This is a genomic window from Pseudacidovorax intermedius, from assembly GCF_001476815.1.
Taxonomy (GTDB): Bacteria; Pseudomonadota; Gammaproteobacteria; order Burkholderiales; family Burkholderiaceae_C; genus Xenophilus; species Xenophilus intermedius_A.
The window spans coordinates 1-56,540 of record NZ_LDSL01000052.1 but is presented as its reverse complement, the minus strand read 5'-3'; the positions used below and the strand labels follow the sequence as shown (position 1 = coordinate 56,540).

49 protein-coding genes, 1 tRNA gene and 1 pseudogene (1 of these 51 running past the window's edge) are annotated in these 56,540 nt (G+C 69.5%); 39 read left to right on the top strand and 12 right to left on the bottom strand.

The window, feature by feature from the left end; genetic code table 11:
• The 9 genes and pseudogenes from NS331_RS08780 to NS331_RS08740 all read right to left on the bottom strand — a co-directional run.
• Window positions 1-410, bottom strand: partial view of a BaiN/RdsA family NAD(P)/FAD-dependent oxidoreductase gene (locus NS331_RS08780; protein ID WP_058641625.1) — the 5' end (the start) only. It extends 817 nt beyond the left edge of the window; 410 of the gene's 1,227 nt are visible here — the first part of the coding sequence; the start codon lies at window positions 408-410; the stop codon falls past the left edge of the window.
• A gap of 136 nt (window positions 411-546) precedes the next feature.
• Complete coding sequence (cobA, locus tag NS331_RS08775; protein ID WP_058641624.1) at window positions 547-1,359, bottom strand: uroporphyrinogen-III C-methyltransferase; 813 nt, start codon at window positions 1,357-1,359, stop codon at window positions 547-549.
• Window positions 1,356-2,264: a DNA-binding protein YbiB gene (gene ybiB / locus NS331_RS08770; protein WP_058641623.1), complete on the bottom strand. Its 909-nt coding sequence runs from the start codon at window positions 2,262-2,264 to the stop codon at window positions 1,356-1,358. The genes cobA and ybiB overlap by 4 nt, the downstream gene beginning before the upstream one ends.
• A gap of 47 nt (window positions 2,265-2,311) precedes the next feature.
• A complete protein-coding gene (locus tag NS331_RS08765) occupies window positions 2,312-5,149 on the bottom strand; it encodes a nitrate reductase (protein ID WP_058641622.1) in 2,838 nt (945 codons plus the stop codon).
• A gap of 7 nt (window positions 5,150-5,156) precedes the next feature.
• Window positions 5,157-6,356, bottom strand: a pseudogene (locus NS331_RS08760) (NAD(P)/FAD-dependent oxidoreductase); the annotation flags it as partial.
• 38 nt (window positions 6,357-6,394) lie between these two features.
• Window positions 6,395-7,225: an ABC transporter ATP-binding protein gene (locus NS331_RS08755; RefSeq protein WP_058641621.1), complete on the bottom strand. Its 831-nt coding sequence runs from the start codon at window positions 7,223-7,225 to the stop codon at window positions 6,395-6,397.
• Complete coding sequence (ntrB, locus tag NS331_RS08750; RefSeq protein WP_058641620.1) at window positions 7,222-8,145, bottom strand: nitrate ABC transporter permease; 924 nt, start codon at window positions 8,143-8,145, stop codon at window positions 7,222-7,224. Before ntrB ends, NS331_RS08755 begins: the two co-directional genes overlap by 4 nt.
• Window positions 8,146-8,177: 32 nt before the next feature.
• A complete protein-coding gene (locus NS331_RS08745; protein WP_058641619.1) occupies window positions 8,178-9,425 on the bottom strand; it encodes a CmpA/NrtA family ABC transporter substrate-binding protein in 1,248 nt (415 codons plus the stop codon).
• A 403-nt stretch (window positions 9,426-9,828) separates the two neighbouring features.
• On the bottom strand, window positions 9,829-11,088 hold the full coding sequence (locus NS331_RS08740; RefSeq protein ID WP_058641618.1) for a nitrate regulatory protein: 1,260 nt from the start codon (window positions 11,086-11,088) through the stop codon (window positions 9,829-9,831).
• A gap of 182 nt (window positions 11,089-11,270) precedes the next feature.
• Here NS331_RS08740 and tsaD point away from each other — a divergent pair, with 182 nt between their 5' ends.
• Window positions 11,271-12,329 carry a tRNA (adenosine(37)-N6)-threonylcarbamoyltransferase complex transferase subunit TsaD gene (tsaD, locus tag NS331_RS08735; protein ID WP_058641617.1) on the top strand — a complete coding sequence of 353 codons (1,059 nt, stop codon included), beginning with the start codon at window positions 11,271-11,273 and terminating at the stop codon, window positions 12,327-12,329.
• On the opposite strand, the gene NS331_RS08730 is transcribed toward tsaD, so the two are convergent.
• Entirely contained in the window at window positions 12,271-13,335 is a 1,065-nt protein-coding gene (locus NS331_RS08730; RefSeq protein WP_058641616.1) for a LacI family DNA-binding transcriptional regulator, read from the bottom strand. The two genes, tsaD and NS331_RS08730, sit on opposite strands and share 59 nt — an antisense overlap.
• Before the next feature lie 186 nt (window positions 13,336-13,521).
• On the opposite strand from NS331_RS08730, the gene ptsP reads away from it, so the two are divergent.
• The 4 genes from ptsP (at window position 13,522) to NS331_RS08710 (ending at window position 19,855) form a co-directional block, all read left to right on the top strand.
• Entirely contained in the window at window positions 13,522-16,077 is a 2,556-nt protein-coding gene (gene ptsP, locus NS331_RS08725) for a phosphoenolpyruvate--protein phosphotransferase (protein ID WP_058641615.1), read from the top strand.
• Window positions 16,074-17,042, top strand: a complete 969-nt coding sequence (locus NS331_RS08720; protein WP_058641614.1) for a 1-phosphofructokinase family hexose kinase — start codon at window positions 16,074-16,076, stop codon at window positions 17,040-17,042. Before ptsP ends, NS331_RS08720 begins: the two co-directional genes overlap by 4 nt.
• A 94-nt stretch (window positions 17,043-17,136) precedes the next feature.
• Window positions 17,137-18,906, top strand: a complete 1,770-nt coding sequence (locus tag NS331_RS08715) for a PTS fructose-like transporter subunit IIB (protein WP_058641613.1) — start codon at window positions 17,137-17,139, stop codon at window positions 18,904-18,906.
• A gap of 106 nt (window positions 18,907-19,012) precedes the next feature.
• Window positions 19,013-19,855, top strand: a complete 843-nt coding sequence (locus NS331_RS08710) for a shikimate 5-dehydrogenase (protein ID WP_242873696.1) — start codon at window positions 19,013-19,015, stop codon at window positions 19,853-19,855.
• A gap of 90 nt (window positions 19,856-19,945) precedes the next feature.
• Here the strand turns inward: NS331_RS08710 and NS331_RS08705 are convergent, their stop codons facing one another.
• On the bottom strand, window positions 19,946-20,320 hold the full coding sequence (locus NS331_RS08705; protein WP_058641612.1) for an Hsp20/alpha crystallin family protein: 375 nt from the start codon (window positions 20,318-20,320) through the stop codon (window positions 19,946-19,948).
• A 127-nt stretch (window positions 20,321-20,447) separates the two neighbouring features.
• On the opposite strand from NS331_RS08705, the gene NS331_RS08700 reads away from it, so the two are divergent.
• The 25 genes from NS331_RS08700 (at window position 20,448) to NS331_RS08580 (ending at window position 44,240) form a co-directional block, all read left to right on the top strand.
• Window positions 20,448-21,731, top strand: a complete 1,284-nt coding sequence (locus tag NS331_RS08700; RefSeq protein ID WP_058641611.1) for a branched-chain amino acid ABC transporter substrate-binding protein — start codon at window positions 20,448-20,450, stop codon at window positions 21,729-21,731.
• Window positions 21,728-22,912, top strand: a complete 1,185-nt coding sequence (locus NS331_RS08695; RefSeq protein ID WP_275936456.1) for a pyridoxal phosphate-dependent aminotransferase — start codon at window positions 21,728-21,730, stop codon at window positions 22,910-22,912. Before NS331_RS08700 ends, NS331_RS08695 begins: the two co-directional genes overlap by 4 nt.
• Before the next feature lie 140 nt (window positions 22,913-23,052).
• The gene (gene rpsO, locus NS331_RS08690) at window positions 23,053-23,319 is read left to right on the top strand and encodes a 30S ribosomal protein S15 (protein ID WP_058641609.1); all 267 of its coding nucleotides are present in this window, start codon (window positions 23,053-23,055) and stop codon (window positions 23,317-23,319) included.
• A 206-nt stretch (window positions 23,320-23,525) separates the two neighbouring features.
• The gene (pnp, locus tag NS331_RS08685; protein ID WP_058641608.1) at window positions 23,526-25,880 is read left to right on the top strand and encodes a polyribonucleotide nucleotidyltransferase; all 2,355 of its coding nucleotides are present in this window, start codon (window positions 23,526-23,528) and stop codon (window positions 25,878-25,880) included.
• An 80-nt stretch (window positions 25,881-25,960) separates the two neighbouring features.
• Window positions 25,961-26,950: an NAD(P)H-quinone oxidoreductase gene (locus NS331_RS08680; RefSeq protein WP_058641607.1), complete on the top strand. Its 990-nt coding sequence runs from the start codon at window positions 25,961-25,963 to the stop codon at window positions 26,948-26,950.
• A 28-nt stretch (window positions 26,951-26,978) separates the two neighbouring features.
• Window positions 26,979-27,731: a triose-phosphate isomerase gene (gene tpiA, locus NS331_RS08675; RefSeq protein WP_058641606.1), complete on the top strand. Its 753-nt coding sequence runs from the start codon at window positions 26,979-26,981 to the stop codon at window positions 27,729-27,731.
• Between the two features lie 33 nt (window positions 27,732-27,764).
• Entirely contained in the window at window positions 27,765-28,133 is a 369-nt protein-coding gene (gene secG / locus NS331_RS08670; RefSeq protein WP_058641605.1) for a preprotein translocase subunit SecG, read from the top strand.
• Between the two features lie 135 nt (window positions 28,134-28,268).
• A tRNA-Leu gene (locus NS331_RS08665) sits at window positions 28,269-28,353 on the top strand.
• Between the two features lie 75 nt (window positions 28,354-28,428).
• Window positions 28,429-28,788: an NADH-quinone oxidoreductase subunit A gene (locus NS331_RS08660; RefSeq protein WP_058641604.1), complete on the top strand. Its 360-nt coding sequence runs from the start codon at window positions 28,429-28,431 to the stop codon at window positions 28,786-28,788.
• 30 nt (window positions 28,789-28,818) lie between these two features.
• Window positions 28,819-29,301 carry a NuoB/complex I 20 kDa subunit family protein gene (locus NS331_RS08655; protein ID WP_017756931.1) on the top strand — a complete coding sequence of 161 codons (483 nt, stop codon included), beginning with the start codon at window positions 28,819-28,821 and terminating at the stop codon, window positions 29,299-29,301.
• A 13-nt stretch (window positions 29,302-29,314) separates the two neighbouring features.
• A complete protein-coding gene (locus NS331_RS08650; RefSeq protein ID WP_058641603.1) occupies window positions 29,315-29,923 on the top strand; it encodes an NADH-quinone oxidoreductase subunit C in 609 nt (202 codons plus the stop codon).
• Window positions 29,924-29,938: 15 nt separating this feature from the next.
• Window positions 29,939-31,192 carry an NADH-quinone oxidoreductase subunit D gene (locus tag NS331_RS08645; RefSeq protein WP_058641602.1) on the top strand — a complete coding sequence of 418 codons (1,254 nt, stop codon included), beginning with the start codon at window positions 29,939-29,941 and terminating at the stop codon, window positions 31,190-31,192.
• A gap of 50 nt (window positions 31,193-31,242) precedes the next feature.
• The gene (locus NS331_RS08640) at window positions 31,243-31,734 is read left to right on the top strand and encodes an NADH-quinone oxidoreductase subunit NuoE family protein (RefSeq protein WP_058641663.1); all 492 of its coding nucleotides are present in this window, start codon (window positions 31,243-31,245) and stop codon (window positions 31,732-31,734) included.
• Window positions 31,734-33,074: an NADH-quinone oxidoreductase subunit NuoF gene (gene nuoF, locus NS331_RS08635; protein ID WP_058641601.1), complete on the top strand. Its 1,341-nt coding sequence runs from the start codon at window positions 31,734-31,736 to the stop codon at window positions 33,072-33,074. Before NS331_RS08640 ends, nuoF begins: the two co-directional genes overlap by 1 nt.
• Window positions 33,075-33,093: 19 nt before the next feature.
• Complete coding sequence (gene nuoG / locus NS331_RS08630; protein ID WP_058641600.1) at window positions 33,094-35,250, top strand: NADH-quinone oxidoreductase subunit NuoG; 2,157 nt, start codon at window positions 33,094-33,096, stop codon at window positions 35,248-35,250.
• Window positions 35,247-36,323, top strand: a complete 1,077-nt coding sequence (nuoH, locus tag NS331_RS08625) for an NADH-quinone oxidoreductase subunit NuoH (protein WP_017756925.1) — start codon at window positions 35,247-35,249, stop codon at window positions 36,321-36,323. Before nuoG ends, nuoH begins: the two co-directional genes overlap by 4 nt.
• 12 nt (window positions 36,324-36,335) lie before the next feature.
• Window positions 36,336-36,845 (top strand): NADH-quinone oxidoreductase subunit NuoI, encoded by a 510-nt coding sequence (gene nuoI / locus NS331_RS08620; RefSeq protein ID WP_058641599.1) that lies wholly within the window; start codon window positions 36,336-36,338, stop codon window positions 36,843-36,845.
• A 25-nt stretch (window positions 36,846-36,870) separates the two neighbouring features.
• Entirely contained in the window at window positions 36,871-37,512 is a 642-nt protein-coding gene (locus tag NS331_RS08615) for an NADH-quinone oxidoreductase subunit J (RefSeq protein ID WP_058641598.1), read from the top strand.
• The gene (gene nuoK / locus NS331_RS08610; protein WP_058641597.1) at window positions 37,512-37,820 is read left to right on the top strand and encodes an NADH-quinone oxidoreductase subunit NuoK; all 309 of its coding nucleotides are present in this window, start codon (window positions 37,512-37,514) and stop codon (window positions 37,818-37,820) included. Before NS331_RS08615 ends, nuoK begins: the two co-directional genes overlap by 1 nt.
• Window positions 37,821-37,822: 2 nt before the next feature.
• Entirely contained in the window at window positions 37,823-39,856 is a 2,034-nt protein-coding gene (gene nuoL / locus NS331_RS08605; protein ID WP_058641596.1) for an NADH-quinone oxidoreductase subunit L, read from the top strand.
• Window positions 39,857-39,878: 22 nt separating this feature from the next.
• A complete protein-coding gene (locus NS331_RS08600) occupies window positions 39,879-41,354 on the top strand; it encodes an NADH-quinone oxidoreductase subunit M (protein ID WP_058641595.1) in 1,476 nt (491 codons plus the stop codon).
• A 28-nt stretch (window positions 41,355-41,382) separates the two neighbouring features.
• Window positions 41,383-42,870 (top strand): NADH-quinone oxidoreductase subunit NuoN, encoded by a 1,488-nt coding sequence (nuoN, locus tag NS331_RS08595; RefSeq protein ID WP_058641594.1) that lies wholly within the window; start codon window positions 41,383-41,385, stop codon window positions 42,868-42,870.
• A 7-nt stretch (window positions 42,871-42,877) separates the two neighbouring features.
• Entirely contained in the window at window positions 42,878-43,198 is a 321-nt protein-coding gene (locus NS331_RS08590) for a DUF2818 family protein (RefSeq protein WP_058641593.1), read from the top strand.
• Window positions 43,195-43,788 carry an NUDIX domain-containing protein gene (locus NS331_RS08585; protein WP_058641592.1) on the top strand — a complete coding sequence of 198 codons (594 nt, stop codon included), beginning with the start codon at window positions 43,195-43,197 and terminating at the stop codon, window positions 43,786-43,788. Before NS331_RS08590 ends, NS331_RS08585 begins: the two co-directional genes overlap by 4 nt.
• Window positions 43,785-44,240 carry a DUF1178 family protein gene (locus tag NS331_RS08580; RefSeq protein ID WP_058641591.1) on the top strand — a complete coding sequence of 152 codons (456 nt, stop codon included), beginning with the start codon at window positions 43,785-43,787 and terminating at the stop codon, window positions 44,238-44,240. Before NS331_RS08585 ends, NS331_RS08580 begins: the two co-directional genes overlap by 4 nt.
• A 120-nt stretch (window positions 44,241-44,360) precedes the next feature.
• On the opposite strand, the gene NS331_RS08575 is transcribed toward NS331_RS08580, so the two are convergent.
• Window positions 44,361-46,244 carry an ABC transporter transmembrane domain-containing protein gene (locus NS331_RS08575; protein WP_082702343.1) on the bottom strand — a complete coding sequence of 628 codons (1,884 nt, stop codon included), beginning with the start codon at window positions 46,242-46,244 and terminating at the stop codon, window positions 44,361-44,363.
• Between NS331_RS08575 and NS331_RS08570 the strand changes: the two genes are divergently transcribed.
• The 9 genes from NS331_RS08570 to NS331_RS08530 all read left to right on the top strand — a co-directional run bounded on the left by NS331_RS08570 (window position 46,243) and on the right by NS331_RS08530 (window position 56,258).
• Window positions 46,243-46,788 carry a MarR family winged helix-turn-helix transcriptional regulator gene (locus tag NS331_RS08570; RefSeq protein ID WP_058641590.1) on the top strand — a complete coding sequence of 182 codons (546 nt, stop codon included), beginning with the start codon at window positions 46,243-46,245 and terminating at the stop codon, window positions 46,786-46,788. The two genes, NS331_RS08575 and NS331_RS08570, sit on opposite strands and share 2 nt — an antisense overlap.
• Window positions 46,785-48,281, top strand: coding sequence for an efflux transporter outer membrane subunit (locus tag NS331_RS08565; protein ID WP_058641589.1), 1,497 nt, complete (start codon window positions 46,785-46,787; stop codon window positions 48,279-48,281). The genes NS331_RS08570 and NS331_RS08565 overlap by 4 nt, the downstream gene beginning before the upstream one ends.
• Before the next feature lie 35 nt (window positions 48,282-48,316).
• A complete protein-coding gene (locus tag NS331_RS08560; protein WP_058641588.1) occupies window positions 48,317-49,684 on the top strand; it encodes an HlyD family secretion protein in 1,368 nt (455 codons plus the stop codon).
• A gap of 18 nt (window positions 49,685-49,702) precedes the next feature.
• On the top strand, window positions 49,703-51,271 hold the full coding sequence (locus NS331_RS08555) for a DHA2 family efflux MFS transporter permease subunit (protein WP_058641587.1): 1,569 nt from the start codon (window positions 49,703-49,705) through the stop codon (window positions 51,269-51,271).
• 298 nt (window positions 51,272-51,569) lie between these two features.
• Complete coding sequence (locus NS331_RS08550; RefSeq protein WP_058641586.1) at window positions 51,570-52,340, top strand: ABC transporter ATP-binding protein; 771 nt, start codon at window positions 51,570-51,572, stop codon at window positions 52,338-52,340.
• Window positions 52,340-53,050, top strand: coding sequence for an ABC transporter ATP-binding protein (locus NS331_RS08545; RefSeq protein ID WP_058641585.1), 711 nt, complete (start codon window positions 52,340-52,342; stop codon window positions 53,048-53,050). The genes NS331_RS08550 and NS331_RS08545 overlap by 1 nt, the downstream gene beginning before the upstream one ends.
• Window positions 53,051-53,092: 42 nt before the next feature.
• Complete coding sequence (locus NS331_RS08540; protein WP_058641584.1) at window positions 53,093-54,286, top strand: ABC transporter substrate-binding protein; 1,194 nt, start codon at window positions 53,093-53,095, stop codon at window positions 54,284-54,286.
• Between the two features lie 101 nt (window positions 54,287-54,387).
• Window positions 54,388-55,263, top strand: a complete 876-nt coding sequence (locus NS331_RS08535; RefSeq protein WP_058641583.1) for a branched-chain amino acid ABC transporter permease — start codon at window positions 54,388-54,390, stop codon at window positions 55,261-55,263.
• Window positions 55,260-56,258 carry a branched-chain amino acid ABC transporter permease gene (locus NS331_RS08530; RefSeq protein ID WP_440589375.1) on the top strand — a complete coding sequence of 333 codons (999 nt, stop codon included), beginning with the start codon at window positions 55,260-55,262 and terminating at the stop codon, window positions 56,256-56,258. The genes NS331_RS08535 and NS331_RS08530 overlap by 4 nt, the downstream gene beginning before the upstream one ends.
• Window positions 56,259-56,540: the final 282 nt, after the last annotated feature.

The following is a 56,540-nucleotide window of genomic DNA, read 5'->3' as shown; positions in this document are numbered from 1 at the left end:
TGCACGGCGCAGGGCTGCCAGCGCTCGACGTGGCCGTCGGCGCATTCGGCCAGCAGCAGGTCGATGATCTGCTGCGAGGGGCCGTCGCAGAAGAGCTGGCCCTTGTGCTTCTCGTGCCAGGCGATGCCGTGGCGGTCGACCAGCGCGATGAAGTCGGCGGGCGTGTAGCGGGCCAGGGCCGAGCGGCAGAAATGCGGGTTCTCGCCCAGGTAGTGGCGCTGGGGTGCGCGCGGGTCCAGCTCGCGGTTGGTGAAGTTGCAGCGGCCGCCGCCGGAGATGCGGATCTTCTCGGCCACGCGCTCGGCGTGGTCGATCAGCAGCACCCGCAGGCCGCGCTGGCCGGCCTGGGCCGCGCAGAAAAGTCCGGCGGCGCCGGCACCGATGACGATGGCGTCGAAGTGGGAGGACATGGGGCGCGCAGTATCCGTTGCCCGGGCGGGGCGGCAGTCCGTCCGGCTTTCGCGCCCGAGCTGAGCGGGGCCTGCCTGATGCCCTCGCCGATGCCGCCTGGTGCGCAGTGCCCCGGGCCAGGACGACCGGCCTGGCTCAGGTCCCGAAGCGCGAGGACGCCGGTGCGCCCGCCGCTGCCATGCCGCGCAGCACATCCCCCACCACGATGATGGACGGGCTGCCCAGCCCGCTCGCCGCCAAGTCGGCGACCAGGGTGCCCAGCGTGGCGACGAGCTGCCGCTGGTGCGGCAGGCTGGCATGCTGCACCACCGCCACCGGCGTGCCCGCCGGCAGGCCGCCAGCCAGCAACTGCTGCTGGATGTGGCTCGCGCCGGCCACGCCCATGTAGATGACCAGCGTCAGCCGCGCGTCGCGGGCCGTGGCGGCCAGGGCGGCCCAGTCGGTGCTGTCATGGCGGGCGCCGTCGGCCGTGCCGGTCTTGGCATGGCCGGTGACGAACACCACGCCCGCCGCATGGTCGCGGTGGGTCAGGGGCACGCCCAGGGCCGTCACGGCGGCCAGGCCGGCGGTGATGCCGTTGACCACCTCGCAGGGGATGCCGGCCTCGCGCAGGTGCTCGACCTCCTCGCCGCCGCGGCCGAAGACGAAGGGGTCGCCGCCCTTGAGGCGCACAACCGTCTCGCCCTCCTGCACGGCCGCGATCATCAGCTTCTCGATGAAGGCCTGCGGCGTGCTCTTGCAGCCGCCGCGCTTGCCCACGTGCACGATGCGCGCGTCGGGCCTGGCCCATTGCAGGATCTCGTCGTTGACCAGGTCGTCCACCAGCAGCACGGTGGCGGCCTGGACGGCCTTCACGGCCTTGAGCGTGAGCAGTTCCGGATCGCCTGGCCCGGCGCCGACCAGGGTGCAGCGGCCGAGCGGGCGGGAAGAGGTCGTGGGCGTGTTCATGCGTGTGCAGCCAGTTGGCGGATGTGCGCGACCTGGGCGGCGATCGCGTCGGGAAGGGGGAGGTCGCCCGCCAGCACGCGGCGGGTGTAGTCGGCGGTGACGGCGGCGCCGAGGTCTTCGGGCAGGCCCGGGATCTCGGCCAGCGTGCCCGGCTGCTGCGTCTGCAGCGCCTGCCGCTGGCCGCGCACGAAGCCTTCGATCTGCAGGGTGCGGCGCGGGTCCACCACCACCTCGCCCTCCAGGCCGCGCGACAGCATGGCCGTCATGCCCAGCAGCTCGAAGAGCTCGGTCATCACCGTGCCGAAGGCCGGATGGGTGTAGCTGCCGACGACCACGGCCGGTCCGGCCACCGGCTGCATCAGCTTGACCACGCTGTGGCCCGCGTTGCGCAGGCCCACCACGCGGCGCACCTCCAGCAGGCGCTTGAGGCCGGGGTGCAGCAGGCCCGTGTCGACCACGGCGATCTCGCCGGCGCCGAGTGGCGCCAGCGCGGTGGCCTCGGCGTGGCCGAGCTCGGCCAGGACTTCGGTGGCGGTGACGCGGCTGCTTTCGGTGCGGCTGCCGTGCACCAGCACCGGCAGGCCTTCGCGCGCCAGCAGCAGGGCCAGCAGTGGGGTGAGCACCGGCAGCCGGCGCGCGCCGTTGTAGCTGGGCAGCACGATCACCGGGCCGGCGCTGCTGCCGACGCAGGCCAGCCGCGCATGGGTGGCGTCGAGAAAACCGGCCATCTCCTGCGTGGTCTCGCCCTTGACGCGCATGGCCAGGCAGAAGGCGCCGATCTCCAGGTCGGTGACGCTGCCGTCCAGCACCTGGCCGAAGAGGTCCGCCGCCTGTTCGCGGGCGAGGGGCTTCGCGCCGCGGGCGCCGCGGCCGATGTCCTTGATGTAATGCGCAATGCTTCCCATGGGTGCTCGAATTGTCCTGCAGGGCTTATGCCGGATTCGCGCCCGGCTTATGCCGCCCGGCGGTGCAGGCGCACGGGTGTCTCCCGCACCATGCGCCGCAGTTCGGGCACGCAGGAGCCGCAGTTGGTGCCGCAGCGCAGCGCCTGCTGCAGGCCGGCGAGGCGCTCGGCCTCGCTGCCCTCGCAGGCGGCCAGGTGCCCGGCGATGTCCTGCTCGGGCACGCCGAAGCAGTTGCACACGGTCTTGCCGCGCGACACCACCGCCACCGGCGGCGTAGATTGGTAGGAGAGCAGGCGGCGGCCGAAGTCCTGCGCCGGCAGGCGGTCCTGCAGCAGGGTCTTGAGCCAGCCTTCGGCGCGGGTGTCGCCGGCCAGCAGCACGGCGCGCACGTGGGCCAGCTCGCCGTCGCGCCGCAGCCGCACCGCACGGCGGTGGCCGCGGGCCGGGTCGGCATAGCGCAGGGCCTGGCCGTCGTCCAGGCCGAGCAGGGCCTCGATGCGGTCGACCAGCGCAGCCGGCGGCGGCGTCTCGGCGGCGGCACGCAGCAGCACGCCGACCTCGCCGCCCGCCGCGCCTTCGTCGCCGAAGGGCACGCAGCTGACGAAGCGCAGCCCGCCGGCCGCGGCACGCAGGGCCTGGCGCGCGGCCAGGGCGCGCTCGGCCGGCAGCCAGGCGATGCCCAGCAGCGTCCAGGGCAGCGCGAGCCGGCGGATGCGCACGGCGGCGTGCTTGAGTTCCGGCTGCTTGGAGGTGGGGCAGAAGGCCGGCGTGGTCAGCGCATTGACGCCGGCCAGGGCCTGGCCGCGCGCATCGCGGCCACCCAGGAATTCCTCGCCCCAGTGCATGGCAACGAAGGTCTGCGCCGGCGCCAGCGTGGCATCGGGCTGCACCGGCAGCACCGCGCTGCCGCGGCGCGAGGCGACGTCGACCAGGTCGCCGGCGGCCAGGCCTTCGCGGGCCATGTCATGCGGCGCCATCTGCAGGGCCGGCTCGGCGACGTGGCCGAACAGCCGGCCCAGCGTGCCGGTGCGGCTCATGCCGTGCCACTGGTCGCGCAGGCGGCCGGTGTTCAGGGCATAGGGCCAGTCGGCATCGCGCGTTTCGGCCAGCGGCCGCCAGGGCTCGGCGCTGAAGCGGGCGCGGCCGTCGGGCGTGGCGAACACGCCGTCCTGGTACAGGCGCGGCGTGCCGGCCGGCTGGCCGGCGGGCATCGGCCACTGCTGCGGGCCGAGCTGGTCCAGCAGGGCGTAGGAGAGGCCCGTGATGTCCAGGTCGCGGCCGGCGGTGGTGGCGCGGTGCTCGTTCCAGACCTGCTCGGGCGAGTGGTAGAGCAGCAGTTCCGGCCGCGGCGGGGCCACGCCGCGCAGCGCCAGGCGTGCCTGCAGCCGCTGGCCGAAGTCGGCCGCGATGGCCCAGTCGTGCCGCGCCTCGCCCGGCGCCGGCACGGCGGGCCGCACGCGCGAGATGCGCCGTTCGCTGTTGGTGACGGTGCCGTCCTTCTCGCCCCAGGTGGTGGCGGGCAGCAGCAGGTCGGCGAAGGCGGCGGTGGCGGTGGTGGCGTAGGCCTCCTGCAGCACGACGAATTCGCAGCGTTCCAGCGCGCGGCGCACCAGCGCCTGGTCGGGCATGGACTGGGCGGGATTGGTGCAGGCGATCCACAGCGCCCGCACCCGGCCCTCGGCCGCGGCGCGGAACATCTCGATGGCACTCAGGCCCGGTGTCGCCGGGATCGCGGGCACGCCCCAGAAGGCGGCGACCTCGGCCCGGTGCGCGGCATTGGCCATGTCCCGGTGGGCCGGCAGCAGGTTCGACAGGCCACCCACCTCGCGCCCGCCCATGGCATTGGGCTGGCCGGTCAGCGAGAAGGGCCCCGCGCCCGGCCGGCCGATCTGGCCGGTGGCCAGGTGCAGGCCGATCAGCGCGGCGTTCTTGTCGGTACCGTGCGAGGACTGGTTCAGCCCCATGCAGTAGAGGCTGAGCGTCGGCGCGCGCCGCGCCGCATCGCCGCTGCCGCCGGTGGCGAAGAGCCGCGCGGCCTGCACGATGTCGGCCACGGGCAGGCCGCAGACCTCGCCGGCGCGCTCGGGCGTGCAGTCCCGCACCGTGTCGCGCAGGGCCTCGAAGCCCTGGGTGTGGGCGGCGATGAAGGCCTCGTCGGCCCAGCCCTCGCGCAGCATCACGTGCAGCATGGCGTGGAAGAGCATCACGTCGCTGCCCGGCTGCAGCGGCAGGTGCAGGTCGGCGAACTCGGCGGTGTCGGTGCGGCGCGGGTCGGCCACCACGATCTTCATGGCCGGGTTGGCGCGCTTCGCGTCCTCGATGCGGCGGAAGAAGATGGGATGGGCCCAGGCCGCATTGCTGCCGGCGATGAACAGGCAGCCGGCGTCCTTCACATCGTCGTAGCAGGCGGGCGGGGCGTCGGCGCCGAGCGTCTTCTTGTAGCCGGCCACGGCGCTGCTCATGCACAGGCGCGAATTGGTGTCCAGGTTGTTGGTGCCGACGAGGCCCTTGGCCAGCTTGTTGAAGACGTAGTAGTCCTCGGTGAGCAGCTGGCCCGACAGGTAGAAGCCCACGGCGTCGGGGCCGTCCTCGGCGATCACGCGGGCGAAGCGTTCGGCGGCCTCGTCCAGGGCCTCGTCCCAGCCGATGGCCTGCGTCTCGGCGCCGCGGGCGGGCCGCCGCGCCGGTGCCAGCAGCCGCGCCTGGCCGGCGATGGCGGGCGCAGCCGTCAGGTGCAGCGTGCTGCCCTTCGTGCACAGGCGGCCGAAGTTGGCGGGATGCGCCGGGTCGCCCCGCACGCCGGTGATGCGCGCGCCCTCGGTCTGGATGAGCACCCCGCAGCCGACGCCGCAGTAGGGGCAGGTGGATCGCGTTTCTTCAGCCATGGGCGGGCTCCCCGAAGATCAGCTGCTCGCGCAGCCCGGCCACGCTGCGGCCTTCGCGCAGCAGGTCCAGGTACCAGCTGCCGCCCTCGGCGTCGCCGTACAGGCAGGCGCCGACCAGCCGCTCGTCCTTGAGCACCAGCTTGCGGTAGACGCCGCTTTGCGGATCGCGCAGCACCAGTTGCTCGGTCCCGTCGCCGCCCATGAAGTCGCCGGCCGACAGCAGCTCGATGCCGGTCACCTTGAGCTTGGCCGACACGGTGCTGCCCACGTAGCGGCCGATGCCCAGCTGCGCCAGGTGGTTGGCGGCCACGCGGCCCTGCTCGAACAGCGGCGCCACCAGGCCGTAGGCCACGCCGCGGTGCTGGGCGCATTCGCCCACGGCGTAGATGCGGCCATCGGTCACCGTCTGCAGCGTGTCGCTGACCACGATGCCGCGCTCGCAGTGCAGGCGCATCTGCTGCGCCAGGGCTATGTTCGGGCGGATGCCGAGGGCCATCACCACCAAATCCGCCGGCAGTTCGCTGCCGTCGGCCAGGCGCACGGCGCACACCCGGCCCTGGCCGTCGTCCCGCAGCGCTTCGGTCTGCGCGCCCAGGCGGAACTGCAGCCCCTGGACTTCCAGCGACTGCTGCAGCAGCGCGGCGGCCTCGGCGTCCAGTTGGCGCTCCATCAGCCAGTCGTTGCGGTGCACCACCGTCACCGCCATGCCGCGCCGCGCCAGGCCGCTGGCGGCCTCCAGGCCCAGCACGCCGCCGCCGATCACCACCGCGTGGCGATGGCTGCGGGCGGCCTCGATCATGGTCTCGGTGTCGGCGATGTCACGGTGGGCGACCACGCCCTGCAGGTCTGCGCCGGGCACTGGCAGCATGACCGGCCGCGAGCCGGTGGCCAGCAGCAGGCGGTCGTAGGGCGCCTCGGTGCCGTCGTCGGCCCGCACCACGCGCCGGGCGCGGTCCACCTGCACGACGGTGCGGCCGGCATGCAGGGTGATGCCCTGCTCGCGGTACCAGTCCCAGTCGTTCAGCACGATGTCCTGCAGGTCCTGCTCGCCGGCCAGTACCGGCGACAGCAGGATGCGGTTGTAGTGCGGATGCGGCTCGGCGCCGAAGACGGTGATGTCGTAGAGCCCGGGCGCGATGGCCAGCAGTTCCTGCACGGTGCGCATGCCGGCCATGCCATTGCCGATCACCACCAATTTCTGCCGCATCCTCGCCTCCTGCGTGCCGTGTTCCAGTGCGGCGGCCCTCAGGCTGCCTGCTTTTCCACGTGCCCCTGGCGGGTGTAGAGGAAGTCGATCACCGCCTTGCGGTAGTGCACGTAGTCGCGGTCCTCGGCCAGCTCGACGCGGTTGCGCGGGCGGGGCAGGTCGACCGACAGCACCTCGCCGATGGTGGCGGCCGGGCCGTTGGTCATCATCACGATCTTGTCGGACAGCAGCACCGCCTCGTCCACGTCATGCGTGACCATGACGACCGTGCTCTGCGTCTTCTGCACGATGGCCAGCAACTCGTCCTGCAGCTTGGCGCGGGTCAGGGCGTCGAGGGCGCCGAAGGGCTCGTCCATCAGCAGCACCTTGGGTTCCATGGCCAGGGCGCGGGCGATGCCCACGCGCTGCTTCATGCCGCCGGAGATCTCGCCGGGGCGCTTGCTTGTCGCAGGCGTGAGGCCGACCAGTGCCAGCGCGTCGGTGGTGCGCTGGCGCAACTGCGACTTGGATTCGGCGCCGCCGAAGACGCGCTCCACGCCCAGGTGGATGTTCTCGAAGCAGGTCAGCCAGGGCAGCAGCGAATGGTTCTGGAACACCACCGCACGCTCGGGGCCGGGGCCGGCGATTTCCTTGTTGGCGCACAGCAGCACGCCCTGCGTGGGCCGGGTCAGGCCGGCGATCAGGTTCAGCAGCGTGCTCTTGCCGCAGCCGGAGTGGCCGATCAGCGCCACGAACTCGCCCTTGGCCACGGTCAGGTCGATGCCCTGCAGCGCGACGAAGCGGCCCTTGGGCGTCTTGAAGGCCTGTTCGACGCCCTGGATCTGGATGAACTTGGCGTCGGCGGCGGAGGTGGAAACGGCGGTGTTCACGACTTGACCTCTTCGAAGGTGAATGCGGTGGCGAGCTTGACCAGGGCCATTTCCAGCAGCAGGCCCACGATGCCGATCACGAAGATGGCGATGATGATGTTCTTGACGTTCAGGTTGTTCCACTCGTCCCACACCCAGAAGCCGATGCCGACACCGCCGGTCAGCATCTCGGCGGCCACGATCACCAGCCAGGCGGTGCCGACGGCCAGGCGCACGCCGGTGAGCATGTAGGGCAGCACGGCGGGGAAGAGGATGCGGGTGAGGATCTTCCATTCCGACAGGTCCAGCACGCGGGCCACGTTCATGTAGTCCTGCGGCACGCGCTGCACGCCCACGGCGGTGTTGATGACCATCGGCCAGATCGAGCAGATGAAGATGGTCCAGATGGCGGCCGGGTTGGCGCCCTTGAATACCAGCAGGCCGATGGGCAGCCAGGCCAGCGGCGACACCGGGCGCAGCAGGCTGATCAGCGGGTTGAACATGCGCGCCAGGAACACCGAGCGGCCGACGGCGAAGCCGGCCGGAATGCCCACCAGTGCCGCCAGGCCGAAGCCGACCGCCACGCGCTGCAGCGAGGCCAGCACGTTCCAGCCCACGCCCTGGTCGTTGGGGCCGTTGCTGTAGAACGGATCGGCGAAGACGGTGACGGCCTGCGTCCAGGTCTCGGCCGGGCCCGGGAAGCTGCCGCCGCTGCGCGCGGCCACCAGCTCCCACACCAGCAGCAGCAGGCCGAAACCCAGCAGCGGCGGGACGATGCGCAGCCACAGGCCGCTGAAGTCGCGCGGGGCGCGCGCGGCCTTGACCGGCCTGGTGGGCGCGGCGGATGCGGCGGCGGCCGGCGCTTTGGCGTGCGCATGCACGGGCGCAGTCGGGGCCGCGCTGTCGGCCTCGCGCGGAAGATGGAAGACGGCGGCAACCATGGTGAAGGGCTCCTGGTGGGGGGTGTCCGGCCTCAGGCGCGGACCTTGAACGAATCGGCGTACTTGGCCGGCTCCTTGCCGTCCCACACCACGCCGTCGATGAGCTTGCTGCTGCGCATCGGGCTGGCCGGCACGGGCGTCTTGGTGGCGGCGGCGGCCTGCTTGTAGATGTCGATGCGGTTGATCTCGGTGGCCACCTTCAGGTAGTCCGGATGCTCCTTCAGCAGGCCCCAGCGCTTGTGCTGGGTGAGGAACCACATGCCGTCCGACAGGTAGGGGAAGTTCACCGCGCCGTCGTTGTAGAACTTCATGTAGTTCGGGTCGTCCCAGGTCTTGCCCAGGCCGTTCTGGTAGCGGCCCAGGATGCGCTGGTTGATGGCGTCCACGCTGGTGTTGACGTAGCTCTTCTCGGCGATGGTCTCGGCCATCTTGTTCTTGTTCGAGAGGCCGCCGTCGATCCACTTGCCGGCCTCCAGGATGGCGGCCGTCACGGCGCGGGCGGTGTTGGGGTACTTCTTGACGAAGTCGGCCGAAGTGCCCAGCACCTTTTCCGGATGGTCCTTCCAGATGTCCTGCGTGGTCACGGCCGTGATGCCGATGCCGTCCATGATGGCGCGGTGGCCCCAGGGCTCGCCGACGCAGAAGCCGTCCATGTTGCCCACGCGCATGTTGGCCACCATCTGCGGCGGCGGCACCACGATGGACTTGGCGTCCTTCATCGGGTTGATGCCGTTGGCCGCCAGCCAGTAGTAGAGCCACATGGCGTGCGTGCCGGTGGGGAAGGTCTGGGCGAAGGTGTATTCGCGCTTCTCGGCGGCCATCAGCTTGGCCAGCGAGGCGCCGTCCACCGCACCCTTGTCGGCCAGCTTCTTCGACAGCGTGATGGCCTGGCCGTTGTTGTTGAGGGTCATGAGCACGGCCATGTCCTTCTTGGGGCCGCCGATGCCCAGGTGCACGCCGTACACCAGGCCGTAGAGCACGTGGGCGAAGTCCAGCTCGCCGTTGACCAGCTTGTCGCGCACGCCGGCCCAGCTGGCTTCCTTGCTGGGGACGATCTTCACGCCGTACTTCTTGTCGATGCCCAGCACCGAGGCCATGACCACGCTGGCGCAGTCGGTCAGCGGGATGAAGCCGATCTTGACCTCCTCCTTCTCGGGCTTGTCCGAGCCCTGGGCCCAGACGCAGGCGCGCAGGGCGGGGTCGATGGCGAGGGCGCTGGCAGCGGCGGCCTGCAGCACGCGGCGGCGGCTCAGCGGGGCGGGGCGGTGGGCGTCGGTCATGGGCGGACTCCAGGGCAGGAATGGCAGGGAAATGAAAAACAAAAAAGGCGTCCTCGCCGCGCCGGCCCCATCGCATGCGGTGCATGCCATGGGGCCAGCGGGTGAGGACGCCTTTGTCCTGAGTCCGGCCTGCCGTGCCCGCCTTTGGGCGCCGCCTGCCGGACGACCGTTTCCGGTCTGTGCGCAGGAGTACGCAAGCGGTGTGCCAGGGAGAGCGCGAGGGGCGGCCGGATGTGATCTGTCAGAGGGGAAACAGCCGGAAGCCGCGCGCTGGGCCCACTGCCGCAGCGGTGTCCGCGCGTCCCGTATGCGCCATGGACGTGCACTGCGCATTGCTGCTGTGCACCAAAAGCAGCATCGGCGCGTGCGTCGGCGTGGGGGCCGCGTCGCCGGCGGCGACGGTTCAGCGCGGGGCGTTGCCGCCCAGCGGCAGGAAGTCGGCCATGGCCAGCACCGACTCGGCCACGTCCACCAGGCGGCGGTTCTGGTTCATGGCGGTCTGGCGCAGCATCTTGTGCGCCTCTTCCTCGCTGAGCTTGCGATGGGCCATCAGCAGGCCCTTGGCGCGCTCGACCACCTTGCGCTCGTTGAGCGAGGCGCGCACCGTCTGCAACTCGTCGCTCATGGCCTGCAGGCGGCGCGACTGCTCCTGCACCATCTGCAGCACCGAGCGCTCCAGGTTGCGGCCGTAGCCGGTGCCCGGTGCCTCGGCCGCGTCGGCGGCGGGCTCGGCGAAGAAGTCGCCCGGCGTCACGGCCTGGGCCTGCAGCGCCTCGTAGCGCTGCAGCTCGGCGCGGGCCTGCTCGATCTTGCGGCCGCACAGGGCGCGCAGCTCGCGCGCCAGGCCGTCTTCGATGGCCTGCATGGCGTCGATGCGCCGGGTGCAGCCCTCGAACCACTGCGGGCCCAGGTTCGCGTCCAGCACCGTGCCGGCCGGCGAGGTGCAGCCGATGCGGCGCAGCCGCTCCAGTTCGGCCAGCTGGGCCGGCGCCTGGCTGGCCTGCCACTGGCTGCGCAGGGACTCGTCGCTGAACTCGCAGAACAGGCCGAAGCAACGCTCCTGCGATTCGATCAGGTGCAGCCACTGCTGGCGCTGGGCGTCGTCGTTGCCGCCGCGCAGGAAGGCGGCGGCGCCGAAGGCGCGCTCCTGGCCGGCGAATTCCTTGCCCTGCATGAAATTGAACATGGCCACCAGCCAGCGCGAGATGTCGGGATCGGTGGCGCCGTCGGCGGCCTCGAAGACCACGGCCAGCAGGCCGGCGATCAGCTTCACGAAGGCAGCGGTCGCCAGGTCGGGGCCGACGGCCAGGGCCTCGATGCGCGTGCGCAGGGCGGGCAGGGCGTCCAGGCCCTGCAGCACGTAGGCGACGCGCGGAAAGAGCCGCGCGCCGCCGGCCAGCCGGCGCGAATCGCCCAGCAGCGGGTCGAGGGCGGCGCGCACCCGGGCCTCTTCGCGGCCGCTCTCGGCGGCCTGTGCGGTGCGTTCGGCGGCGAAGCGCTGGCCGCCCGAGCCCAGGAAGACGTTGGTCAGGCCCCGCTCGCGCTGCAGCGCATGCACCAGCCGGCCGATGGTGCCGACCAGTTCGCTGGTGCGGGCGAGCTGGTCGAGCTCGTCGATCTCGCAACGGCGGGCGGCGATCAGGAAGCCGAGGCTGGTCGTCATGGGGCGGGGACTGTGGGAATGTGCGGCAGGCGGGGGGCGAGAGCATGCCGCAAATTCCATGCCCCTCGGCCGGGACGTTCACGTTTTTTTGCGATGGCCGCCTGCGCCGCCCGGCGGCCGCGCCGCAGGGACAAGACGGGTGCCGGCCGGCCCGGCCGCGGCCCGGCGCCTACACTGCCGCGATGCGCATCCTGGGCATCGAATCCTCCTGCGACGAAACGGGCGTGGCCCTGGTCGAGACCCTGGCCGACGGCCGCGTGCCGCGCCTGGCGGCCCATGCCCTGCACAGCCAGATCGCCATGCACCAGGCCTACGGCGGCGTGGTGCCCGAGCTGGCCAGCCGCGACCACATCCGCCGCGTGCTGCCGCTGACCGAAGCCGTGCTCACCGAGGCCGGCTGCACGCGCGCCGACATCGACGTGGTCGCCTTCACCCGCGGCCCCGGCCTGGCCGGCGCGCTGCTGGTGGGCGCGGGCGTGGCCTGCGCCCTGGGCGCGGCGCTCGGCAAGCCGGTGCTGGGCGTGCACCACCTCGAAGGGCACCTGCTGTCGCCCTTCCTCAGCGCCGACCCACCGGAATTTCCCTTCGTGGCGCTGCTGGTGTCCGGCGGCCACACGCAGCTGATGCGGGTGGAGGGCGTGGGCCGCTACGAACTACTGGGCGAGACCATCGACGATGCCGCCGGCGAGGCCTTCGACAAGAGCGCCAAGCTGATGGGCCTGCCCTATCCCGGCGGGCCGTGGCTGTCGAAGCTGGCCGAGGGCGGCGACGCCCAGGCTTTCAAGCTGCCGCGGCCGCTGATGCACAGCGGCGACCTGGATTTCTCCTTCGCCGGCCTCAAGACGGCCGTGCTCACGCAGACGAAGAAGGTGGGCACCGAGCTGGAGGCGCGCAAGGCCGACCTGGCGGCCTCGACCCAGGCGGCCATCGTCGAGGTGCTGGTGCGCAAGTCGCTCGCGGCGCTGGAGCGCACCGGGCTCAAGCGCCTGGTGGTGGCCGGCGGCGTGGGCGCCAACAGGCTGCTGCGCGAGCAGCTGAATGCCGCCTGCGCCCGGCGCAAGGTGCGCGTGCACTACCCGGAACTGGCCCTGTGCACCGACAACGGCGCCATGATCGCCCTGGCCGCGGCCATGCGCATCCAGGCCGGCCTGTCGCAGCCGGCGGCGCACTACGCCTTCGACGTCAGGCCGCGCTGGCCGCTGGATGCAGCGGCCGCGCCGGCGCCGCTGCCGGCGGCCTGAACGCGCTGGAGCCACGCACCAGCAGCTCGCCTTCCAGCACGATGCGCCGCGGCGGCCGGCCGGGTTCGGCCATGCGCTGCAGCAGCAGCTCGGCGGCGGTGCGCCCGATGTCGGCGGTGGGCTGGGCCATCACAGTGACGGCGGGTTCGGGCAGGGTGGTCCAGTCGTTGTTGTCGAAGCCGGCGACGGCCACGTCTGCCGGCATGGCCAGGCCCGCCTCGCGCACGGCCTTCCAGGCTCCCAGGAGAAGAAGACCGTTGGTGGCGAGCAGCGCGTCCGGGCGCTCGGCCTGGGCCAGCAGTGCGGCGGCGGCCGCCTGGCCCTCGGCCGCCAGCGGGCGCAGGGCCACCACCTGGGGCACAAGGCCGGCCTCGCGCATGGCGGCCTCGTAGCCGGCCTGCCGCTCGCGGCCGGTGCTGCTGCGCGAGCCGGCCAGCAGGGCGATGCGGCGGCAGCCCTGCGCGATCAGGTGCTCGGTCAGGCGGCGGGCGGCGGGCGCGTTGTCCAGCAGCACCAGGTCGCTGGGCGTGCTGCTCTCGGGCGCCCGGTCGACCATCACCACCGGAAAGGGGTGCTGCCCCGCGCGGAAACGGCGCGTCAACTCCAGCGTGGGCGACAGGATCACGCCGCTGGCCTGCTCGTCCGCCATCAGCTCCAGGTAGGACTGCTCCTTGGCCGGGTCTTCGTCGCTGTTGCACAGGATCAGGCGCAGGCCATGGCGGTAGGCGATGTCTTCCACCGCGCGGCTGATCTCGGTGAAGAAGGGGTTGCGGATGTCCGAGACGATCAGCCCGATCAGCGAGGCCCGCTGCTGCCGCAGCCGCCGCGCGGCCAGGTTGGGCCGGTAGCCCAGTTCGTCGATGGCCTGCTGCACGCGCTGGCGCAGGTCGGGCCGCACCGCCTCGGGATGGCTCAGCACCCGCGAGACGGTGGTCGTGGAGGCGCCGGCGCGTTCGGCGACGTCCTTGATGCTGGGACTGTGGCGGTGGGGCAGGGGCTGCGTCATGGCGCTGACTGGAATCGATACCAGAATTTTGCATTCGGACGTGGCTTCGGCGTGACGGGTTCCCCGGTTTCGGCATCGGTGTTTACCCTTGATTCAGGCGGAAAAGCGGTCTGGATGGTGGACAGCGGGCGGCCCGCTTCGATAATTCCGCTATTGGTATCGATTCCAAAATTTTCAGGAGACGGTATGGATCTACCCGTGCAAGTCCAACTCGCCGCCACGGTCGCCGACCGTGAGGGCGCCATTCGCGCTGCCGGCGCGCTGCTGGTCCAGGCCGGCTTCTGCGACCCCGCCTATGCCGACAGCCTGCTGCGGCGCGAGCAGGTCGCCACCACCTACATGGGCCGCGGCCTGGCCGTGCCGCATGGCATGGTGGAAGACAAGGGCCTGGTGCGCCGCACCGGCCTGGCGGTGGTGCAGGTGCCGGGCGGCGTCGCCTGGGACGCACCCGACCACCGCGTGACGCTGGTGGTGGCCGTGGCCGCCGCCTCCGACCAGCACATCGCCGTGCTGCGCCGCCTGACGCGCCTGATGGCCGACGGCCAGCGGCTGGAAGCGCTGGCCGCCACCACCGATGCCGACCAGATCGTCGCCGCGCTCACTCGCGACGGTGCGGCGCCCGTCGCCACCGCCGTGCCCGAGGACCTGCCGATGGCGCAGGACGTGGTGCTCGACTATCCCAACGGCCTGCACGCCCGACCCGCCACGCAGTGGGCCCAGGTGGCCTCGCGCTTCCTGGCCGAGCTGCGGGTGCGCCACGGCGACACCGTGGCCGACGCGCGCAGCATGCCCGCGCTGCTGGGCCTGGGCGCGGGCCGCGGCGCGCGCCTGCGCATCTCGGCCGCCGGCCCGGACGCCCAGCAGGCGCTGGCCGCCCTCAAGGACGTGATCGTGCGGCTGGCGCAGGACGAGCAGCGCCAGGCCGAGCAGGCCGCCGCGCGCGCGAAGCAGGCCCATGGCCTGGGCCGCGAACTGGCCGGCTGGGCGCCCGAGGCGCGCCAGCACATCGGCGGCATCGCCGCCAGCCCGGGCCTGGTGATCGGCACCCTGGTGATGGCCGAGGCGCCCGCGCTCGAGGTGGCCGACCAGCCCGCCCAGGGCGTGGCCGCCGCCGCCGCGGCCCTCGACGCGGCGCTGGCCGCCGCCGAGGCCGAGCTGATCGACCTGGCCGACGGCGCCCGCCGCAAGAACGCCGCCGAGCAGGCCGGCATCTTCGAGGCGCACCGCCAGATCCTGGCCCATCCCGAACTGCTGCGCGACGCCACGCGGCTGGTGGTGCAGGGCCACGGCGCCGCCTGGTCCTGGCGCCATGCGCTGGCCGGCCACGTGGCGGCCCAGCGCGCCGTGGCCGATCCGGTGCTGGCCGCCCGCGCCGCCGACCTGCAGGACGTGGGCGACCGCGTGCTGCGCCTGCTGGTGGGTGATGCCGGTGCCGCGCAGGACCCGTCCCGCTGGCCCGCCGACAGCCTGCTGCTGGCCGACGACCTGTCGCCCTCGGTCACGGCGCAGATCGACGTGCAGCGCGTCAAGGGCTTCTGCACCGCCCGCGGTGGCCCGACGGCGCACACCGCCATCCTGGCGCGCGCCCTGGGCCTGCCGGCCGTCGTGGCCGCCGGCCCGGCCGTGCTGGCGGCCCGCAGCGGCGAGCGCGCCATCCTCGACGGCTACCGCGGCCAGCTGCACATCGGCCCCAGCGACGAGGCGCTGGCCCAGGCCCAGGCCATGATCGACCGCCTGGCCCGCCGCCAGGCCGAGGAGGCCCGCAGTCGCCTGCAGCCCGTGACGACGCTGGACGGCCACGGCCTGGAGATCGCCGCCAACGTCAACAAGCCCGAACAGGTGGCCAAGGCGCTGGATCAGGGCGCCGAAAGCGTGGGCCTGATGCGCACCGAATTCCTCTTCCTGGAGCGCGACCACGTGCCCGACGAGGAGGAGCAGTTCGTCGTCTACCGCGACATGGTGCGCGCCCTGGGCGGCCGGCCGCTGATCGTGCGCACGCTGGACATCGGCGGCGACAAGCAGGTGCCGCACCTCGACCTGCCGGTGGAGGAGAACCCCTTCCTCGGCCTGCGCGGCGCCCGCCTGTGCCTGGCCCGCGACGACCTGATGCTGCCCCAGCTGCGCGCCCTGGTGCGCGCCGCGCAGGAAGGGCCGCTGTCGCTGATGTTCCCCATGATCAGCACCCTCGACGAGGTGCGCCGCCTGCGCGAACGCCTGGCCGAGGTGCAGCAGTCGCTGGGCCTGGCGCCCGAGCAGGGCGGCCGGCGCATTCCGGTGGGCATCATGATCGAGGTGCCCTCGGCGGCCATGATGGCCGACCGCCTGGCGGCGCACGTGGACTTCTTCTCCATCGGCACCAACGACCTGACGCAGTACGCGCTGGCGGTGGACCGCCAGCATCCGCAGCTGGCCACCATGGCCGACAGCCTGCATCCGGCCGTGCTGCGTCTCGTCGCGCAGACCGTCGACGGTGCGCGCCGCCACGGCCGCTGGGTCGGCGTGTGCGGCGGCCTGGCCGGCGAACCGCTGGGCGCCGCCCTGCTGGCCGGCCTGGGCGTGCAGGAACTGAGCATGAGCGTGGGCGACATCGCCGGCGTCAAGGCCCTGCTGCGCCGCCACAGCCTGGCCGAGCTGCAGGCGCTGGCCAAGGCCGCGCTGGACATGGACGACGGCGACGCCGTGCGCGCCCTGGCCGCCCAGCTGCGCGACACCGCGCCGGCCGGCGACGAGGTGGCGGCATGACGGCCGCCGCCATGCAGCTGATCACGGTCACGCCCAACCCGGCCATTGACCACACCGTCTCGCTCGATGCGCTGGTGCCCGGCGCCGTGCACCGCGCGCGCGCCGAGCAGTTCGAGGCCGGCGGCAAGGGCATCGGCGTGGCGGCCGTCGCCGCGGCGCTGGGCCTGCGCACGGCGGCCTCGGGCTGGCTGGGCGACCAGAACCCGCAGCTGTTCGAGCGCGCCTTCGCCGAGCGCGGCATCGCCGACGCCATGGTGCGCGTGCCGGGCCGCACCCGCACCAACATCAAGCTGGCCGACGCCGAGCGGGGCGACAGCACCGACATCAACCTGGCCGGCATCGCCTTCGACGCCGAATCGACCGCGCAGGCCGAGGCCGCGCTGCTGGCGCGCCTCGAACCGCTGGTGGCCGAAGGCACCTGGTGCACCCTGGCCGGCAGCCTGCCGCCCGGTGTGGGCGTGGACAGCCTGCTGCGCCTGGCCGCGGCGCTGCGCGCCCGCGGCGCCCGGCTGATGGTGGACACCGGCGGCAAGGTGCTGGCCCAGCTGCTCGACCGGCTGCCGGCGGCGCCCGACTTCCTCAAGCCCAACCGCGCCGAGCTGGAAGAGCTGGTCGGCCAGCCGCTATCCGGCACGGCCGAAGTGGCCCAAGCCGCGCTGGCGCTGCGTGCGCGCGGCATTGGCCACGTGGTCGTCTCGCTGGGCGGCGACGGCGCCGTCATCGCGGGCGAGGGCGGCTGCTGGCTGGCCCTGCCGCCGCGTGTACCGGTGGCCACCACCGTCGGCGCCGGCGATGCACTGGTGGCCGGCACGCTGGCGGCGCTGGTCGAAGGTCGCGTGTTCCCCGAGGCCGCCGTCTTCGGCATGGCCTGCGCCGCCGCCCGCATCCAGCGCATCGCACCTGGGCTGCCGCCGCGGGCCGAGATCGAGGCGCTGGCCGCGCGCATCGTGCTGCAGCCGCTCTGACCGAAGTGCCGGGCCGCGTGCGCGCGCAAGTCCAGCCCTGCTTCCAAGTTTCTCTTTTCTGTCACCCATCCTCAGGACCCCGCCAGGAGACACCATGGCCTCACTCATTGCCATCGCCGCCAGCCAGGCCGGCCCCGCCCACAGCTTCATGCTGGGCGAGGTGCTGGCCGACGCCGCCCGCCAGCTCGGGCACGACCTGAAGCTGCAGGTCCAGAGTTCGCTCGGCATCCAGGGCAAGCTCTCGCCCGCCGAACTCGCCCAGGCCTCGGCCGTCATCGTGGCCGCCGACGCCGGTGCCGCCGTGGACCGCAGCGCGCTGCCAGCCGGCCGCGTGCTGGACGTGGCGCCCGACGCCGTGTTCCGCGATGCCGGTGCCGTGCTGCGCCAGGCGCTGGCCCTGGCCGGCGCGCCGGTGCCTGCCCCCGCCGCCGCGGCGCCGGTGGCCGCCGCCGCCAGCCGGCCGCTGAAGATCGTCGCCATCACCTCCTGCCCCACCGGCGTGGCCCACACCTTCATGGCCGCCGAGGCGCTGGAGCAGGGCGCCAAGGCCCTGGGCCACCAGATCCAGGTGGAGACGCAGGGCTCCGTGGGCGCGCAGAACACGCTGGGGGCCGACACCATCGCCGAGGCCGACCTGGTGCTGATCGCCGCCGACACCCAGGTGGACCGCAGCCGCTTCGCCGGCAAGCGCCTGCATTCCTCGGGCACCAAGGCGGCGATCCACGATGCGCCGGGCCTGATCGCCAAGGCGCAGGCCGAGGCGGCCGTGTGGGGCGGGGAGGGCGCTTCCGCCGCCGCCCCGGGCGCGGCCGGTGCCAAGCCCGCGGCCAAGGTCGCGGCCACCGGCCCCTACAAGCACCTGATGACCGGCGTCTCCTTCATGCTGCCCTTCGTGGTGGCGGGCGGCCTGCTGATCGCGCTGGCCTTCGCGCTGGGCGGCATCTACGTCTACGACGACGCGCACAAGGGCACGCTGGGCTGGACGCTGTTCCAGATCGGCGCCAAGGGCGGCTTCGCGCTGATGGTGCCGGCGCTGGCTGGCTACATCGCCTTCTCCATCGCCGACCGGCCCGGCATCGCGCCCGGCATGATCGGCGGCCTGCTGGCCGGCACCGTCGGCGCCGGCTTCCTCGGCGGCATCGCGGCCGGCTTCATCGCCGGCTATTCGGTCAACGCGCTCAACCGCTGGATCCGCCTGCCGCGCGGGCTGGAGGGGCTGAAGCCGGTGCTGATCCTGCCGCTGCTGGGCGCGGCCATCACCGGCGTGGCGATGATGCTGGTCATCGGGCAGCCGGTGGCGGCCATCATGGCGGCGCTGACCGAGTGGCTCAAGGGCATGCAGACCAGCAGCGCCGTGCTGCTGGGCATCACGCTGGGCGCCATGATGGCGGCCGACATGGGCGGGCCGATCAACAAGGCGGCCTATGTGTTCTCCACCACGCTGATCGCCTCGGGCGTCGCGACGCCGATGGCCGCGGCCATGGCCGCCGGCATGGTGCCGCCGCTGGGCATCGCGCTGGCCTGCCGCCTGTTCGCCAGCCGCTTCACGCCCGACGAGCGCGAGGCCAGCAAGGCCGCCGCCGTGCTGGGCCTGGCCTTCATCACGGAAGGCGCGATTCCCTACGTGGCGCGCGATCCGCTGCGCGTGATCCCGGCCTGCATGCTGGGCTCGGCCACCGCCGGCGCGCTGTCGATGATGTGGGGCATCGCCCTGCAGGCGCCGCACGGCGGCGTGTTCGTGCTGGCCATTCCGAATGCGGTCAACCACGTCATCCTCTATGCGCTGGCCATCCTGGTCGGCAGCGTGGTGACGGCGCTGGCGCTGGGCGCCTTCAAGAAGAAGGTGGTGGTGGCCGCGGCCTGATCGCGCGCTCTGCCTTCCTCATCGGCGGCGGGTCTGCGCGAGCGCGGGCCCGCCGCTTTTTTTTGCGCGCTAAGCTGCGCGACCCGATTCCCAAGGAGAGCCATCCATGAGCGCTGCGCAGGACATGCGCCTGACCCTCAGCCGCGACACCAAGCTGTGCATGTCGCTGTCGGGCCGGCCGAGCAACTTCGGCACCCGGCTGCACAACCATCTGTATCAGGCGCTGGGCCTGGACTATGTCTACAAGGCCTTCACCACCACCGACCTGCCGGCCGCCATCGGCGGCGTGCGCGCGCTGGGCGTGCGCGGCTGCGCGGTGTCGATGCCCTTCAAGGAGGCCTGTATCCCGCTGCTGGATCAGCTGACGCCCTCGGCCGCGCGGCTGCAGTCGGTCAACACCATCGTCAACATGGACGGGCGGCTGGTGGCCTACAACACCGACTACATCGCCGTCGCGGCGCTGCTGAAGTCGCACGGCGTGCCGCCGGGCACGCCCTTCGTGCTGCGCGGCAGCGGCGGCATGGGCCGGGCGGTGGCCGCGGCGCTGGTGGACCATGGCCTGGGCAAGGGCACGCTGGTGGCGCGCAACGCGGCCAGCGGGCGGGCCGTGGCCGATCTGCATGGCCTGCGGTGGCAGCCCGAGCTGCCTGAAAAGGCACCCGGCGCGGTGCTGGTCAACGTCACGCCGCTGGGCATGGCGGGCGCACCGGAATCGGAGACGCAGGCCTTTCCCGATGCGCTGATCGCCGCGGCGGCCTGGGTGTTCGACGTGGTGGCGCTGCCCTCGGAGACCCCGCTGGTGCGTGCCGCGCGCCGCCTGGGCCGGCCGGTGATCACCGGCGAGGAAGTCATGGTGCTGCAGGCGGTGGAGCAGTTCGCGCTGTACACCGGCGTGCGGCCGGATGCCGCGCGCGTGGCCGAGGCGGCCGCCTTCGCACGCGCGGGCTGAGCGGCGCTGCGCTCCGTCGCGCACGAAGAAACGGCCTCGGAGGAGGCCGTTTCTCATGGGGCGCCCGAAGCGCCCCGGTCGTCACGCAACTCAGCCGATGCTCAGCTGCGTGACCTTGCTCACCGGCGCCAGGCGGGCGAGCTTCAGGGTCAGCACGCCGTGCTCCAGCTTGGCTTCGCTGGCGGCGGCGTCGATCTCCTGCGGCAGCTCGTAGGCGGCCTTGTACTGGCGCTTGGCTTCGGGGCGGGTCTCGATGCGCACCACCTGGCCCTCGATGCCCACGCCCAGGTCCTCGCGGGCGATGCCGGGCACGTCCAGGCTCAGGGTCCAGCCCTGCTCGGTGCTTTCGACCTGCACGCCTCGGGCGGTCGGGAAGAAGGCGTCGTTGACGAAGCGCTCGAAGCCGCGGTCGAAGCTGCGGGGCGAGGCGAGGGCGGCGGAACGGATGGCGGGTGCGAACAACATGGCGTATCTCCTGTCTGAACGAAGGTGGATCCAGAGGCGCACCATGCGCCCCTTACACTGCGCGGCCTTTCAGTCGTGAGTGCCGCTTGAGGCCTATCTAGGCACCCTCCCGGCGGCTTTCAAGAGCATGTCCCAGACCTTTATTTCTCGCCGCCGCGTCTTGAAAAGCGGTGTCGCGGCGCTATGTGTTCCGGCCCTCGGCGGCCTGGCCCGCGCGCAGGGCGGCCCGCCCATCCGCCTGGCCCTGGTCGAGAGCCTGAGCGGCCCCTTCGCCAACACCGGCGAGGCCGTGTTCCGCAACCTTCTGTGGGCTGTGGAGCGGGTCAACGCCCGCGGCGGCATCGCGCTGCCGGGCGGTGCGCGCCCGCTGCAACTGGACCGGTACGACAGCAAGGGCCAGACCGAAGAGGCGCTGTCGGCCCTGCGTTCCGCCATCGACAACGGTGCGCAAGCGGTGCTGCAGGGCAACTCTTCCGCCACCGCCGCGGCCATCCTGGATGCGGTGGACAAGCACAACGAGCGCGATCCGCGCCGGCGCCTGCTCTTCCTCAACTATTCGGCAGTGGACCCGATCCTCACCAACGAGCGCTGCAGCTTCTGGCACTTCCGCTTCGACGCCCATGCCGACATGCGCGTGGCCGCGCTGATGGCCGTCTTCAAGGACGACCGCACCGTCGGCAGCGCCTACCTGATCGGCCAGGACTACAGCTTCGGCCAGGCCGTGCTGCGTGAAAGCCGGCGCCGCATCGCCGAGCTGCGGCCCGACGTGCGCATCGTGGGCGAGGAGCTGCACCCCATGGGCAAGGTCAAGGACTTCGCGCCCTATGCCGTGAAGATCAAGGCCAGCGGCGCGCAGGCCGTGTTCACCGGCAACTGGGGCAACGACCTGACCCTGCTGGTCAAGGCGGCGCGCGAGGTCGGTTTCGAGGGCAAGTTCTACACCTTCTACGGCAATGCGCTGGGCGCGCCGGCCGCCCTGGGCGATGCCGGCGTGGGCAAGGTGATCGCCGTGGCCGACTGGCTGCCCAACGTGCCCACGCCGGAGTCGGCGGCCTTCTACAGGAGCTTCCGCGCGCGCTTCCCGAACCCGGCGGACGACTATGTGCACATGCGCATGCAGCTGATGGTCGAGGCGCTGGCACAGTCCATCGCCCAGGCCGGCAGCACCGAGGCGGCGGCCGTCGCCGCCAAGCTGGAGAACGCCAGGGTGTCGCTCGCCGGCCGCAGCGGACGCATGCGCGCGGCCGACCATCAGTTCCAGCAGCCGCTGGTCGTGGGCCTGATGGACCGCCAGGGCACGCCGGGCGTGGCCTTCGACGTCGAGGGCTCGGGCTACGGCTTCCGCGTCATCAAGGACATCGCGCCCGAACAGGCCGAATTGCCCACCACCTGCCGCATGCAGCGGCCCTGACCCCGAGGACGCGAACCATGCGCCAAGCCATCGACAAGCTCGAAGCCTCCAAGATCCGCGAAGTCGCCAATGCCGGCATGGGCCGCGGCGACGTGCTGGCCTTCTGGTTCGGCGAGAGCGACGAAGTCACGCCCGAGCCGGTGCGCCGTGCGGCCATCGAATCCATCGAGCGTGGCGAGACCTTCTACGCCCACAACCTCGGCCTGCCCGAACTGCGCGAGGCCATCGCGCGCTATGCCTCGCGGCTGCATCCGGCCATCGGCATGGAACGCATCGCCGTCACCTCCGGCGGCGTCAGCGCGCTCATGATCGCCGTGCAGGCGCTGGTGGACGCCGGCGACGAGGTGGTGGCCGTGACGCCCGTCTGGCCCAACCTGACGGCGCAGCCCGCCATCCTGGGCGCCACGGTGCGCTGCCTGCCCCTGCAACCGGTGGATGGCAACTGGACGCTGGACCTGGACGCCCTGCGCGCCGCCGTGACGCCGGCCACGCGCCTGCTGATCCTGAACGCGCCCAACAACCCCACCGGCTGGACGCTGACGCGGGCCGAGCAGCAGGCCATCCTGGACCACTGCCGCGCCACCGGCACCTGGATCCTGGCGGACGAGGTCTACGAGCGCCTGTACTACGCCGGCGACACCGCCAACGGCTGCGCGCCCAGCTTCCTGGACATCGCCACCGCCGACGACCGGCTGGTGGTGGCGCACAGCTTCTCCAAGAGCTTCCTCATGACCGGCTGGCGCCTGGGCTGGCTGGTGCTGCCCCCGGCGCTGCTGGACAACGTGGGCAAGCTGATCGAGTTCAACACCTCCTGCGCCAGCGTGTTCAGCCAGCGCGCCGGCATCGCCGCCCTGGCGCACGAGGCCGACATCACCCCGCGCGTGGTGGCCCACCTGCAGGCCTGCCGCGACACGCTGGTGCCGCTGCTGCAGGGCCTGCCGGGCCTGAAGGTGTCGGCCGCCAAGGGCGGCATGTACGCCTTCTTCCAGGTCGAGGGCGCGGCCGACTCGCTGGCGCTGGCCAAACGTTTGGTGGCCGAAGCTGGCCTCGGCCTGGCGCCCGGCAACGCCTTCGCGCCCGAGGCGCAGGGCTGGCTGCGCTGGTGCTTCGCCTCGCGCGACACCGGCCGGCTGGTGCAGGGTGTGGAGCGGCTTTCGGGCTGGCTGGCGAAGAACTGCTAGAATTTCAAGGCTTTGCGCGTTGCAAAGCTCCACGGCACCCCCGGTTCCAGGGAGTGCCGCAAGTCAACAACCCCGTGCCCACGGCCCGCGTCTCAACCGCGCAGGCCGCAGCAAGCCGGGAATCACAGGACACAGTCATCATGATTTCTCTCGAAAAGAAGGCAGAGGTCGTCAAGGCCAATGCCCGCGCTGCCAACGACACCGGCAGTCCCGAAGTGCAGGTTGCCCTGCTCACGGCTCGCATCAACGAGCTGACCCCCCACTTCAAGCAGCATGCCAAGGACCACCACGGTCGCCGCGGCCTGCTGCGCATGGTGAGCCGCCGCCGCAAGCTGCTGGACTACCTGAAGTCCAAGGACGCCGAGCGCTACACCGCCCTGATCGCCAAGCTGGGCCTGCGCAAGTAAGCCGCTTCGCATCGCACGAACGCCTGAGTTAGCCCGCTAGCTCAGGCGTTTTTAACTTCGGAGACCGCAGAACGGATCGAAGCTGTGTCATTCCAACGGACCCCTTGGCAGAGGGCTTCGCTGGAATGGCATCGTGTTCCACCCCTGCGCTCCGCCACCCGCGGGCCGGCCTCGACGCTGGTGCCGCATCACCCAAGGAGCAGAGCATGAGCCTCTTCAACAAAGTCACCAAGAGCTTCCAGTGGGGCGACAAGACCGTCGTCATGGAAACCGGCGAGATCGCCCGCCAGGCCACCGGCGCCGTGCTGGTGGACATCGACGGCACCGTGGTGCTGGCCACCGTCGTCGCCTCCAAGTCGGCCAAGCCCGGCCAGGACTTCTTCCCGCTGACCGTCGACTACATCGAGAAGACCTACGCCGCCGGCAAGATCCCCGGCAGCTTCTTCAAGCGCGAAGCCAAGCCCAGCGAACTCGAGACGCTGACCAGCCGCCTGATCGACCGCCCGATCCGCCCGCTGTTCCCCGAAGGCTTCCTGAACGAAGTGCACGTGGTCATCCACACGCTGTCGCTCAACCCCGAAGTCGACGCCGACATCGCCGCCATGATCGCCGTGAGCGCCGCCCTGTCGGTCTCGGGCATCCCCTTCGCCGGCCCGATCGGTGCGGCGCGCGTGGGCTACATCAACGGCCAGTACGTGCTGAATCCGGGCAAGACCGCCCGCGCCGATTCGCAGATGGACCTGGTGGTCGCCGGCACCGAAGCCGCCGTGCTGATGGTCGAATCCGAAGCGCTGCAGCTGTCGGAAGAGATCATGCTCGGCGCAGTGGTCTTCGGCCACGAGCAGGGCCGCATCGCCATCGAGGCCATCCACGAACTGACCCGCGAAGCCGGCAAGCCGCTGTGGACCGAGAACGGCACCTGGGCGCCCGAGGCCAAGGACGAAGGCTTCGAGGCCAAGATCAAGGGCCTGGCCGAAGAGAAGCTGCGCGCCGTCTACCAGATCCGCAGCAAGCAGGCCCGCACCCAGGCCCTGCGCGAAGCCAACGCCAGCGTCTTCGAGGCGCTGAAGGCCGAAGGTGCGGAGTTCGATGCCGGCAAGGTCAGCGACCTGCTGTTCGCCATCGAAGCCAACATCGTGCGCAGCCAGATCCTCGAGGGCGAGCCCCGCATCGACGGCCGCGACACCCGCACCGTGCGCCCCATCGAGATCCGCAACAGCGTGCTGCCCCGCACCCACGGCTCGGCCCTGTTCACCCGCGGCGAGACGCAGGCGCTGGTCGTGACCACGCTGGGCACCGAGCGCGACGCGCAGCGCATCGACGCGCTGGCCGGCGAGTTCGAGGACCGCTTCCTGTTCCACTACAACATGCCTCCCTTCGCCACCGGCGAAGTGGGCCGCATGGGCTCCACCAAGCGCCGCGAAGTGGGCCACGGCCGCCTGGCCAAGCGCGCCCTGGTGGCCGTGCTGCCGCAGAAGGACGAGTTCCCCTACACCATCCGCGTGGTCAGCGAGATCACCGAATCCAACGGCTCCTCGTCAATGGCCTCGGTGTGCGGCGGCTGCCTGTCGATGATGGACGCCGGCGTGCCGCTGAAGGCGCACGTGGCCGGCATCGCCATGGGCCTGATCAAGGACGGCAACAAGTTCGCCGTGCTGACCGACATCCTGGGCGATGAGGACCACCTGGGCGACATGGACTTCAAGGTGGCCGGCACGACCAACGGCATCACCGCCCTGCAGATGGACATCAAGATCCAGGGCATCACCAAGGAAATCATGCAGGTCGCCCTGGCCCAGGCCAAGGAAGCGCGCATGCACATCCTGGGCAAGATGCAGGACGCCATGGGCGAGGCCAAGACCGAGATCTCGTCCTTCGCGCCCAAGCTCTACACGATGAAGATCAACCCCGAGAAGATCCGCGACGTGATCGGCAAGGGCGGCTCGACGATCCGCGCGCTGACCGAAGAGACCGGCACGCAGATCAACATCGAGGAAGACGGCACCATCACCATCGCCTCCAACGACAGCGCCAAGGCCGACGAGGCCAAGCGCCGCATCGAGGAGATCACGGCGGAAGTCGAGATCGGCAAGGTCTACGAAGGCCCGGTCACCAAGATCCTGGACTTCGGCGCGCTGATCAACCTGCTGCCCGGCAAGGACGGCCTGCTGCACATCAGCCAGATCGCCCACGAGCGCGTGGAGAAGGTCACCGACTACCTGAGCGAAGGCCAGATCGTGAAGGTCAAGGTGCTCGAGACCGACGACAAGGGCCGCGTCAAGCTGTCGATGAAGGCGCTGGCCGAGCGTCCGGCCGGCATGCCCGAGTTCGGCGACCGCCCGCCGCGCGAAGACCGTGGCGAGCGCCGCGAACGGGGTGATCGTGGTGACCGCGGCGACCGAGGCGACCGAGGCGACCGTGCTCCCCGCGCCCCGCGCGAGGACCGTCAGCCGCGCGCCGAGACCGGCTACGGCCAGGCGCCCGAGTCGCACGAAGGCGCGGCGCCTGCCGTCCAGCCGCCGGCCGAAGGCGGCAGCCCCGCCGCCAATCCGCAAGGCTGACCGGCCTTGTCCGCGCGGCCGGCAGCCCACCTCGGTGGCCTGCCGGCCTTCGTCCATTCCCGCCCCCATCAGGAGACCCCATGAAAGCCGTCGAGATCACCAGCCATGGCGCCCCCGAGGTGCTTCGCCTGTGCACGCGCGACGATCCGCAGCCGGGTGCCGGTGAACTGCTGATCCGCGTCGCGGCCAGCGGCGTCAACCGGCCCGACGTGCTGCAGCGCATGGGCCAGTACCCGGTGCCGCCGGGGGCCTCCGACCTGCCGGGCCTGGAAGTCGCCGGCGAGATCGTCGGCGGCGACGCGGCCGAGTTGGCGCAGGCCGGCTTCAAGATGGGCGACCGCGTGTGCGCGCTGGTGGCCGGCGGCGGCTACGCGCAGCTGTGCGTGGCGCCCATCGGCCAGTGCCTGCCGGTGCCCGAGGGCTGGTCGGACGTCGAAGCGGCGGCGCTGCCCGAGACCTTCTTCACCGTCTGGAGCAACGTCTTCGACCGCGGCCGCCTGCAGAAGGGCGAAACCTTCCTGGTGCAGGGCGGCACGAGCGGCATCGGCGTGACGGCGATCCAGCTGGCGAAGGCCTTCGGTGCGACCGTCATCGCCACCGCCGGCAGCACCCAGAAGTGCCAGGCCTGCCTGGACCTGGGCGCGGACCATGCGATCAACTACCGCGAGCAGGACTTCGCCGAGGAGGCCAAACGCCTCACCGGCGGCCGCGGCGTGGACGTGATCCTGGACATGGTGGCCGGCGACTACGTGGCGCGCGAGGTGGGTTGCCTGGCCGAGGACGGCCGGCTGGTCATCATCGCGGTGCAGGGCGGCATCGAGAGTGGCTTCAATGCCGGCCTGGTGCTGCGCCGGCGGCTGACGATCACGGGCTCCACGCTGCGTCCGCGCCCGGTGGCCTTCAAGGCCGCCATCGCGCAGAAGCTGCGCGAGCAGGTCTGGCCGCTGCTCGCCCGGCGCGAGGGTGTCAAGCCTGTGATCCATTCCACCTTCGCGGCCGCCGATGCCGCCCAGGCCCATGCGCTGATGCAATCCAATCAGCACATCGGCAAGATCGTGCTGACCTGGTGAGGGCCGGGCGGCTTATCCATCGAGAACCATGAGCAAGAAAAAACAATTCATCGCTGGCAACTGGAAGATGAACGGCGGCCTGGCCGCCAACGAGGCGCTCCTGGGTGCGCTTCGCCAGGGGGTGGGCCAGCCGGTGTGCGATGTCGCGGTGTGTGTGCCGGCGCCGTATCTGGCGCAGGTCCAGGCGCTCGCGCAGAACACGCCCATCGCGCTCGGCGCGCAGGACGTGTCGGTGCATGCGCAGGGGGCCTACACGGGTGAGCAGTCCGTGGCCATGCTGAAGGACTTCGGCGTGCGTTACGCCATCGTGGGCCATTCCGAGCGCCGCCAGTACCACGGCGAGACCGACGAGGTGGTGGCCGCCAAGGCGGGCGCCGCGCTGGCCGGCGGCATCACGCCCATCGTCTGCGTCGGTGAGACGCTGGCCGAACGCGAAGCCGGCCACACGGAGGAGGTGGTGCGCCGTCAGCTGGCCGCCGTGATCCACGCCAACGGCCATTGCATCAGCGAGATCGTCGTCGCCTACGAGCCGGTGTGGGCCATCGGCACGGGCAAGACCGCCTCGCCGGAAGAGGCGCAGGCCGTGCACGCCGTGCTGCGCGCCCAGCTGGCGCATGCCGCGGCCGATGCCGCCGCGCGCATCCGCATCCTCTACGGCGGCAGCATGAATGCCGCCAATGCCGCGGCGCTGCTGGCCCAGCCGGACATCGACGGCGGCCTCATCGGCGGCGCCTCGCTCAAGGCGCCCGACTTCCTCCAGATCATCGCGGCCGCCCGCTGAGGCGACCGCTTCCCCCCTAGGAGTTCCTTCGACATGACCATCGTCCACAACATCCTCATCGCTGTGCAGATCCTGGCGGCCATCGCCATGGTCGGCCTCATCCTCGTGCAGCACGGCAAGGGCGCCGACATGGGCGCCGCCTTCGGCAGCGGCAGCTCCGGCAGCCTGTTCGGCGCCAGCGGCAGTGCCAACTTCCTGTCGCGCACCACGGCGGTGCTGGCGGCGCTGTTCTTCGCCTGCACGCTGCTGCTGGCCTACTTTGGCACGCCGCGCGCGGCCGGTGGCGGCAGCCTGCTGGAGCGCGCGCCGATCACGGCGCCCGCTTCGCAGATCCCCGCGGGCAATGCCGTGCCGACCCCTGCAGCCCCTGCGTCCAACCCGTCGCAGATCCCCGCGAAGTAAGCGTCCAAGGATCCCTGGCCTCGTTTTATGAGGTGGCCCTGTCCAAACAAGGGCATTTCAGGGTAAACTCCAAGGCTGCCCCGGAAAGCCAATAACCTTCTTGGTTCCTCATGCCATCCGGGGCAGACATAAACCGCCGTCGTGGTGAAATTGGTAGACACGCTATCTTGAGGGGGTAGTGGCGAAAGCTGTGCGAGTTCGAGTCTCGCCGACGGCACCAATCTGCACCGGCTGATGCGCCAACCTGCAACGGGTCTGGGCATCGGTCGGTGGCAAGCGGTGATAGAGCCCCCCGATGAACCTCGCGACCTACCTTCCCGTTCTGTTGTTCATTCTGGTGGGGGTTGCGGTAGGCATCCTTCCGCAAGTTCTGGGTTACGTTCTGGGCCCGAACCGGCCCGACGCGGCCAAGAATTCCCCCTACGAGTGCGGCTTCGAGGCGTTCGAGAACGCCCGCATGCAGTTCGACGTCCGCTACTACCTCGTCGCCATCCTCTTCATCCTCTTCGACCTGGAAATCGCTTTCCTCTTCCCGTGGGCCGTGGCCTTCAAGGAAGTGGGTCCGCTGGGCTTCTGGGCCGCGGTGGTGTTCCTGGCCATCCTCGTCGTGGGCTTCGCCTACGAGTGGAAGAAGGGCGCCCTGGATTGGGAATGAGGCGACGCAACACGAGAGGAAACCCCGGCCATGGCCATTGAAGGTGTGTTCAAGGAAGGCTTCATCACCACGTCCTACGACGCGGTGGTGAACTGGGCGAAGACGGGCTCGCTGTGGCCCATGACCTTCGGCCTCGCCTGCTGCGCGGTCGAGATGATGCATGCCGCTGCAGCCCGCTACGACATCGGCCGCTTCGGTGCCGAGGTCTTCCGCGCCAGCCCGCGCCAGTCCGATCTGATGATCGTGGCCGGCACGCTGTGCAACAAGATGGCGCCTGCGCTGCGCAAGGTGTACGACCAGATGGCCGAGCCGCGCTGGGTGCTCTCCATGGGCTCCTGCGCCAACGGCGGCGGCTACTACCACTACAGCTACTCGGTGGTGCGCGGCTGCGACCGCATCGTGCCGGTCGACGTCTACGTGCCCGGCTGCCCGCCGACGGCCGAGGCGCTGATCTACGGGATCATCCAGCTGCAGCAGAAGGTGCGCCGCACCAACACCATCGCGCGCGCCTGAGCGCGTCTCTCCCATGACATCGATTGCCATTGATCCGCAGGTCCTGAAGGACCAGCTTGCACTCGCCCTGGGCGACAAGGTGCGCGAGGTCAGCCTCGCGTTGGGCGAGGTGACGATCATCGTCAGCGCCGCCAATTACCTGGACGTGATGAAGACGCTGCGCGACACCGCCGGCATGCAGTTCGAGCAGCTCATCGACCTGTGCGGCATGGACTACTCCGCCTGGCGCGACGAGGTGTGGGAAGGCCCGCGCTTCGCCGTGGTGGCGCACCTGCTGTCGGTGAGCCTCAACCAGCGCGTGCGCGTGCGCGCCTTCTGCCCCGACGACGACCTGCCGGTGATCGCCTCCGTCAACGACCTGTGGGCGAGCGCCAACTGGTTCGAGCGCGAGGCCTTCGACCTCTACGGCATCGTGTTCGACGGTCACCCGGACCTGCGCCGCATCCTGACCGACTACGGCTTCATCGGCCATCCGTTCCGCAAGGATTTCCCGCTGTCGGGCCACGTCGAGATGCGCTACGACGAGCAGATGCAGCGCGTGGTCTACCAGCCGGTGACCATCGAGCCGCGCGAGATCACGCCGCGCGTGATCCGCGAAGAGCACTACGGCGGCCTGCACTGAACCCCCGACCGACCCATGGCTGAAATCAAGAACTACACGCTTAACTTCGGGCCGCAACACCCGGCCGCGCACGGTGTGCTGCGCCTGGTGCTGGAGCTCGACGGCGAAGTGGTGCAGCGCGCCGACCCGCACATCGGCCTGCTGCACCGCGCCACCGAGAAGCTGGCCGAGCACAAGACCTTCATCCAGTCGCTGCCCTACATGGACCGTCTCGACTACGTGTCCATGATGTGCAACGAGCATGCCTACTGCCTGGCCATCGAGAAGCTGCTCGGTCTGGACGTGCCGATCCGCGCCCAGTACATCCGCGTGATGTACTCGGAGATCACGCGCATGCTCAACCACCTGATGTGGCTGGGCTCGCACGGCAACGACTGCGGCAGCTCGACGATCCTGATCTACGCCTTCCGCGAGCGCGAAGACCTGTTCGATGCCTACGAGGCCGTGTCGGGCGCGCGCATGCATGCGGCCTACTTCCGTCCGGGTGGCGTGTACCGCGACCTGCCGGACACGATGCCGCAGTACAAGCACAGCAAGATCAAGAACGCCAAGGCCCTCGCTCGCATGAACGAGAACCGCCAGGGTTCGCTGCTGGACTTCCTCGAAGACTTCACGAAGCGCTTCGACACCTACCTGGGTGAATACCACACGCTGCTGACCGACAACCGCATCTGGAAGCAGCGCACCGTGGGCATCGGCGTGATGGACGCCGACCGCGCGCTGAACCTGGGACTGACGGGCCCGATGCTGCGCGGCTCGGGCGTGGCCTGGGACCTGCGCAAGACGCAGCCCTACGACGTCTACAACCAGCTCGATTTCGACATCCCGGTGGGCAAGACCGGCGACTGCTACGACCGCTACCTCGTGCGCATGGAGGAGCTCAACCAGTCGAACCGCATCATTGCCCAGTGCGTGAAGTGGCTGAAGGCCAACCCCGGCCCGGTCATCACGGACAACCACAAGGTGGCGGCTCCCAAGCGCGAGGCCATGAAGGCCAACATGGAAGAGCTGATCCACCACTTCAAGCTCTTCACCGAGGGCTTCCGCGTGCCCGAGGGCGAGGCCTATGCCGCCGTCGAGCATCCCAAGGGCGAGTTCGGCATCTACCTCGTCAGCGATGGTGCCAACAAGCCTTACCGCCTGAAGATCCGGCCGCCAGGCTTCGTGCACCTGGCCGCGCTCGACGAAATGTCGCGCGGCCACATGCTGGCCGACACCGTCGCCATCATCGGCACGCTGGACATCGTCTTCGGAGAGATCGATCGATGAGCGATTCCCTCAACAATCCTCCCATCGCACCCGCGGCCCTGCCGCAGGACATGCTGGACCGCTTCGCCCGCGAAGTCGCCAAGTACCCCGACAACGACGCAGGCCGTCAGTCGGCGGTGATGGCCTGCCTGTCCATCGTGCAGCAGGTCTACGGCTGGGTGAGCGACGAGAACGAGGCCGCCGTGGCCGCCTACCTGGGCATGCCCCAGATCGCGGCGCGCGAGGTGACCACCTTCTACAACATGTACAACCAGCAGCCGGTGGGCAAGTTCAAGCTGAACGTCTGCACCAACCTGCCCTGCCAGCTGCGTGACGGCTACAAGGCGCTGCATCATCTGGAAGCCAAGCTGGGCATCAAGATGGGCGAGACCACGGCCGACGGCATGTTCACGCTGCAGCAGAGCGAATGCCTGGGCGCCTGCGCCGATTCGCCGGTGATGCTGGTCAACGACCGCACCATGTGCAGCTTCATGAGCACCGAGAAGCTCGACCAGCTGGTCGACGGCCTGCGTGCCGCCGAGCCCAAAGGGGAGACGCGCTGATGACGCCCGATCAAGTCCTCTCGCAGTTCCGCGCGACGGGCGTGCAGACCTGCTTCCATGGCCGCCACATCGATCCGCAGATCTATGCGGGTCTGGACGGCACCAACTGGAGCCTCGCCGACTACGAGGCGCGCGGCGGCTACCAGGCGCTGCGCAAGATCCTGACCGAAGGCCTGACGCAGGACCAGGTGATCGCCGAGGTCAAGACCTCCGGCCTGCGCGGCCGCGGCGGCGCCGGCTTCCCGACCGGCCTGAAGTGGAGCTTCATGCCCCGCCAGTTCCCGGGCCAGAAGTACCTGGTCTGCAACTCGGACGAAGGCGAGCCCGGCACCTGCAAGGACCGCGACATCCTCATGTTCAACCCGCACATCGTCATCGAAGGCATGGCGATCGCGGCGTATGCCATGGGCATCAGCGTGGGCTACAACTACATCCACGGCGAGATCTTCGAGGTGTACGACCGCTTCGAAGCCGCCCTGGAAGAAGCGCGCGCCGCCGGCTACCTCGGCGGCAACATCATGGGCAGCAACTTCAGCTTCCAGCTGCATGCGCACCATGGCTTCGGCGCCTACATCTGCGGCGAAGAGACCGCGTTGCTCGAATCGCTGGAAGGCAAGAAGGGCCAGCCGCGCTTCAAGCCGCCGTTCCCGGCCAGCTTCGGCCTGTACGGCAAGCCGACCACCATCAACAACACCGAGACCTTCGCGGCGGTGCCCTGGATCATCCGCAACGGTGGCCAGGCCTACCTGGAGTGCGGCAAGCCCAACAACGGCGGCACCAAGATCTACTCGGTTTCGGGCGACGTCGAGCTGCCCGGCAACTACGAAGTGCCGATGGGCACGCCCTTCTCCAAGCTGCTGGAGCTGGCGGGCGGCGTGCGCAAGGGCCGCAAGCTCAAGGCGGTGATCCCGGGCGGTTCGTCCGCCCCGGTGCTGCCGGCCGACATCATGATGTCCTGCACCATGGACTATGACTCCATCGCCAAGGCCGGCTCCATGCTTGGCTCGGGGGCCGTGATCGTCATGGACGACAGCCGCTGCATGGTCGAGTCGCTCAAGCGGCTCTCGTACTTCTACATGCACGAGTCCTGCGGCCAGTGCACGCCCTGCCGCGAAGGCACGGGCTGGCTGTGGCGCGTGGTCGACCGCATCCACCATGGCGAAGGCCGTGCCTCCGACATGGACCTGCTGAATTCCGTGGCCGACAACATCCAGGGCCGCACCATCTGTGCGCTGGGCGATGCCGCGGCCATGCCCGTGCGCGCCATGCTGAAGCACTTCCGTCACGAGTTCGAGGCCATGGTGCCCGGCTACGTGCCGAAGACGCCGGCCCAGGCCTGAGCGGGAGCGAGAACCTCACATGATCGAAATCGAACTCGACGGCAAGAAGGTCGAAGTGGCCGAAGGCAGCATGGTCATGCATGCGGCCGACAAGGCCGGGACCTACATCCCGCACTTCTGCTACCACAAGAAGCTCTCCATCGCCGCCAACTGCCGCATGTGCCTGGTGGACGTGGAGAAGGCACCCAAGCCGATGCCGGCGTGCGCCACGCCGGTCACGCAGGGCATGATCGTGCGCACCCAGTCCGACAAGGCCGTCAAGGCCCAGAAGTCGGTGATGGAGTTCCTGCTGATCAACCATCCGCTGGACTGCCCCATCTGCGACCAGGGCGGCGAATGCCAGCTGCAGGATCTGGCGGTGGGCTACGGCGGCGGCGCCTCGCGCTACCAGGAAGAAAAGCGCGTGGTGTTCCACAAGGACGTGGGCCCGCTGATCTCCATGGAGGAGATGAGCCGCTGCATCCACTGCACCCGCTGCGTGCGCTTCGGCCAGGAAGTGGCCGGCATCATGGAACTGGGCATGGTCAACCGGGGTGAGCACTCCGAGATCACCACCGTCGTTGGCGACACCGTCGACTCCGAGCTGTCGGGCAACATGATCGACATCTGCCCGGTCGGCGCGCTCACGAGCAAGCCCTTCCGCTACAGCGCCCGCACCTGGGAACTGTCGCGCCGCAAGTCGGTGAGCCCGCATGATTCCACCGGCGCCAACCTGATCGTCCAGGTCAAGAACAACCGCGTGATGCGCGTGCTGCCGCTGGAGAACGAGGACGTCAACGAGTGCTGGATCGCCGACCGCGACCGCTTCTCGTACGAGGCCCTGGACAGCGCCGAGCGCCTGACGCAGCCCATGCTCAAGCAGGGCGGCCAGTGGCAGGCCGTGGACTGGCAGACGGCCCTGGAATACGTCGCCAACGGCCTCAAGCAGATCAAGGCCGACCACGGCGCCGACGCCATCGGCGCGCTGGTGAGCCCGCACAGCACCGTGGAAGAGCTGGCCCTGGCCGGCGCCCTGGTGCGCGGCCTCGGCAGCGAGAACATCGACCACCGCCTGCGCCATGCCGACTTCGGCAATGTCGGCGGCGGCATCCGCTGGCTGGGCACGTCCATCGCCTCGCTGTCGAACCTGCAGCGTGTGCTGGTGGTCGGCAGCAACCTGCGCAAGGACCATCCGCTGTTCGCGCAGCGCATCCGCCAGTCGGTGCGCAAGGGCGGCAAGCTGTTCGCCATCGCGTCGACCGAGCAACTGGCCGCCGAAACCTCGTGGGCCATGCCGCTGGCCGGCTTCCAGCAGGTCGATGCCGCCGGCTGGTACGGCGCACTGGCGCAGATCGCCGCTGCCGTGGCGGCCGAGAAGGGCATCGCCGCGCCCGCACAGGCCGATGTGACCGACGCTGCACGCGGCGTGGCGCAGGCCCTGGTGGGCGGTGAGCGCAAGGCGATCCTGCTGGGCAACGGTGCCGCGCACCATGCCGAGGCTTCGCGCCTGCTCGCATTGGCCCAGTGGATCGGCACGCAGACCGGCGCCAGCGTCGGCTACCTGACCGAAGCGGCCAACACCGTCGGCGCGCAGTGGGTTCATGCCCAGCCGGGCGCCAAGGGCCTGAACGCCGGCCAGATGCTGGCGGGCGGCCTCAAGGCGGCGCTGCTGCTGAACACCGAGCCGGTGTTCGATTCGGCCGCCGGTGCCCGTGCGGCGGACGCACTGGGTCAGTCGCAGATGGTGGTCACGCTGAGCCCCTTCAAGGCCAACCTGGAATTCAGCGACGTGCTGCTGCCCATCGCGCCGTTCAGCGAGACGCCGGGCACCTTCGTCAATGCCGAAGGCCGCATCCAGAGCTTCCATGCCGTGGTGCGCCCGCTGGGCGAAGCCCGTCCGGCGTGGAAGGTGCTGCGTGTGCTGGGCAACCTGCTGGGCCTGTCGGGCTTCGACTTCGAGTCGACCCAGGACGTGATGGCCAAGGTGCGCGGATCGGCCGCCGCCGACTTCGTTGCCGCCGACCGCCTGGGCAACGATGCCCCGGCCGTCGACCTGACCGCGGCGTCGCCCGCTGGCCAAGTCGCGCCGGCCACTGCCGCCATCTACCAACTGGATTCGCTGGTGCGCCGCGCACCGTCGTTGCAACTGACGACCGACGGCCGCCGCGCCGCGGCCGCACAGGAGGTGTCGGCATGATCGACGCGCTGTACAACGCAGGCTACGGCCTGATCGGCGCCCACTGGTGGACCGCCGGCGGCTGGCCCGTCATCTGGGCGCTGCTCAAGATCATCGCCGTGCTGCTGCCGGTGCTGGGCGCCGTGGCCTACGCCACGCTATGGGAGCGCAAGTTCCTGGGCTGGATCCAGGTGCGCCACGGCCCCAACCGGGTCGGGCCCTTCGGCCTGCTGCAGCCCATCGCCGACGCGGTCAAGCTGCTGACCAAGGAACTGATCAACCCGACGGCGGCCAGCTCCGGCCTGTTCCGCCTCGGCCCGGTCATGGCCATCATGCCGGCCCTGGCGGCCTGGGTGGCCATTCCCTTCGGCCCCGACGCGGTCATCGCCAACGTCAATGCCGGCCTGCTGCTGATCATGGCCATCACCTCCATCGAGGTGTACGGCGTGATCATCGCCGGCTGGGCGTCGAACTCGAAGTACGCCTTCCTGGGTGCGCTGCGCGCGTCGGCCCAGATGGTGAGCTACGAGATCGCGATGGGCTTCTGCTTCGTCGTCGTCATCATGGTGTCGGGCAGCCTGAGCCTGGGCGACATCGTCGCTGTGCAGGGCAAGGGCACCTTCGCCGACATGGGGCTGTCCTTCCTGTCCTGGAACTGGCTGCCGCTGCTGCCCATCTTCATCGTCTACCTGATCTCGGGCGTGGCCGAAACCAACCGCCATCCCTTCGACGTGGTGGAAGGCGAGGCAGAGATCGTGGCCGGCCACATGGTCGAGTACTCGGGCATGGGCTTCGCGATCTTCTTCCTGGCCGAATACGCCAGCATGTGGCTCGTGTCGATCCTGGCCGTGCTCATGTTCCTGGGCGGCTGGCTGTCGCCGGTGGGCTTCCTGGACTTCATTCCCGGCTGGATTTGGCTGGGCCTGAAGACCTTCTTCGTGCTGTCGCTGTTCATCTGGATCCGCGGCACCTTCCCGCGCTTCCGCTACGACCAGATCATGCGGCTGGGCTGGAAGATCTTCATCCCTGTCACGCTGGTCTGGCTGCTAATCGTCGGCGGCTGGATGCAGACGCCCTGGAACATCTGGAAATAAGGTGGACCACGAATGACTGCCGTCGCTGCTTCTCCTTTTTCGATCAAGGACTTCTTCAAGAGCTTCATGCTCGTCGAACTGTTCAAGGGCATGGCCCTGACGGGCCGCTATGCGCTGCGCCGCAAGGTGACCGTCCAGTTCCCGGAAGAAAAGACCCCCCTGTCGCCGCGCTTCCGCGGCCTGCACGCCCTGCGCCGCTACGAGAACGGCGAGGAGCGCTGCATCGCCTGCAAGCTCTGCGAAGCCGTGTGCCCCGCCGTGGCCATCACCATCGAGTCGGCCGTGCGCGACGATGGCACCCGCCGCACCACCCGCTACGACATCGACCTGACCAAGTGCATCTTCTGCGGCTTCTGCGAAGAGAGCTGCCCGGTGGATTCGATCGTCGAGACGCACATCCTGGAGTACCACGGCGAAAAGCGCGGTGACCTGTACTTCACCAAGGACATGCTGCTGGCAGTGGGCGACCGCTACGAGCAAGAGATCGCGGCCAGCAAGGCGGCCGACGCCAAGTACCGCTGAACCGGCGAAGCGAAAAGAAAAACCCATGGACGCCAAGACCGGCTTCTTCTACCTGTTCTCGGTCGTGCTGCTGTTCGCAGCCTTCCGGGTCGTGACCGCCCGCAACCCCGTGCATGCGGTGCTGTACCTGATGCTCGCCTTCTCTCAGGCCTCCGCCGTGTGGCTGCTGCTGAAGGCCGAGTTCCTGGCCATCGTCCTTGTGCTGGTGTACCTGGGCGCGGTGATGGTGCTCTTCCTCTTCGTGGTGATGATGCTCGACCTCAACGTCGACCATCTGCGCCAGAATTTCTGGAAGCACTTCCCGCTCGCCGCACTGGTCGGCGTGGTGATCGCACTCGAGATGGCTTACGTGCTGATGGGGGGCTTCCGCCTTCAGACCTCCGCGGCCGACGCCATGGCGGCGACGAATCAGGTCTCCAACACCAAGGCCCTGGGCCTGCTGCTCTACAGCGAATACGTCTACCCGGTGCAGGTTGCCGCCGTGATCCTGGTCGTGGCCATGATCGCCGCCATCGCCCTCACGCTGCGCCGCCGCAAGGACACGCGCTACGTGGACGTGAAGGACCAGATCCACGTCAAGGCCAGCGACCGCCTGAAGGTGGTCAAGGTGGCGCCGACCCAGGCCCCGAAACCCGCCGCGCCGGCCGCGGAAGGGGAGAGTAAGTGATGACATTGACCCTCGGCCACTACCTGTCGCTCGGCGCCATCCTGTTCGCGCTGGCCGTCATCGGCATCTTCCTCAACCGCAAGAACCTCATCGTGCTGCTGATGTGCATCGAACTGATGCTGCTGGCGGTCAACATGAACTTCGTCGCTTTCTCGTCCTACCTTGGCGACATGCACGGACAGATCTTCGTGTTCTTCATCCTCACCGTGGCAGCGGCCGAATCGGCCATCGGCCTGGCATTGCTGGTGCTGCTGTTCCGCAACAAGTCGACCATCAACGTCGATGAACTCGACGCGCTGAAGGGATAACGATGGCCACGACCTTGTCTGCATCCACCCTGCTGGCGGTGCCGCTGGCACCGCTGGTCGGCTGCGTGCTCGCCGGTATCCTCGGCACCCAGTTCGGCGGCAACCGCATCGGCCGCGCCGCCTCGCATACGCTCACCATCCTCGGCGTGCTGATCGCCTTCGTGCTGTCGGCGATGACGCTCTACAGCGTGGCCGTTGACGGCGCGCGCTTCAACGCGACCATCTACGAATGGATGGTGGTGGGCGGCCTGAAGATGGAAGTCGGCTTCATGATCGACAGCCTGACCGCGATGATGATGTGCGTCGTCACCTTCGTGTCGCTGATGGTGCACATCTACACCATTGGCTACATGGAAGAGGACGAAGGCTACAACCGATTCTTCGCCTACATCTCGCTCTTCACCTTCTCCATGCTGATGCTGGTGATGAGCAACAACCTGCTGCAGCTGTTCTTCGGCTGGGAGGCGGTGGGCCTGGTGTCGTACCTGCTGATCGGCTTCTGGTACAACAAGCCGACGGCCATCTTCGCCAACATGAAGGCGTTTCTGGTCAACCGCGTGGGCGACTTCGGCTTCATCCTCGGCATTGGCCTGATCGCTGCCTACACCGGCACGCTTAACTACACCGAGATATTCGCCAAGTCGGGCGAACTGGGCCGCATGGGCTTCCCGGGCACCGACTGGATGCTGATCACGGTGATCTGCATCTGCCTGTTCATCGGTGCGATGGGCAAGAGCGCGCAGTTCCCGCTGCACGTGTGGCTGCCGGACTCGATGGAAGGCCCGACACCCATCTCCGCGCTGATCCACGCCGCCACGATGGTGACCGCCGGCATCTTCATGGTGTCGCGCATGTCGCCGCTGTTCGAGCTGTCGGACACGGCCCTGAACTTCATCCTGGTGATCGGTTCGATCACGGCGCTGTTCATGGGCTTCCTTGGCATCATCCAGAACGACATCAAGCGCGTGGTGGCCTATTCGACGCTGTCGCAGCTGGGCTACATGACCGTGGCGCTGGGCGTGTCGGCCTACCCGGTCGCCGTGTTCCACCTGATGACGCACGCCTTCTTCAAGGCCTTGCTGTTCCTCGGTGCCGGCTCGGTCATCATGGGCATGCACCACAACCAGGACATCCGCTGGATGGGCGGCGTGCGCAAGTACATGCCCATCACCTGGATCACCTTCCTGCTGGCCTCCCTGGCGCTGATCGGCACGCCCTTCTTCTCGGGCTTTTATTCCAAGGACGCCATCATCGAGGCGGTGCATGCCAGCCATCTGCCGGCGGCGGGCTTCGCCTACTTCTCGGTGGTCGCCGGCGTGTTCGTTACGGCCTTCTATTCGTTCCGCCTCTACTTCCTGGTCTTCCACGGCAAGGAGCGCTACGACCAGAACCCGGACGCGCACCATGACGACGCGCATGGCCACGGCCACGACGACCATCACGGCCATGGCCACCATGAGCCGCACGAGTCGCCCAAGGTGGTGACGGTGCCGCTGCTGCTGCTGATGATCCCGTCGGTGGTGATCGGCTTCTTCACGCTGATGCCGATGCTGAACAGCTTCTTCGACGGCGTGATCTTCGTCGACGTGGCGCGCCACCCCGCGATGGCCGAACTGCGCGAGGACATCCACGGCCCGGTCGCCATGGCCCTGCATTCGCTGACCAGCCTGCCGCTGTGGCTGGCGATCGCCGGCGTGGCCCTGTCGTACTACATGTACATGGTCAACCCGGCGCTGCCGGCCGCCATCAAGCGTGCCTGCATGCCCATCTACAACCTGCTCGAGAACAAGTACTACCTCGACTGGATCAACGAGAACATCCTGGCCCGTGGCGCCCGTGCGCTGGGCACCGGCCTCTGGAAGGGCGGCGACCAGGCCGTCATCGATGGCGCGCTGGTCAACGGCTCCTGGAAGCTGGTGGGCCGCATCTCGGCGGCCATCCGCTGGATCCAGTCGGGCTACATCTATCACTACGCCTTCGCCATGCTGCTGGGGGTGTTCCTTCTCATGACGTACTTCGTCTGGTTCAAGCGCTGACGCGGGCTGGAGAACAAGAAAAATGGGTTTGCTGAGCCTTGCCATCTGGCTGCCGATCGTGATCGGCGCCCTGCTGCTGGCGTTCGGGCGGGACGACCAGGCGCGCTTCGTGCGCTGGGCGGCACTCGTCGGGTCGGTGGGGAGCTTCCTCGTCACCATTCCGGTGTACACGCGTTTCCAGACCGGCACCGCGGCGATGCAGTTCGTCGAGCGCGCGCCCTGGATCGAGCGCTTCAACATCAACTACCACCTGGGTGTCGATGGCCTGTCGATGTGGTTCGTGCTGCTCACGGCCTTCATCACCGTGATCGTCGTGATCTCGGCCTGGGAGGTGATCACCGAGCGCGTCAACCAGTACATGGGCGCGTTCCTGATTCTGTCGGGCCTGATGATCGGCGTCTTCGCCGCGCTCGACGGCATGCTGTTCTACGTGTTCTTCGAGGCCACGCTGATCCCGATGTACCTGATCATCGGTATCTGGGGCGGCCCGAACCGGATCTACGCGGCCTTCAAGTTCTTCCTGTACACGCTGCTCGGTTCGCTGCTGATGCTGGTGGCGCTGGTGTACCTGTACCGCGCCTCGGGCGGCAGCTTCGACATCGCCACCTGGCACCGCACCCCGCTGGGCGCCACCGCGCAGACGCTGATCTTCTTCGCCTTCTTCGCGGCCTTCGCCGTCAAGGTGCCGATGTGGCCGGTGCACACCTGGCTGCCCGACGTGCACGTCGAGGCGCCCACCGGCGGCTCCGCCGTGCTGGCCGCCATCATGCTGAAGCTGGGTGCCTACGGTTTCCTGCGCTTCTCCATGCCGATCGCCCCCGACGCCGCCCGCGAGTGGGCCTGGCTGATGATCGCGCTGTCGATCGTGGCCGTGATCTACGTCGGCCTGGTGGCGATGGTCCAGCGCGACATGAAGAAGCTGGTGGCCTATTCTTCGGTGGCCCACATGGGCTTCGTGACGCTGGGCTTCTTCATCTTCAACCCGCTCGGTGTGGCCGGCGGCATCGTGCAGATGATCGCCCACGGCTTCGTGTCGGGTGCGATGTTCCTGTCCATCGGCGTGCTGTACGACCGCATGCATTCGCGCCAGATCGCCGACTACGGCGGCGTGGTCAACGTCATGCCCAAGTTCTCGGCCTTCGCGCTGCTGTTCGCCATGGCCAACTGCGGCCTGCCCGCGACCGCCGGCTTCGTGGGCGAGTGGATGGTGATCCTGGGCGCTGTGAAGGCCAACTTCTGGATCGGCCTGATGGCCGCCACCGCCCTGATCTTCGGCGCCGCCTACACCCTGTGGATGTACAAGCGCGTGTACCTGGGCCCCATCGGCAATGACCACGTGAAGGAACTGACGGACATCAACGGCCGCGAGTTCTTCATGCTCGCCGTGCTGGCCGTGGCCGTGCTCTGGATGGGCCTGGACCCCAAGCCCTTCACCGACGTGATGAACGCTTCCGTGGCCGAGCTGCTGCGCCACGTGGCCGCCTCCAAGCTGCCCTGACCAGAGTCCACGCAGACAAGAGAACAAGATGATCGACAAACTCAGTTGGGTGGCCATCTACCCCGAGATCCTGCTGCTGGTGATGGCCTGCGTCATCACGCTGTTCGACCTGCGGGTCCGCAGCACGCACCGCACCGCCACCCATGTGCTCACGCTGCTGACGCTGGCCGCCACGGCCCTGCTCACCGGCATGAACGCGGCCAATGGCCAGACCTTCCACGGCTTCGGCGGCATGGTGGTCAGCGATCCCATGGGCAACTGGCTCAAGTGCTTCTCGGCCGTGGCGCTGATGGTCACGCTGGTTTACGGCCGTCCCTATGCGGCCGACCGCCAGATGCTGCGCGGCGGCGAGATGTTCACGCTCAGCCTGTTCTCGCTGCTGGGCATGTTCGTGATGATCTCGGGCAGCAACTTCCTGATGATCTACCTGGGCCTGGAACTGCTGACGCTGTCCAGCTACGCCCTGGTGGCCCTGCGCCGCGACCACGCCACCGCCAGCGAAGCCGCCATGAAGTACTTCGTGCTCGGCGCCATGGCCAGCGGCTTCCTGCTCTACGGCATGTCGATGATGTACGGCGCCACCGGCTCGCTGGACGTCAACGAGGTCTTCAAGAGCATCGCCAGCAGCAAGGTGAACCACCAGGTGCTGGTTTTCGGACTCGTTTTCATCGTGGCCGGGCTGGCGTTCAAGCTGGGCGCCGCGCCGTTCCACATGTGGCTGCCTGACGTCTACCACGGCGCCCCCACGGCCGTGACGCTGCTGATCGGCGCCGCGCCCGAACTGGCCGCCTTCGCCATCGTCATCCGCCTGCTGGTGGAAGGCATGTTGCCGCTGGCCTTTGACTGGCAGCAGATGCTGGCCGTGCTGGCCGTGGCGTCGCTGCTGGTGGGCAACCTGGCCGCCGTGGCGCAGACCAACCTCAAGCGCATGCTGGCCTACTCGACCATCGCGCAGATGGGTTTCGTGCTGCTCGGCCTGGTGGCCGGCGTGGTGGACGGCAACACGCTCAACGCCCAGTACGCCTACAGCGCCTCGATGTTCTACATCGTGACCTATGTGCTGACCACGCTGGCGAGCTTCGGCATCATCCTGCTGCTGGCCCGGGAGGGCTTCGAGAGCGAGGAGATTTCCGACCTCGCCGGCCTCAACCAGCGCAGCCCGCTGTATGCCGGCGTGATGGCCATCGCCATGTTCTCGCTGGCCGGCATTCCGCCGCTGGTCGGCTTCTATGCCAAGCTGGCGGTGCTGCAGGCGCTGCTGGCCTCGGGCCAGGGCTTCTACATCGGCCTGGCGGTGTTCGCCGTGCTGATGTCGCTGATCGGTGCCTTCTACTACCTGCGCGTCGTGAAGGTGATGTACTTCGACGCCCCGCTGACCGTGACGACCGTGGCCGCGCCGCGCGACGTGCGCGCAGTGCTGTCGATCAACGGCGCGCTGATCCTGATCCTCGGCATCCTGCCCGGCGGCCTGATGACGCTCTGCGCCCAGGCCATCGTGGCCACGCTGGGCAACTGATCGCAGCGTGGACAGCGGCGTCGCATCGGCCTGGGTGGTGCTGGGTGTCGCGCTGGTCTTGGCCAACCTGCCCTTCGTCAACGAGCGGTTGCTCGCCGTGCTGCCCTGGCGCACGGCGTTCAAGCCGCTCGCTTTGCGTCTGGCCGAACTGCTGCTGTGCTACCTGGTCGCCGGGGGCGTCGGACGTCTCTTCGAGGCACGCCAGGGCATGGTGGCGGCGCAGGGCTGGGAGTTCTATGCCGTGACCGGCGCCTTCTTCGTCGTGCTGGCCTTCCCTGGCTTCGTCTGGCGCTACCTCCTCAAGCGAAAGAAGGGCACTGACTCGTGACTGCAGACATCTCCCATCTGGAAGAAAAGAAGGTCGCTTCGGAGCTGCTGTTCCAGGGCCGCTTCCTGCGCGCACTGCGCGACACGGTCGCGCTGCCTGATGGCGGTGCCGCGACGCGCGAGTACGTGGTGCACCCCGGTGCCGTGGTGGTGATTCCCTTGCTGGACGATGGCCGCGTGGTGCTGGAGCGGCAGTTCCGCTATCCGGTGGCGTGCGTCATGGTCGAGTTTCCCGCCGGCAAGCTGGACGCGGACGAGGACCCGCTGCTTTGCGGCCAGCGCGAGCTGCTGGAGGAAACCGGCTACCGCGCGCGCGAGTGGGCCCGGGCGGGCGAAATGCACCTGGCCGTGGCCTATTCCACCGAAGTGATCCACATCTACTTCGCACGCGGCCTCGTGGCGGGCGAGCGCCAGCTCGACCAGGGCGAGTTCCTGGACGTGTTCACGGCCACGCCGGACGAGCTGCTGGGCTGGTGCCGCGACGGCACCGTCACCGATGCCAAGACGCTGGCCTGCACGGTCTGGATGCAGAACGTGCTTTCCGGCCACTGGGCGCTGGATTGGCAGTCTGCGGATAATCCCGCGTCATGAAGGTCCTCAATCTGCGTTGCGCCCATGGCCACGGCTTCGAGGGCTGGTTCGGCTCCGAAGCGGAATTCGAACGCCAGCGGGACGGCGGCCAGATCGAATGCCCGCTGTGCGGCGACACCGCCATCGCCAAGGGCCTGAGCGCGCCGCGCCTCAACCTGGGCGCCGGCCGCCGAGAGCCGGCCGAGGCGGCGCCCGCGGCGCCGGTGCCTGTTCCGGCCACGACCGAGTCCATCGAGGCCCGCTGGATGAAGGCGGTGCGCCAGGTGCTGGCCAGCACCGAGGACGTCGGCGAGCGCTTCGCGCAGGAAGCCCGGCGCATGCACAGCGGCGAGATCGAGGAGCGCGGCATTCGTGGCCAGGCGACGCCCCAGGAAGCGATGGCCTTGCTGGAAGAGGGCATCGGCGTGATGCCGCTGCCGCTGCCTGCGGCGCTCAAGGAAACGCTGCAGTAGCAAGGCGGAACGTCGCAACGGCGGCGGGCCGGTGCGCTGTTCAGTAGTCGGCAGCTGTTGAAAAGCCCGCTTCGGCGGGCTTCTTCATGGGCCGACGGATGCAGGGCCGTTCGCCCGTCCTCAGGCCGTGAACTGCAACGCCGCCAGCCTGGCGTACATGCCGCCGCGCGCCAGCAGCTCGGCATGGCTGCCCTGCTCGACGATGGCCCCATGGTCCAGCACGACGATGCGGTCGGCCTTCTGGACCGTGGCCAGGCGGTGGGCGATGACCAGCGTGGTACGGCCCTGCATCGCCGATTCGAGTGCGGCCTGCACCACCCGCTCGCTTTCCGCATCCAGCGCACTGGTGGCTTCGTCGAGCAGCAGTAGCGGCGGGGCCTTGAGGATGGCGCGCGCGATCGAGATGCGCTGCTTCTGCCCCCCCGACAGGCGAACGCCGCGCTCGCCGAGGAAGGTCTGGTAGCCCTCGGGCAAGGCACTCAGGAAGCCGTCGGCATGGGCCAGGCGCGCGGCCTGGCGCACCTCGTCCTCGGTCGCATCGGGGCGGCCGTACCGGATGTTCTCGAGTGCGCTGGTGGAGAAGATCACCGCCTCCTGCGGCACCAGGCCGATGCGGGCGCGCAGGGCCTCCAGCGAGAACTGGCCCAAGGCCTGGCCGTCGAGCCGGAGCAGGCCGGATTGCGGATCGTAGAAGCGCAGCAGCAGCTGGAAGACGGTGCTCTTGCCGGCCCCGCTTTCACCGACGAGGGCGACCGTCTCGCCGGGCGCCACGGCCAGGCTGAAGTCGCGCAGCGCCGGCGTGCCCGGCCGCGAGGGATAGTGGAATTCCACCCGGTCGAACGCGACCGTGGCGCCGGCCGCGGCCGGCGGCGGCTCGACCGGCGTGTCGGGGGACGCGATGGTGCTCGGCGCGTGGAGCAGTTCCATCAACCGCTCGGTGGCCCCGGCGGCGCGCAGCAGATCGCCATAGACCTCGCCCAGCACGGCCAGCGCGCTGGCCAGGATGACCACGTACACCACCGTCTGCCCCATGTGGCCGGGGCTGATCTCGCCGCGCAGCACGGCCTGCGTGCCGGCATACAGGCCCCAGAGCAGGGCGGCCGAGGTGGCGATGATGATGAAGGCCACCAGCACGGCCCGCGCGCCGGTGCGGCGCACCGCGGTGTCGAAGGCGGCCTCGGTGGAGGTGGCAAAGCGCTGGGCCTCCCGCGGCTCGGCGGTGTAGCTCTGCACCACCGGGATGGCGTTGAGCACCTCGGCCGCGATCGCGCTCGCATCCGCCACGCGGTCCTGGCTGGCCCGCGACAGGCGGCGGACCCGCCGGCCGAAGGCCATGGCCGGCAGCACCACGAGGACGAGGACCAGCAGCACCTGCGCCATCAGCCAGGGATTGGTCCACACCAGCATGGCCAGGGCGCCCACGCCCATCACGGCATTGCGCAGGCCCATGCTGAGCGAGGAGCCGACCACCGTCTGCACCAGCGTCGTGTCGCCGGTCAGGCGCGACAGCACTTCGCCGGTCTGGGTGGTCTCGAAGAACTGGGGGCTTTGCCGCAACACGCGCGCATAGACGGCGGTGCGCACGTCGGCCGTGATGCGCTCGCCCAGCCAGCTCACGGTGTAGAAGCGCGCCGCGGAGAAGAGGCCGAGCGCGATGGCCACGCCGAAGAGGGCGACGAAATGCGAGCGCAGCGCCATGACCTGGTCGCCCGGTGCCTTGGGTGCGAGGCCGGCGTCGATCAGCTGGCGCAGCGCCACCGGGAACACCAGCGTGGTCACCGCGGCCATGACGAGGAACAGCCCGGCCAGGGCGATCTGAAGCCGATAAGGCCTCAGAAAAGGGGCCAGGCCGGCAAGCGATCGGGGGGAGGTTTTGGCGTTCTTCACGGGAAGGCAGGAGGCGGCGCCGAAGCGGCGCGGCAAAACGGCGGGGATTCTAGCCAGCCATTGCCGGACCAAACTCAGCCTTGACAGTATTTGTCGCGGCAAATAATATTCGCCCATGTCCAAATCCGAGACAAACGCTGCCGGGACATCGTCCGGCCCGCCGCCTGCCGACTTCTATAAGCCGGAAACCTACACCGCCGAGGAAAGCCTCGGCTACACGATGAAGCGCATCCTGGCCTGCGTGTCGCAGGCGGTGGAAGGCGAACTGGTGGAGCCCGGCGGCCCGACCTATCCACAGTGGGTGCCGCTGCACAAGCTGCACGCGAGCAGCGCGCGCACCGTGGCCGAACTGGCGCGCGAGTGCCAGCTCGACACCGGCGCGATGACGCGCCTGCTCGACCGGCTGGAGGCCAAGGACCTGGTGCGCCGTGTGCGTTCGCAGGAAGACCGCCGCGTGGTCAACCTGGAACTCACGCCCGAGGGCATGAGCGCCGCGCAAAAGGTGCCCGCCGTGCTGTCCCGCATCCACAACGAGGTGCTGGCCGGCTTCTCCGAAGCCGAATGGAAGCAGCTCAAGAGCTATCTGCAACGAATCCTGGAAAACGCCCAGAGAAAGCAGGCCGCGTGCAGCCGCGCGGCCGGGCAAGGAGTCTCCCGATGACCGTGTGTTCTTTCGAGCGCCGCGTGCGCCGGCCGGCCGCCTGGGCTGCCGGCCTGGTCGTGGCACTGCTGGCGGCTGGCTGTGCCGACACGGCTGGCATCGCCTCCCATGCGCGCATGCGCGACGCCACCGCCGCCGGCGTGCCGGCGGCCGCCCCGGGGCCGGCGCCCGAGTTCGCCCAGGTCGATGCGCGCTGGTGGCAGGCCTTCGGCGACGCGCAGCTCGACCGGCTGGTCGACCAGGCCCTGGCCAGCAGCCCCAACCTGCAGGTGGCCCAGGCCCGCGTCGCGCGCGCCCTGGCCGCGGCCGGCGGTGCCGAGGCGGCCGGCCGGCCGCAACTGAGCGGCGACGCCCAGCTGCTGCGCCAGCGCTACAGCGAGAACTACATCTACGGCGCCTTGGGTGGCACCGTGCAGGAAAACGGCACGCTGCAGCTCAACGGCAGCTGGGAGCTCGATTTCTTCGGCCGCAACCGCAGCGCCATCCAGGCCGCCGTGGGCGCCGCCAGGGCGGCGGAGGCCGACGTGCAGGCCGCCCGCATCCTGCTGGCCACCAACGTCGCGCGCAGCTACGTGCAGTGGGCGCGCCTCGAGGCGCAGCGCGACGTGGCCCGCCGCACCCTGGCCCAGCGCGACGAGACGCTGCGCCTGGTGCGCGACCGCGTCTCCGCCGGCCTCGACACGCAGCTGGAGCAGCGCCAGAGCGAAGGCGGCCTGCCCGAGGCGCGCCAGCAGATCGAGGCGCTGGGCGAGCAGATCGACAACGCCCGGCATGCGCTCGACGCGCTGGTCGGCGTGCCGAACGCGACGGCGCAGCTGACGCCGCCGGCGCTCGCGGCGCTCAGGCCGGTGCCGCTGGCCGCGCAGATCCCGGCCGACCTGCTGGCCCGCCGGCCCGACGTCGTCGCCGCGCGCTGGCGCGTGGAAGCCGCCGCCAGCGACGAGGCCAATGCCCGCACCCAGTTCTATCCCAATATCAACCTCACGGCCTTCGCCGGCACCCAGGCCATCGGCTTCGACCGGCTGCTCAAGTCCGGCAGCCTGCAGTGGGGCGTGGGCCCGGCGCTGCACCTGCCGATCTTCGAGGGCGGTCGCCTGCGGGCCAACCTGGGGGCCAAGGCTGCCGACCACGACGCGGCCATCGAAAGCTACAACGCCGCCGTGCTCGACGCGGTGCGCGAAGTGGCCGACCAGGTGACCAGCAGCCGTTCCATCGGGCGGCAGCAGCGCGAGCAGCAGGCGGCGCAGGAGGCCGCCGAGGGCGCCTACCAGATCGCCGTGCAGCGCTACCAGGCCGGCCTGGGCAACTACCTCAACGTGCTCACGGCCGAAACCGCCGTGCTGGCCCAGCGCCGCCAGGCGGTGGACCTGGCCGCACGCGCCCTCGACACCCAGGCCGCGCTCGCCCGCGCGCTGGGCGGGGGCTGGGCCGGCGAGCCGGCCCCGGCGGCGCAGACGGCCGCCCTTCAAGAATCCGCCAACGCCGCGCGCTGAACCGCAGCGCCCGTCCGTCCGCAAGGAGCCACACCATGAACGACAACATTGCTTCTTCTCCCGCCACCGCCCCCGCCGCGCCCGAAGGCAAGGCGCCCAACAGCAAGCGCCGCAAGGCGCTGACCGCCATCGCCGCCGTCGTGGTGGTCGGCGGCCTGGGCTGGGCCGCCTACGAATGGCTGGTGGCCAGCCATTACGAATCCACCGACAACGCCTACGTGCAGGGCAACATCATCCAGATCACGCCTCAGGTGGGCGGCACCGTGATGTCCATCGCCGCCGACGACACCGACTACGTCAAGCAGGGCGAGCCGCTGGTGCGGCTCGATCCGGCCGACGTCGAGGTCTCGCTGGCGCAGGCCGAGGCGGCCCTGGGCCAGGCGGTGCGCCAAGCCCGCACGCTGTACGTCAACAACGGTTCGCTGGCCGCGCAGGTGAGCCTGCGCGACGCCGACGTCGTCAAGGCCCGCGCGGACGTGGCCCGCGCGCAGGACGACCTGCAGCGGCGCCGTTCGCTGACCGGCAACGGCGCTGTCTCCAAGGAAGAGCTCAACCATGCCGAGACGGCCCTGGCTGCCGCGCGCAGCAATCAGGCCGCGGCCGAGGCCGCCGTGGCCGCGGCGCGCGAGCAGCTGGCCAGCAACCGCTCGCTGACCGAAGGCACCACCATCGAAGAGCATCCGAGCGTGCGCGCCGCCGCCGCCAAGGTGCGCGAAGCGTGGCTGGCGACGCAGCGCGTGGCCATGCCCGCGCCGGTGGACGGCTACGTGGCCAAGCGCACCGTGCAGCTCGGCCAGCGCGTGGCGCCCGGCGCACCGCTGATGGCCGTCGTGCCGCTCAACCAGCTGTGGGTCGATGCCAACTTCAAGGAAAGCCAGTTGCGCAACCTGCGCATCGACCAGCCCGTGAAGCTGGTGGCGGACGTGTACGGCAAAGACGTGGTCTACCACGGCAAGGTGGCCGGCCTGGGGGTGGGCACCGGTGCGGCCTTCGCGCTGCTGCCGGCGCAGAACGCCACCGGCAACTGGATCAAGGTGGTGCAGCGCGTGCCCGTGCGCATCACGCTGGACCCGGCCGAGCTCAAGGCGCATCCGCTGCGCGTGGGTCTGTCGATGGACGCCGAGGTGGACGTGAGCAACACGGGCGGCCGCATGCTCGCCGATGCGCCGCGGCCCGCCGACTTCGCCTCGACGCAGGTCTACAACGGCCAGGACGACGGCGCGGACGAGGCGGTGCAGCGCATCATCGCCGCCAACCTCGGCAAGCCGGTGGCACCGTCCGCCGCGCCTGCCGCGGGACGGGGCAAGCCCGCGGCGTCCTCGCCGTCGAGCCAGGCGGCCGACGGCGGCGCCCGCCATGCGGCGCTGGCGTCGACGGCGACCGCCGCCGCGCGGCCGCAGTAAGGGCAGGGGACTGCGCCCATGTCTGCCTCCGATCCGAAGGCGGCAGCGGCCGCCATCGCGCCGCTGGAGGGTTCGGCCCGCGTGCTGGGCACCATCGCCCTGTCCGCGGCCACCTTCATGAACGTGCTGGACACGTCCATCGCCAACGTCTCGCTGCCCGCCATCTCGGGCGACCTGGGCGTCAGCCCGACGCAGGGCACCTGGGTCATCACCAGCTTCGGCGTGGCCAATGCCATCGCCGTGCCGCTTACCGGCTTCCTCACCCAGCGCTTCGGCCAGGTGCGGCTGTTCATGGCCAGCGTGCTGCTGTTCGTGCTGAGTTCCTGGCTGTGCGGCATGGCCCCCAACATGACCACGCTGATCGCCTTCCGGGCGCTGCAGGGCTTCGTGGCCGGACCGATGATCCCGCTGTCGCAGACCCTGCTGCTGTCGAGCTATCCGCGGGCCAAGGCCGGGCTGGCGATGGCCATGTGGTCCATCACCACGCTGGTGGCGCCCGTCATGGGCCCGCTGCTGGGCGGCTGGATCACCGACAACATCTCCTGGCCGTGGATCTTCTTCATCAACGTGCCGGTGGGCCTGCTCGCGGCCACGGTGACGTGGAGCATCTACCGCAAGCGCGAGACGGCCACCCGCAAGGTGCCCATCGACGCCATCGGCCTGGGCCTGCTGGTGGCCTGGGTGGGTTCGCTGCAGCTGATGCTGGACAAGGGCAAGGAGCTGGACTGGTTCCATTCCGGCCAGATCGTCGCGCTCGCCGTGGTGGCGGTGGTGGGCTTCGCGCTCTTCCTGGCCTGGGAGCTGACGGAGAAGCATCCGGTGGTGGACCTGTCGCTGTTCCGCCGCCGCAATTTCTGGTCGGGGGCGCTGGCCACGTCGGTGGGCTACGGGCTGTTCTTCGGCAACGTGGTGATCCTGCCGCTGTGGCTGCAGCAGTTCATGGGCTACACGGCCACGTCGGCGGGCATGGTGCTGGCGCCGGTGGGCCTGTTCGCCATCGTGCTGTCGCCCGTGGTGGGGCTGACCGTGGGCCGGGTGGATCCGCGCATCTACGCCACGCTGTCCTTCGTGGTCTTCGCCATCGTGGTGGGGATGCGCGCGCGTTTCACCACGCAGACGGACTTCGAGACCATCATGATCCCGACGCTCATCCAGGGCATCGCCATGGCGTTCTTCTTCATCCCGCTGGTGACGATCACGCTGTCGGGCCTGCCGCCGGACCGCATCCCGGCGGCCTCGGGCCTGTCGAACTTCGCGCGCATCACGGCCGGTGCCATGGGCACGTCGATCTCCACCACGCTGTGGGAGAACCGCGCCGCCCTGCACCATGCGCAGCTGGCCGAGGCGGTGAACCCGGCCAGCCCGGCGGCCAATGCGACGCTGTCGATGTTCGGCAGCGCGGGCTTCAGCCCCGAGCAGGCGCTGGCGCAGATCAACCGGCTGGCCGACCAGCAGTCCTTCATGCTGGCCACGGCCGACCTGTTCTATGCCTCGGCCGTGCTCTTCGTGCTGCTGATCCCGATCATCTGGATCGCCAAGCCCGCCAAGGGGGGCGCCGGCAGCGACGCTGCGGCCGGCGCGCACTGACCGACGGCGGCGGTCCACGGACCGCATCGACGCGCGGCCCGGCGTCGCGCAACGCCCGCTGCCCTCGCCGGCAGCGGGCGTTTTTTCATGGGCGCCTGCCGCGCCATCCGGCGGGCGAGGCCGCCCGTCGCATTGCACCGCAGCATCCGCATTTGCCCCAGTAGCGGCAGGGGAGGGCGATGCCAACAATGCCCCCCAACGCCCGAGGTCCACAAGGCATCGCGGGGCACAGTCAGGCACGACAACGACGGAGACGCATGACCCCCAGCACCGGTGCGCAGCGGCAGGAGGCCGGACGATGAGCGACATCATCCTCGAGACACGCCAGCTCACGAAGGAGTTCAAGGGCTTCACCGCCGTCAGCCGGGTCGACCTGCAGGTGCAGCGCGGGGCCATCCACGCGCTGATCGGGCCGAACGGCGCAGGCAAGACGACCTGCTTCAACCTGCTCACCAAGTTCCTGGAGCCCACCTCCGGCACCATCCTCTTCAACGGCATCGACATCACGCGCGAGCGCCCGGCGCAGATCGCGCGGCGCGGCATCATCCGCTCCTTCCAGATCTCGGCCGTGTTCCCGCACCTGAGCGTGCTGGAGAACGTGCGGCTGGCGCTGCAGCGTGCGCTGGGCACCTCCTTCCATTTCTGGAAGAGCGACCGCAGCCTGCTGCCCCTCAATGCCCGCGCGCTCGAACTGCTGGCCGAGGTGGGCCTGGACGGCATGGCCGACGACCTGGCCGTCAATCTGCCCTATGGCCGCAAGCGCGCGCTGGAGATCGCCACCACGCTGGCCATGGAGCCCGAGCTGATGCTGCTGGACGAGCCCACGCAGGGCATGGGCCACGAGGACGTGCACCGCGTAGCGGAGCTGATCAAGCGGGTCTCCGCGGGGCGCACCATCCTCATGGTGGAGCACAACATGAGCGTGGTCTCCACCATCGCCGACACCATCACCGTGCTGCAGCGCGGCGCCGTGCTGGCCGAAGGGCCTTATGCGCAGGTCTCCCGCAATCCGCAGGTCATGGAGGCCTACATGGGCACCACCGACGGCCAGCTGCAGGGCGCCCACTGATGGCCGCGCCCGCACTGCAGATCGAGGGGCTGCACGCCTGGTACGGCGAATCGCACGTGCTGCATGGCGTGGACCTCCAGGTGAACCACGGCGAGGTGGTGACGCTGCTCGGGCGCAACGGCGCCGGCCGCACCTCCACCCTGCGCGCCATCATGGGCCTGACCGGCAGCCGCAAGGGCAGCATCCGGGTGGATGGCCACGAGACCGTGGGCCTGCCCACCTACCGCATCGCCCACCACGGCATCGGCTACTGCCCCGAAGAGCGCGGCATCTTCGCCAGCCTGTCGGCAGAAGAGAACCTGCTGCTGCCGCCGGTGCTCAAGGGCGGCGGACAGGGCATGTCGGTCGACGAGATCTATGCCATGTTCCCCAACCTGGCCGAGCGACGCCATAGCCAGGGCACGCGCCTGTCCGGCGGCGAGCAGCAGATGCTGGCCGTGGCGCGCATCCTGCGCACCGGCGCGCGGCTGCTGCTGCTCGACGAAATTTCAGAAGGACTGGCGCCGGTGATCGTCCAGGCCCTGGCCCGCATGATCGTCACGCTGCGCGCAAAGGGCTACACCGTGCTCATGGTCGAGCAGAACTTCCGCTTCGCCGCGCCGCTGGCCGACCGCTTCTATGTCATGGAGCATGGCCGCGTGGTCGAGTCCTTCGGCGCCGCCGAACTCGACGCCAAGATGCCGGTGCTCGGCGAATTGCTGGGCGTCTGAGTCCCTCGCGTCCTTCCGCTTTCATCCCAGGAGACAACACCCATGAAGACCTCCCTCACCTGCCTGGCTTCCGCCGTGCTGGCCCTGTGCGCCGCTTCTCCCGCCCTGGCGCAGGAGAAGGTCAAGATCGGCCTCATCACCGACATGTCGAGCCTGTACTCCGACGTGGAAGGCAAGGGCGGCGCCACCGCCATCCAGATGGCCATCGACGACTTCGGCGGCAAGGCTCTCGGCCAGCCCATCGAGCTGCTGACGGCCGACCACCAGAACAAGGCCGACATCGCCGCCTCCAAGGCGCGCGAGTGGATCGACACGGCCGGCGTGACGATGGTCTTCGGCGGCACCAACTCGGGCACGGCCCTGGCCACCGCCAAGGTGGCGGCCGAGAAGAAGCGGGTGTACTTCAACAACGGCGCGGCCACCTCGGCGCTGACCAACGAACAGTGCACGCCCTACACCGTCCACTATGCGTACGACACCGTGGCGCTCGCCAAGGGCACCGGCGCGGCGGTGGTCGACCAGGGCGGCAAGAGCTGGTTCTTCCTGACGGCCGACTATGCCTTCGGCCACGCGCTGGAGGCCGACACCACCAAGGTCATCAAGGAGAAGGGCGGCACGGTCGTGGGCTCGGTACGCACGCCGCTGAACGCCAGCGACTTCTCGTCCTTCCTGCTCCAGGCGCAGAACTCCAAGGCCCAGATCCTGGGCCTGGCCAATGCCGGCGGCGACACCATCAACTCGATCAAGGCGGCCAAGGAGTTCGGCATCGACAAGACGATGAAGACGGCTGGCCTGCTGGTCTTCCTGTCCGACATCCACAGCCTGGGCCTGAAGAACACCGAAGGCCTGCTGCACACCACCAGCTGGTACTGGGACATGAACGACGACACGCGCAAGTGGGCCCAGCGCTTCTTCGACAAGACCAAGCGCATGCCCACCGACATCCAGGCGGCCGACTACTCCGCCACCATGACCTACCTCAAGGCGGTGGAAGCCGCCAAGACCACCGATTCCGACAAGGTGATGGAGCAGCTCAAGAAGACGCCGGTGAGCGACTTCTACGGCAAGGGCCAGATCCGCGCCGACGGCCGTTTCGTGCACGACATGTACCTGGTCGAAGCCAAGAAGCCGTCCGAGTCCAAGCGCCCGTGGGACTACCTCAAGGTGGTCAAGACGCTGCCGGGCGAGCAGGTGTTCACCACCAAGGCCGAGAGCAAGTGCGCCCTGTGGAAGTGACGGGCCGGCGGCATCGGGCGCCCCGGGCCGCCCGATGCCGCCGCACCGCGCGCCGGGCCTGACCCCAGGCCTGGTCGACCGAGTACCTTCGCGCCAACGCCATGACCGTCTCCCTTCCCGCCTTGCTGAGCCAGCTGTTGCTGGGCCTGGTCAACGGCTCGTTCTACGCCATCCTGAGCCTGGGGCTGGCCGTGATCTTCGGCCTGCTCAACGTCATCAACTTCGCCCACGGGGCGCTGTTCATGCTGGGCGCCGTGCTCAGCTGGATGGCGATGAACTACTTCGGCATCGGCTACTGGTGGATGCTGATCCTGGCGCCGCTCATCGTGGGCCTGCTGGGTGTGCTCATCGAGCGGCTGCTGCTGCGCTGGATCTACAAGCTGGACCACCTGTACGGGCTGCTGCTGACGCTTGGCCTCACGCTGCTCGTGGAAGGTGTATTCCGCTCCTTCTATGGCGTGTCGGGCCTGCAGTACGACACGCCCGACCAGCTCACCGGCGCGACCAACCTGGGCTTCATGATCCTGCCCAACTACCGTGCCTGGGTGGTGGTCGCGTCGCTGACCGTCTGTCTGGCCACCTGGTTCGTGATCGAGAAGACGCGCCTGGGTGCGTACCTGCGCGCCGGCACCGAGAACCCGCGGCTGGTCGAGGCCTTCGGCGTCAACGTGCCGCTGATGATCACGCTCACCTATGGTTTCGGCGTCGCCCTGGCCGCCTTCGCCGGCGTGCTTGCCGCGCCGGTGATCCAGGTGACGCCGCTGATGGGGCAGAACCTGATCATCGTGGTGTTCGCCGTGGTGGTGATCGGCGGCATGGGCTCCATCATGGGCGCCATCCTCACCGGGCTGGGCCTGGGCGTCGTCGAGGGCCTGACCAAGGTGTTCTATCCGGAGGCGTCCTCCACGGTGGTGTTCGTCATCATGGTGGTGGTGTTGCTGCTGCGGCCCGCTGGGCTGTTCGGCAAGGAAAAATGAGCGAGGCTGCGCGAGCGATGATGTCCAGATCCACCTTGGGCTACGGCCTGCTCTTCGTGGCATTGCTTGCAGCGCCCTGGCTGGGCGCCTACCCGGTCTTCGTGATGAAGCTGATGTGCTTCGCACTCTTTGCCGCGGCCTTCAACCTGCTGCTGGGCTACACCGGGCTCCTGTCCTTCGGCCACGCGGCTTTCCTCGGCGGCGCCGCCTATGTGGCGGGCCATGCCATCAAGGTCTGGGGCGTGACGCCGGAACTCGGTCTGCTGCTGGGCACGGCCGTGGGCGCTGGCCTGGGCTGGGTTTTCGGGCTGCTGGCCATCCGTCGCCAAGGCATCTACTTCGCCATGATCACGCTGGCACTGGCCCAGATGGTCTACTTCCTGGCGCTGCAGGCGCCGTTCACCGGTGGCGAAGACGGCCTGCAGGGCGTGCCGCGCGGCCGCCTGTTCGGCATGCTGGACCTCGGCAGCGACCTGACCATGTATTACGTCGCCCTGGTGATCGTCGCGCTCGCCTTCGCGCTCATCGTCCGCACGGTCCATTCGCCGTTCGGCCAGCTGCTCAAGGGCATCAAGGAGAACGAAGCGCGTGCGCTCTCCCTGGGTTACGACGTCGGTCGGGTGAAACTGGTCGCCTTCGTGATCTCCGCGGCGCTGGCCGGACTGGCCGGCGCGCTCAAGACGCTGGTACTGGGCTTCGCCACGCTGACCGACGTGCATTGGTCCTCATCGGGCTCGGTGATTCTCATGACGCTGCTCGGCGGACTCGGAACCCTCTCTGGACCGTTGGTGGGCGCAGCCGTCGTTGTGGCGCTCGAAAACAAGATTGGCGAACTGGGCAATGGGCTAGCGGCCATGACCCGCATCGACTGGTTCAACACCCTGGGCGAATCGGTGACCATCGTCACTGGCCTGATCTTCATGATCTGCGTGCTGGCGTTCCGACGGGGCATCATGGGCGAGGTGATTGCGTTCTGGCAGCGCAGGCGTAAGTAGCGCCCATTGGCTGTCAATGCCGGAATCCAACCCGCGACTTGTACGCCAAGCTCGGCGGTTCGCTCTATTGCAGGGCAGAGCCCAAACGTCCTCTCCAGCTTGATAAGTGCGGCGTGCGCAACTTTTTTGCCGCGGCACTTGCGCCTACAGCGCCCTGTCCCCTATACTGACAGGCTCGCTGCAAGAAACGCTGTGTTTGTGGATCTTGTGGTGGTGATTGGTTGTGGCGGCGGGATGTTTGAAGAAACCTCTTGCAGCTTTCCAAAAAAGCGTGTCATAATC

What these genes read in the sequence shown, in the direction of transcription:
- NS331_RS08560 (WP_058641588.1), top strand. Translation starts at nt 48,317, where the DNA reads ATGAACGACAACATTGCTTCTTCTCCCGCCACCGCCCCCGCCGCGCCC.
- ptsP (WP_058641615.1), top strand. Translation starts at nt 13,522, where the DNA reads ATGGATCTACCCGTGCAAGTCCAACTCGCCGCCACGGTCGCCGACCGT.
- ntrB (WP_058641620.1), bottom strand. Translation starts at nt 8,145, where the DNA reads ATGGTTGCCGCCGTCTTCCATCTTCCGCGCGAGGCCGACAGCGCGGCC.
- NS331_RS08570 (WP_058641590.1), top strand. Translation starts at nt 46,243, where the DNA reads ATGTCCAAATCCGAGACAAACGCTGCCGGGACATCGTCCGGCCCGCCG.
- NS331_RS08715 (WP_058641613.1), top strand. Translation starts at nt 17,137, where the DNA reads ATGGCCTCACTCATTGCCATCGCCGCCAGCCAGGCCGGCCCCGCCCAC.
- nuoN (WP_058641594.1), top strand. Translation starts at nt 41,383, where the DNA reads ATGATCGACAAACTCAGTTGGGTGGCCATCTACCCCGAGATCCTGCTG.
- nuoH (WP_017756925.1), top strand. Translation starts at nt 35,247, where the DNA reads ATGATCGACGCGCTGTACAACGCAGGCTACGGCCTGATCGGCGCCCAC.
- secG (WP_058641605.1), top strand. Translation starts at nt 27,765, where the DNA reads ATGACCATCGTCCACAACATCCTCATCGCTGTGCAGATCCTGGCGGCC.
- NS331_RS08545 (WP_058641585.1), top strand. Translation starts at nt 52,340, where the DNA reads ATGGCCGCGCCCGCACTGCAGATCGAGGGGCTGCACGCCTGGTACGGC.
- NS331_RS08565 (WP_058641589.1), top strand. Translation starts at nt 46,785, where the DNA reads ATGACCGTGTGTTCTTTCGAGCGCCGCGTGCGCCGGCCGGCCGCCTGG.
- NS331_RS08700 (WP_058641611.1), top strand. Translation starts at nt 20,448, where the DNA reads ATGTCCCAGACCTTTATTTCTCGCCGCCGCGTCTTGAAAAGCGGTGTC.
- NS331_RS08535 (WP_058641583.1), top strand. Translation starts at nt 54,388, where the DNA reads ATGACCGTCTCCCTTCCCGCCTTGCTGAGCCAGCTGTTGCTGGGCCTG.
- nuoF (WP_058641601.1), top strand. Translation starts at nt 31,734, where the DNA reads ATGACGCCCGATCAAGTCCTCTCGCAGTTCCGCGCGACGGGCGTGCAG.
- NS331_RS08580 (WP_058641591.1), top strand. Translation starts at nt 43,785, where the DNA reads ATGAAGGTCCTCAATCTGCGTTGCGCCCATGGCCACGGCTTCGAGGGC.
- nuoI (WP_058641599.1), top strand. Translation starts at nt 36,336, where the DNA reads ATGACTGCCGTCGCTGCTTCTCCTTTTTCGATCAAGGACTTCTTCAAG.
- NS331_RS08640 (WP_058641663.1), top strand. Translation starts at nt 31,243, where the DNA reads ATGCTGGACCGCTTCGCCCGCGAAGTCGCCAAGTACCCCGACAACGAC.
- tpiA (WP_058641606.1), top strand. Translation starts at nt 26,979, where the DNA reads ATGAGCAAGAAAAAACAATTCATCGCTGGCAACTGGAAGATGAACGGC.
- NS331_RS08615 (WP_058641598.1), top strand. Translation starts at nt 36,871, where the DNA reads ATGGACGCCAAGACCGGCTTCTTCTACCTGTTCTCGGTCGTGCTGCTG.
- NS331_RS08660 (WP_058641604.1), top strand. Translation starts at nt 28,429, where the DNA reads ATGAACCTCGCGACCTACCTTCCCGTTCTGTTGTTCATTCTGGTGGGG.
- NS331_RS08555 (WP_058641587.1), top strand. Translation starts at nt 49,703, where the DNA reads ATGTCTGCCTCCGATCCGAAGGCGGCAGCGGCCGCCATCGCGCCGCTG.
- NS331_RS08705 (WP_058641612.1), bottom strand. Translation starts at nt 20,320, where the DNA reads ATGTTGTTCGCACCCGCCATCCGTTCCGCCGCCCTCGCCTCGCCCCGC.
- NS331_RS08765 (WP_058641622.1), bottom strand. Translation starts at nt 5,149, where the DNA reads ATGGCTGAAGAAACGCGATCCACCTGCCCCTACTGCGGCGTCGGCTGC.
- NS331_RS08730 (WP_058641616.1), bottom strand. Translation starts at nt 13,335, where the DNA reads ATGACGCAGCCCCTGCCCCACCGCCACAGTCCCAGCATCAAGGACGTC.
- NS331_RS08645 (WP_058641602.1), top strand. Translation starts at nt 29,939, where the DNA reads ATGGCTGAAATCAAGAACTACACGCTTAACTTCGGGCCGCAACACCCG.
- NS331_RS08720 (WP_058641614.1), top strand. Translation starts at nt 16,074, where the DNA reads ATGACGGCCGCCGCCATGCAGCTGATCACGGTCACGCCCAACCCGGCC.
- nuoG (WP_058641600.1), top strand. Translation starts at nt 33,094, where the DNA reads ATGATCGAAATCGAACTCGACGGCAAGAAGGTCGAAGTGGCCGAAGGC.
- NS331_RS08710 (WP_242873696.1), top strand. Translation starts at nt 19,013, where the DNA reads ATGAGCGCTGCGCAGGACATGCGCCTGACCCTCAGCCGCGACACCAAG.
- nuoL (WP_058641596.1), top strand. Translation starts at nt 37,823, where the DNA reads ATGGCCACGACCTTGTCTGCATCCACCCTGCTGGCGGTGCCGCTGGCA.
- pnp (WP_058641608.1), top strand. Translation starts at nt 23,526, where the DNA reads ATGAGCCTCTTCAACAAAGTCACCAAGAGCTTCCAGTGGGGCGACAAG.
- NS331_RS08530 (WP_440589375.1), top strand. Translation starts at nt 55,260, where the DNA reads ATGAGCGAGGCTGCGCGAGCGATGATGTCCAGATCCACCTTGGGCTAC.
- NS331_RS08680 (WP_058641607.1), top strand. Translation starts at nt 25,961, where the DNA reads ATGAAAGCCGTCGAGATCACCAGCCATGGCGCCCCCGAGGTGCTTCGC.
- nuoK (WP_058641597.1), top strand. Translation starts at nt 37,512, where the DNA reads ATGACATTGACCCTCGGCCACTACCTGTCGCTCGGCGCCATCCTGTTC.
- tsaD (WP_058641617.1), top strand. Translation starts at nt 11,271, where the DNA reads ATGCGCATCCTGGGCATCGAATCCTCCTGCGACGAAACGGGCGTGGCC.
- cobA (WP_058641624.1), bottom strand. Translation starts at nt 1,359, where the DNA reads ATGAACACGCCCACGACCTCTTCCCGCCCGCTCGGCCGCTGCACCCTG.
- NS331_RS08575 (WP_082702343.1), bottom strand. Translation starts at nt 46,244, where the DNA reads ATGGGCGAATATTATTTGCCGCGACAAATACTGTCAAGGCTGAGTTTG.
- ybiB (WP_058641623.1), bottom strand. Translation starts at nt 2,264, where the DNA reads ATGGGAAGCATTGCGCATTACATCAAGGACATCGGCCGCGGCGCCCGC.
- NS331_RS08550 (WP_058641586.1), top strand. Translation starts at nt 51,570, where the DNA reads ATGAGCGACATCATCCTCGAGACACGCCAGCTCACGAAGGAGTTCAAG.
- rpsO (WP_058641609.1), top strand. Translation starts at nt 23,053, where the DNA reads ATGATTTCTCTCGAAAAGAAGGCAGAGGTCGTCAAGGCCAATGCCCGC.
- NS331_RS08650 (WP_058641603.1), top strand. Translation starts at nt 29,315, where the DNA reads ATGACATCGATTGCCATTGATCCGCAGGTCCTGAAGGACCAGCTTGCA.
- NS331_RS08655 (WP_017756931.1), top strand. Translation starts at nt 28,819, where the DNA reads ATGGCCATTGAAGGTGTGTTCAAGGAAGGCTTCATCACCACGTCCTAC.
- NS331_RS08540 (WP_058641584.1), top strand. Translation starts at nt 53,093, where the DNA reads ATGAAGACCTCCCTCACCTGCCTGGCTTCCGCCGTGCTGGCCCTGTGC.
- NS331_RS08740 (WP_058641618.1), bottom strand. Translation starts at nt 11,088, where the DNA reads ATGACGACCAGCCTCGGCTTCCTGATCGCCGCCCGCCGTTGCGAGATC.
- NS331_RS08600 (WP_058641595.1), top strand. Translation starts at nt 39,879, where the DNA reads ATGGGTTTGCTGAGCCTTGCCATCTGGCTGCCGATCGTGATCGGCGCC.
- NS331_RS08745 (WP_058641619.1), bottom strand. Translation starts at nt 9,425, where the DNA reads ATGACCGACGCCCACCGCCCCGCCCCGCTGAGCCGCCGCCGCGTGCTG.